40 protein-coding genes are annotated in these 44869 nt (G+C 67.9%); 25 read left to right on the top strand and 15 right to left on the bottom strand.

All coding sequences use genetic code 11. The features are described from left to right. Window positions 1-162: 162 nt before the first annotated feature. A complete protein-coding gene (locus tag AB1I47_RS25165; protein ID WP_354686428.1) occupies window positions 163-372 on the bottom strand; it encodes a hypothetical protein in 210 nt (69 codons plus the stop codon). A gap of 469 nt (window positions 373-841) precedes the next feature. Here AB1I47_RS25165 and AB1I47_RS25160 point away from each other — a divergent pair, with 469 nt between their 5' ends. Next, window positions 842-2245 (top strand): NCS2 family permease, encoded by a 1404-nt coding sequence (locus tag AB1I47_RS25160; protein ID WP_354686427.1) that lies wholly within the window; start codon window positions 842-844, stop codon window positions 2243-2245. Window positions 2246-2429: 184 nt separating this feature from the next. On the opposite strand, the gene AB1I47_RS25155 is transcribed toward AB1I47_RS25160, so the two are convergent. Beyond that, complete coding sequence (locus tag AB1I47_RS25155) at window positions 2430-2852, bottom strand: VOC family protein (protein WP_354686426.1); 423 nt, start codon at window positions 2850-2852, stop codon at window positions 2430-2432. A gap of 329 nt (window positions 2853-3181) precedes the next feature. Here AB1I47_RS25155 and AB1I47_RS25150 point away from each other — a divergent pair, with 329 nt between their 5' ends. Continuing rightward, window positions 3182-3493 (top strand): H-NS histone family protein, encoded by a 312-nt coding sequence (locus AB1I47_RS25150; protein WP_354686425.1) that lies wholly within the window; start codon window positions 3182-3184, stop codon window positions 3491-3493. Window positions 3494-3579: 86 nt separating this feature from the next. On the opposite strand, the gene AB1I47_RS25145 is transcribed toward AB1I47_RS25150, so the two are convergent. Next, window positions 3580-4119, bottom strand: coding sequence for a hypothetical protein (locus AB1I47_RS25145; RefSeq protein ID WP_354686424.1), 540 nt, complete (start codon window positions 4117-4119; stop codon window positions 3580-3582). A gap of 571 nt (window positions 4120-4690) precedes the next feature. Here AB1I47_RS25145 and AB1I47_RS25140 point away from each other — a divergent pair. Beyond that, complete coding sequence (locus AB1I47_RS25140; RefSeq protein ID WP_354686423.1) at window positions 4691-5704, top strand: AraC family transcriptional regulator; 1014 nt, start codon at window positions 4691-4693, stop codon at window positions 5702-5704. 237 nt (window positions 5705-5941) lie between these two features. Here the strand turns inward: AB1I47_RS25140 and AB1I47_RS25135 are convergent, their stop codons facing one another. Further along, a complete protein-coding gene (locus AB1I47_RS25135; protein ID WP_354686422.1) occupies window positions 5942-7168 on the bottom strand; it encodes an NnrS family protein in 1227 nt (408 codons plus the stop codon). A 273-nt stretch (window positions 7169-7441) separates the two neighbouring features. Here AB1I47_RS25135 and AB1I47_RS25130 point away from each other — a divergent pair, with 273 nt between their 5' ends. The 19 genes from AB1I47_RS25130 to cobA all read left to right on the top strand — a co-directional run bounded on the left by AB1I47_RS25130 (window position 7442) and on the right by cobA (window position 28574). Further along, the gene (locus AB1I47_RS25130) at window positions 7442-8722 is read left to right on the top strand and encodes an MFS transporter (protein ID WP_354686421.1); all 1281 of its coding nucleotides are present in this window, start codon (window positions 7442-7444) and stop codon (window positions 8720-8722) included. Window positions 8723-8774: 52 nt separating this feature from the next. Next, window positions 8775-10160, top strand: a complete 1386-nt coding sequence (locus AB1I47_RS25125) for a NarK family nitrate/nitrite MFS transporter (protein ID WP_354686420.1) — start codon at window positions 8775-8777, stop codon at window positions 10158-10160. Between the two features lie 188 nt (window positions 10161-10348). Beyond that, a complete protein-coding gene (locus AB1I47_RS25120) occupies window positions 10349-14101 on the top strand; it encodes a nitrate reductase subunit alpha (protein WP_354686419.1) in 3753 nt (1250 codons plus the stop codon). After that, on the top strand, window positions 14098-15648 hold the full coding sequence (gene narH, locus AB1I47_RS25115; RefSeq protein WP_354686418.1) for a nitrate reductase subunit beta: 1551 nt from the start codon (window positions 14098-14100) through the stop codon (window positions 15646-15648). Before AB1I47_RS25120 ends, narH begins: the two co-directional genes overlap by 4 nt. A 29-nt stretch (window positions 15649-15677) precedes the next feature. Then, window positions 15678-16343: a nitrate reductase molybdenum cofactor assembly chaperone gene (narJ, locus tag AB1I47_RS25110; RefSeq protein WP_354686417.1), complete on the top strand. Its 666-nt coding sequence runs from the start codon at window positions 15678-15680 to the stop codon at window positions 16341-16343. Between the two features lie 204 nt (window positions 16344-16547). Continuing rightward, window positions 16548-17231, top strand: coding sequence for a respiratory nitrate reductase subunit gamma (gene narI / locus AB1I47_RS25105; protein ID WP_354686416.1), 684 nt, complete (start codon window positions 16548-16550; stop codon window positions 17229-17231). 27 nt (window positions 17232-17258) lie between these two features. Next, window positions 17259-18011 carry a peptidylprolyl isomerase gene (locus AB1I47_RS25100; protein ID WP_354686415.1) on the top strand — a complete coding sequence of 251 codons (753 nt, stop codon included), beginning with the start codon at window positions 17259-17261 and terminating at the stop codon, window positions 18009-18011. Window positions 18012-18038: 27 nt separating this feature from the next. Then, window positions 18039-18722, top strand: coding sequence for a carbonic anhydrase (locus AB1I47_RS25095; protein WP_354686414.1), 684 nt, complete (start codon window positions 18039-18041; stop codon window positions 18720-18722). A 4-nt stretch (window positions 18723-18726) separates the two neighbouring features. Then, entirely contained in the window at window positions 18727-19281 is a 555-nt protein-coding gene (gene mobB, locus AB1I47_RS25090) for a molybdopterin-guanine dinucleotide biosynthesis protein B (RefSeq protein WP_354686413.1), read from the top strand. Between the two features lie 118 nt (window positions 19282-19399). After that, window positions 19400-21130: a nitrite reductase gene (locus tag AB1I47_RS25085; RefSeq protein WP_354686412.1), complete on the top strand. Its 1731-nt coding sequence runs from the start codon at window positions 19400-19402 to the stop codon at window positions 21128-21130. A gap of 66 nt (window positions 21131-21196) precedes the next feature. Next, window positions 21197-21526, top strand: coding sequence for a c-type cytochrome (locus tag AB1I47_RS25080; protein WP_354686411.1), 330 nt, complete (start codon window positions 21197-21199; stop codon window positions 21524-21526). Next, on the top strand, window positions 21508-21885 hold the full coding sequence (locus tag AB1I47_RS25075) for a c-type cytochrome (RefSeq protein ID WP_354686410.1): 378 nt from the start codon (window positions 21508-21510) through the stop codon (window positions 21883-21885). Before AB1I47_RS25080 ends, AB1I47_RS25075 begins: the two co-directional genes overlap by 19 nt. After that, window positions 21810-23060 carry a cytochrome D1 domain-containing protein gene (locus AB1I47_RS25070; protein ID WP_407935907.1) on the top strand — a complete coding sequence of 417 codons (1251 nt, stop codon included), beginning with the start codon at window positions 21810-21812 and terminating at the stop codon, window positions 23058-23060. Before AB1I47_RS25075 ends, AB1I47_RS25070 begins: the two co-directional genes overlap by 76 nt. A gap of 9 nt (window positions 23061-23069) precedes the next feature. Further along, entirely contained in the window at window positions 23070-24104 is a 1035-nt protein-coding gene (ahbB, locus tag AB1I47_RS25065; RefSeq protein ID WP_354686408.1) for a siroheme decarboxylase subunit beta, read from the top strand. Further along, window positions 24101-24565 carry an Lrp/AsnC family transcriptional regulator gene (locus tag AB1I47_RS25060; protein ID WP_354686407.1) on the top strand — a complete coding sequence of 155 codons (465 nt, stop codon included), beginning with the start codon at window positions 24101-24103 and terminating at the stop codon, window positions 24563-24565. The genes ahbB (AB1I47_RS25065) and AB1I47_RS25060 overlap by 4 nt, the downstream gene beginning before the upstream one ends. A gap of 10 nt (window positions 24566-24575) precedes the next feature. Continuing rightward, entirely contained in the window at window positions 24576-25097 is a 522-nt protein-coding gene (gene ahbB, locus AB1I47_RS25055; protein ID WP_354686406.1) for a siroheme decarboxylase subunit beta, read from the top strand. A 9-nt stretch (window positions 25098-25106) separates the two neighbouring features. Further along, window positions 25107-26258 (top strand): heme d1 biosynthesis radical SAM protein NirJ, encoded by a 1152-nt coding sequence (nirJ, locus tag AB1I47_RS25050; RefSeq protein WP_354686405.1) that lies wholly within the window; start codon window positions 25107-25109, stop codon window positions 26256-26258. A 5-nt stretch (window positions 26259-26263) separates the two neighbouring features. Further along, complete coding sequence (locus AB1I47_RS25045; protein WP_407935908.1) at window positions 26264-27754, top strand: cytochrome D1 domain-containing protein; 1491 nt, start codon at window positions 26264-26266, stop codon at window positions 27752-27754. Window positions 27755-27788: 34 nt separating this feature from the next. Beyond that, entirely contained in the window at window positions 27789-28574 is a 786-nt protein-coding gene (gene cobA, locus AB1I47_RS25040) for a uroporphyrinogen-III C-methyltransferase (protein ID WP_354686403.1), read from the top strand. Between the two features lie 69 nt (window positions 28575-28643). Here cobA and pobA read toward each other — a convergent pair whose 3' ends face one another. Then, window positions 28644-29813: a 4-hydroxybenzoate 3-monooxygenase gene (gene pobA, locus AB1I47_RS25035; RefSeq protein WP_354686402.1), complete on the bottom strand. Its 1170-nt coding sequence runs from the start codon at window positions 29811-29813 to the stop codon at window positions 28644-28646. Between the two features lie 127 nt (window positions 29814-29940). On the opposite strand from pobA, the gene AB1I47_RS25030 reads away from it, so the two are divergent. Further along, window positions 29941-30849, top strand: coding sequence for a helix-turn-helix domain-containing protein (locus tag AB1I47_RS25030; RefSeq protein ID WP_354686401.1), 909 nt, complete (start codon window positions 29941-29943; stop codon window positions 30847-30849). A 4-nt stretch (window positions 30850-30853) separates the two neighbouring features. Here AB1I47_RS25030 and pcaDC read toward each other — a convergent pair whose 3' ends face one another. From pcaDC to pcaH, 4 genes are all read right to left on the bottom strand, one after another. Further along, window positions 30854-32029 carry a bifunctional 3-oxoadipate enol-lactonase/4-carboxymuconolactone decarboxylase PcaDC gene (gene pcaDC, locus AB1I47_RS25025; protein ID WP_354686400.1) on the bottom strand — a complete coding sequence of 392 codons (1176 nt, stop codon included), beginning with the start codon at window positions 32027-32029 and terminating at the stop codon, window positions 30854-30856. Between the two features lie 214 nt (window positions 32030-32243). Beyond that, complete coding sequence (locus tag AB1I47_RS25020) at window positions 32244-33629, bottom strand: 3-carboxy-cis,cis-muconate cycloisomerase (protein WP_354686399.1); 1386 nt, start codon at window positions 33627-33629, stop codon at window positions 32244-32246. A 161-nt stretch (window positions 33630-33790) separates the two neighbouring features. Continuing rightward, window positions 33791-34360, bottom strand: a complete 570-nt coding sequence (pcaG, locus tag AB1I47_RS25015; RefSeq protein WP_354686398.1) for a protocatechuate 3,4-dioxygenase subunit alpha — start codon at window positions 34358-34360, stop codon at window positions 33791-33793. A gap of 4 nt (window positions 34361-34364) precedes the next feature. Beyond that, complete coding sequence (gene pcaH, locus AB1I47_RS25010; protein ID WP_354686397.1) at window positions 34365-35066, bottom strand: protocatechuate 3,4-dioxygenase subunit beta; 702 nt, start codon at window positions 35064-35066, stop codon at window positions 34365-34367. Window positions 35067-35171: 105 nt separating this feature from the next. Between pcaH and AB1I47_RS25005 the strand changes: the two genes are divergently transcribed. Beyond that, window positions 35172-36125 carry a LysR substrate-binding domain-containing protein gene (locus tag AB1I47_RS25005; protein WP_354686396.1) on the top strand — a complete coding sequence of 318 codons (954 nt, stop codon included), beginning with the start codon at window positions 35172-35174 and terminating at the stop codon, window positions 36123-36125. Here the strand turns inward: AB1I47_RS25005 and AB1I47_RS25000 are convergent. Next, window positions 36119-37504: an MFS transporter gene (locus AB1I47_RS25000; RefSeq protein ID WP_354686395.1), complete on the bottom strand. Its 1386-nt coding sequence runs from the start codon at window positions 37502-37504 to the stop codon at window positions 36119-36121. The genes AB1I47_RS25005 and AB1I47_RS25000 overlap by 7 nt on opposite strands. A 461-nt stretch (window positions 37505-37965) precedes the next feature. Here AB1I47_RS25000 and AB1I47_RS24995 point away from each other — a divergent pair, with 461 nt between their 5' ends. Then, window positions 37966-38181 (top strand): DUF2905 domain-containing protein, encoded by a 216-nt coding sequence (locus AB1I47_RS24995; RefSeq protein ID WP_354686394.1) that lies wholly within the window; start codon window positions 37966-37968, stop codon window positions 38179-38181. 13 nt (window positions 38182-38194) lie between these two features. Here the strand turns inward: AB1I47_RS24995 and AB1I47_RS24990 are convergent, their stop codons facing one another. The 5 genes from AB1I47_RS24990 to AB1I47_RS24970 form a co-directional block, all read right to left on the bottom strand. Beyond that, window positions 38195-40156 (bottom strand): methyl-accepting chemotaxis protein, encoded by a 1962-nt coding sequence (locus AB1I47_RS24990; protein ID WP_354686393.1) that lies wholly within the window; start codon window positions 40154-40156, stop codon window positions 38195-38197. A gap of 188 nt (window positions 40157-40344) precedes the next feature. Then, window positions 40345-41502, bottom strand: a complete 1158-nt coding sequence (locus AB1I47_RS24985) for an extracellular catalytic domain type 1 short-chain-length polyhydroxyalkanoate depolymerase (protein WP_354686392.1) — start codon at window positions 41500-41502, stop codon at window positions 40345-40347. A gap of 50 nt (window positions 41503-41552) precedes the next feature. Further along, complete coding sequence (locus AB1I47_RS24980; protein ID WP_354686391.1) at window positions 41553-41987, bottom strand: CopG family transcriptional regulator; 435 nt, start codon at window positions 41985-41987, stop codon at window positions 41553-41555. Between the two features lie 254 nt (window positions 41988-42241). Beyond that, window positions 42242-43501, bottom strand: a complete 1260-nt coding sequence (locus AB1I47_RS24975) for a phospholipase D-like domain-containing protein (protein ID WP_354686390.1) — start codon at window positions 43499-43501, stop codon at window positions 42242-42244. Between the two features lie 201 nt (window positions 43502-43702). Next, on the bottom strand, window positions 43703-44725 hold the full coding sequence (locus tag AB1I47_RS24970) for a LysR family transcriptional regulator (RefSeq protein WP_354686389.1): 1023 nt from the start codon (window positions 44723-44725) through the stop codon (window positions 43703-43705). Between the last annotated feature and the right edge of the window lie 144 nt (window positions 44726-44869).

The following is a 44869-nucleotide window of genomic DNA, read 5'->3' as shown; positions in this document are numbered from 1 at the left end:
GGGCTGGGGGTGGGGGAAGTCGTCATCATGTCTCCTGCAAAAAAGGAGAAGGCCGTTGAACGATGCTTCCGAGTCTAGGACATGTAGACGGTGTTCACAATCGAAGGTTTGTGTCCCGCCCCGCGGGGTACGCATCAGTGTCCGTACTGCCCGCGCCAACGTTCAGAGCCAGTGGATCGGCGCGGCGGCGCGGGCGTTGGCCGCGTAAAGCGTCCAGCCGCGCGCAAACCAGGCGCGCACGCGAGCAACCGGCGAGGGGCCGGTGCCCATGCGCGCGTAGCAGGCAACATCGCGCGCCGGATCGGTGGCCATTGCTGCGGTAGCGCGGTTCTGCGCGGGTTGGCGATAAAGCGTATCAGCGAGCACTTGCATGGCGACGTTTCCTTTCTGGTGGAAGGGAGATTGAGGTGCCTCGTTCGCCACACTTGGTCCTCAACGAGGGCGGCGCACGAGCCCATTCAGGGTTATCCCTAGTATAGATAAGTTGCGCCGGCATCATCCGGGTCTGCCCCTATAGGCCCTATATCGACCGCGTGATAATGGCCCGGGCCCACAACGGCCACCGGAGCGATGCCACCGCCACCAGGATGATCATTCGCCACATCCACCATTCCTGCCCACGCATGCCGCGCATTGTTGTGCGGTGATGACGCACCGGGCGCCGTCACCTAGCCTTCAGCCTTGCCCAGATCACGCCCCACAGAAGGCACCGACAAGCCGGCACACCGATAAAGAGGATGGACGAGGCGCTGCCTGGCCCATCCAACGAGAACCACGTGAGACAAGCCTGACGACGGCCCGCACGACGGACGTTGCAGCGCCCGCAAGGAGACAGATCATCATGATCGAACAGCCCTATCCGTCGTCCGCGACGGAAGCCGATGCCGCACGCCCCCACGTGCCCCAGGTCCCCGAAGTCAAGAGCCGGCTCGACGCCTATTTCCAGATCACCGCGCGCGGCAGCACCCAGCGCCAGGAAGTGGTGGCTGGCGTGACCACTTTCATGGCGATGGTCTATGCGGTGTTCGTCGTGCCCGGCATGCTGGGCAAGGCGGGCTTCGACAGCAGCGCGGTGTTCGTCGCGGTGTGCCTGACCACCGCCTTCGGCTCGCTGCTGATGGGCCTGTGGGCCAAGCTGCCGATCGCGATCGGCTGCGCGATCTCGCTGACCGCCTTCATGGCCTTCGGGCTGGTGCTGGGACAGGGCCTGTCGCCGGCGGTGGCGCTGGGCGCCGTATTCCTGATGGGCCTGATCTTTACCGCGATCTCGGTCACGGGCGTGCGCTCCTGGATCCTGCGCAACCTGCCGGCGGGCGTGGCGCATGGCACCGGCATCGGCATCGGGCTGTTCCTGCTGCTGATCGCCTCGAATGAAGTCGGACTGGTGGTCAAGAACACCCATGCCGGCCTGCCGGTGGCGCTGGGCAAGATCACCTCGTTCCCGGTAGTGATGTCGGTGCTGGGGCTGGCCGCGATCTTCGGGCTGGAACGGCGCAAGGTGCCGGGCGGCATCCTGCTGGTGATCATCGCGATCTCGGCGCTGGGCCTGGCCTTCGATCCGGCGGTGAAGTTCACCGGCGTGTTCGCGCTGCCGTCGCTGAGCGCACCGGGCCAGCAATCGCTGATCGGCGCCATGGACGTGCGCGGCGCGCTGTCGGCGGCGGTGCTGCCGAGCGTGCTGGCGCTGGTGATGACCGCGGTGTTCGATGCGACCGGCACCATCCGCGCCGTCGCCGGCCAGGCCGGGCAGCTCAACGCCGCCGGCCATATCCACAACGGCGGGCGCGCGCTGACCGCGGACTCGGTCAGCTCGATCTTCTCGGGGATGTTCGGCGGCGCCCCGGCCGCGGCCTATATCGAATCGACCGTCGGCGTGGCCGCCGGCGCCAGGACCGGCCTGACCGCGGTGGTGGTGGGCCTGCTGTTCGTGGCGGTGATGTTCTTCTCGCCGCTGGCCGCGCTGGTGCCGTCGTACGCCACCGCGCCGGCGCTGATGTACGTGGGCCTGCTGATGCTGTCCAGCGTCAGCCGCCTGCATATGGACGACCTGGTCGATGCGCTGGCGGGCCTGGTCTGCGCGGTATTTATCGTGCTGACCTGCAATATCGTCACCGGCATCATGCTGGGCTTCTGCACCCTGGTGGTGGGCCGCGTGGTCGCCGGCGAATGGCGCAAGCTCAATGTCGGGACCGTGGCGATCGCCGTCGTGCTGGCCGCGTTCTATGCCGGCGGCTGGGCGATCTGACCGATGTCCTGACTGATTTACCTGACTGATACCTGCCGCGTCCCGGGCACCGGGACGCCGGCCAGAAGACGTCTCCTCCGCCGTGATCCAGGTGGATTTCAAGCCCGGGCTTCCTGCTTGCCCGGGCTGTTTTTTTGGCTTTCGGCCTATTCAGCAAATAACGAAATAACGCCCTGCCAAATCCTCACTCCGCGCCTTCGCCGGTAGCCTGCATCGCCGCCATATCCATGTACACCAGCTCCCACACATGGCCGTCCGGGTCCTGGAAGCCGTGCCCGTACATGAATCCCAAATCCATCGGCGGCTTGTAGGTATTGCCGCCCGCCGCTACCGCGTCACTGACCATTTGATTGACGCGTTCGCGGCTTTCCATCGACAGGCAAACCAGCACTTCGGTGAATTTGCGCGCATCGCAGATGTCATTGGGAGAGAAGCTGCGGAACTTGGCTTCGGTGAGCAGCATCACGAAAATGTTCTCGCCGACGATCATGCAGGTGGCAGTCTCGTCGGTAAATTGGGGATTGAACGAGAAGCCGAGCCGGGTAAAGAAGGCGATCGACTTTTGCAGGTCGCGGACGGGCAAATTGACAAAGATCTGTTGGCTCATCAAGGGGCTCCGGTTGTCATGTCGGGGCGCCGCAAGGGGCGCCAGACAAACAGTCTAGGCGCTAAAAGCGCGGCTCGCGGATTTTTTGGATTGCCCTTAAAACCGTCCCCAAACATCGGCAATGGACAACGCAATGCGGCCCGCAATGCCGCTGCAATGTCCGGTATTGTGCGGTGTCAAACAGTCGATTCAGCGTCGATTGAGGGTCGATTCAGGCCGCCAATCAATCTGTCCGTGCAATCTCCGTTATTTTTTGTAAAATTTTTATGTGAACCGAGACCTCAACTTCTAGTACCATGCACCGGCCTATTTGCAGAAAGGGGATATAAATGGCGACATACAAGCAACTCCTGGCTGAGAAGGAAGCGCTGGAAGCCAAGCTGAATGAAGTGCGCGCAACGGAAGTGGCCGGCGTGATCGACAAAATCCGCGAGCTGATGACCGAATATGGCCTGACCGCGGAAGACATCCTGCCCCGCCGCAAGCGCGGCCGCCCGGCCGGTACCGGCGCCGCCAAGAAGCAGGCGTCGGCCCTGCCCCCGAAGTACATGGATCCGAAGACCGGCAAGACCTGGTCGGGCCGCGGCCGTGCGCCGGCCTGGCTGGGCAAGCGTCCGGAACGCTTCCTGATCGAGCAGTAATCCGGTTACTGACGATTAAAGCCGGGCGCGCCCTGAAACGCCCGCTTTAATCGTCCGGTAATCGTGCGCTCCGCTCGCCATCGCGCTTATTGCAGCGCCTGGCAGACATATTCCTTGCGCAGGGCCCTGAAGCCCTGCTGCGTCGGCTCCGCCAGCAGGCGCGCGCCGCCCCCGTCCAGCGGCTGCATCCGCAGTACCTGCGCCGAGCACTGGCTCGCCGTCTCGTCGCGCTGGTAGCGGATCTCATACTGGCCACCGGCTATCGGCACGAATGACACGCCCGCGGCGCAGCGCAGCTCGGGCAGCGGCGGTGCCGCGGTCGACGTGACGGCCACATAAAGGCGCCGGCCCGCCTCCACCAGCCGCTCGCGCGTGCGCGCCGGCGGCTGCGGCGAACGCCCGGCCAGGTCTAGCCCACGCTCCCTTCCCATCGCAGACAACTGCCTGCCGGTGCCGGCCAGCACCAGCGGCCGCGCCGGCACCGGGCATCTGGCCGGATCGACCACGGTGAAGGACGTGTTGTCGTCGGTGGTGGTCAGCAGCCGCACGCTGGCGGTCGGAGCGCCGGCGGGCACCCGGTACTGAGCCACGCAGCCGGACAGCGCGGCAGCGGCCAATACGGGCAACAGGGCAAGGCGGGGCGGGACTGCGGACGACCGGTCATGGCGCATGGCGGCTGGCAGGTGGAGTCGCGAACTGGCGTCCCGGCGGCATTCCGGGGATCTTGACGGCTGGATGAGACCAAGATGAAGGCAGATAAGGCTTGGAGACTGCACGATGCCAGTGCGGCGCCTTGCTGCCCGATTCTGCCGGAAACCTGGGTTGGCCCCGGCCTGCCCCAAAACCCGCCCAGCATACCCGTTTCCGGCGCGCCGCGGCAGCGGCACAAACCCATGTTGAAAACCCCGACGTGATATCCACAGAATCTGTGGATATCCTTCCCCTCTCCTCCCCGGAAGCCACGGTCTGTGCGCCAACGCACCGGCGCGCCCAAATTTTAGGCAACGGGTTGCATGCGCCCCGGATGCCAGCAGCGGCGCGGCCTGGCGCGCCATCGCCGCCACCGCCTCCTCCCGCTGCGCTGCCTTGGCCACACTCCCGCCCCCTGCCTGCCCTTGAAGGGCCCCGTCCCACCGCGTAATCTCACTGTTACCGGGGGCTGCCCTGGCGCTTGCGCCAATCAGCCAATAACGACAAATGCCACTACAAGAGCCCATCCAGGCCGGGCCGCTGCCTCGCGACCTGCTGCACGCACTGCGTGAAGGCGGTTACGACGTGTCGGCGCTCGCGCCTGCCCCGGATTCCCCGGAAACCGATCCCGATCACGACGGCGCCGTACCGGCCACCGGCCCGCTGCAGGCCGGCCACTTGCTGTGCGCCGTCTACCAGGCCACCGGCGACCCCGCCATCGGCCTTTGGCTGGGGAGCAGGATGCAACCCGACCTGCTCGGGCTGGCGGGCCTGCCTGCCATCGCCGGCCCGTCGCTGGGCACCGCGCTGCGGCGCATCGCGCGCTACCAGAAGCTGCTGGCGGGCGATCGCCTCGAACTGCGCCGCCAGGGCGACGAGGCCTGGGTCTGCATCCGCCCGAGCGACCCCGAGGCGCCCGACACGCGCCCGCGCATCGACATGGAACTGTGTTCGCTGCTGGCCTTCGGGCGCCAGTTCACGCGCAAGCCGCTGCATCCGCTGCGCGTGTCGCTGCGCATCGGCCAGCCGGCCTGGCACGTGCGCTATACCGAGGCCTTCGATTGCCCGGTGCGCTTCGGCGAGCCGGAAGACGCGATCGTCTTCGGCCGCCGCGATCTGGCGCTGCGGCTGGTGGCGCGCGCCCGCCCCGGCCCGTCGGCAGGGCTTGACTCGCGCGAGCCGCGGCCGTCGGCCGCCTCGCTCGACGACGTGCGTGCCGCGCTCTTCCAGCTTGCCGGCGAACGCGCACTGAGCCTGGCAGCGGTGGCGCGCCACCTGGATGTCAGCGAACGCACGCTGCAGCGCCGGCTGATGGCCGCGGGCACGGGCTTCCGCGCGCTGTGCGAGGACGCGCGCCGCGAGCTGGCCGGACGCTACCTGACCGAGGGCGGGATGTCGCTCGGAGAGATCGCATTCCGGCTCGGCTTCGACGATGCCAACTCGTTCTTCCGCGCCTTCCGCCGCTGGACGGGCATGACGCCGGGCGACTACCGGCGCGCGGCGGCGCAGCCGCCGGCCTGACGCTTGACCAGGGCGACCGCTGCCGGGGCGGCCGGCTGTTGGCACGGCGGGTTGTCGCCCTGGCGCTCCGCCAGGAAATCGACAAAGGCGCGCACGCGCGGCGGCACCAGGCACCGGCGCGCTGGACCGTAGCCGCCATCCCAGGCGTCTGAATCAGGCCACGAGCCCACGCATACGCTCCCCCGCGCACGGGAGAGAGGTGGGGGTGAAGGCCGGAGCATCAACGACGTGCACGCCTCAGCCCGGCTTGCCGTCCACGCGCGGGCGCGCGAGCCGCGGCGCATACGTCAGCGCATAAAGGCCGAAGCCCGCGACCCAGCACACCCCCGCCCCCCAGATCCAGTGCAGGTAGCCGGCCGGCCACAGCACCGGCCCGAATACGCGCAGTACCGCCGCGGCGGCCACCAGCCAGTAGGCCGCGGTTTCCGCGCGGCCGGCCACCAGCATGCGCCCGGTGTGGCCAAGCGCAGTGCGCGTGATCATGGCGATGATGGCCACGCCAAGCACGCCCACGGTGAATGCGTGCGTCGCCAGCCCGGCCATCGCCAGTCCCAGCGCACCCAGCGCCTGCAGCAGCAGCGCGACCGGCAGCCACGCATAGGCCAGGTGCAGCACCCACAGGATCGGCCGGTTGCCCACCGCATGGCCGCGCCATCCGGACACGCGCACCGCCAGCACCGCCGCGGCCAGCAATGACAGCGCCGCCACCAGCCTGGCCGGCAATGGCAGCAGCGCCGACGCCAGCCCCAGCACCGATGCCGGCACCACCATGCGATCGACCTGCCGGTATTGCCGCAGCCGGAAGCCCGGTACGGCGTTGGTCGTGAACATCGGGATCACGCGTCCGCCAATTACCACCACGAACAGCGTCACCAGCGCCACGCCGGCGCGGCAGGCCTGCATCGCGCCGGCATCGTGGCCGCGCGCCTGCAGCCACAGGCTGGCGATATCCGCTACCGCAAGCAGCCACAGCGCCAGCGCAAGCGGATAGTTGCGGCGGTTGCCGGCCTTGGCCAGCGTGCGGGTAAAGGCCAGCGCCGCCAGCGGCAGGAACGCGCCCGCGATCACGAAGGCCGCCGTGCCCGGCGCGATCCACATCCCCACGCGTCCCGCCAGCCACAGCACGAACAGCACCGCCAGCGCGGCCCCGGCCGGTGTGGGCTGCCCTGTCCATGCGCGCCCCGCGGTGAACAGGAAGCCGACCACGATGGCGGCGGCAAAGCCAAACACCATCTCGTGCGCATGCCAGAACATCGCCGGGATCGCGGCTGCCGGACCGACCGCGCTCACGCCCGCCAGCATTGCTGACCAAGCCGCGATCGCCAGCGCGGCGAACACCGCCCCGCCCAGGTAGAACGGCCGGAATCCCAGCGCAAACAGGGCAAAACCGCGTGGCGGCGGACCGGCGGGCGTCTTGCCGGAGGGCGACGGGCGCCGGGCAGGAAGGATCGGGATGGTTTCCATGGCGGAGGAAAGGAGTCAGGTAGACCGGCAGCGCCGGGGCGCGGTACGTGCCGGATTCCTGATCCAGCGCAGGATTGCCGCGAGCACGCGAACGGATGCGTCGGTGCTGCAAGCACGATAGCACCGCCGCCGCGCCGATGACCTCCGTCGGTAGAACTACCTCCATAGGCAGATCGCTTCGTCGCCAGCGCTGTGCTGCCGGCGAATAGGCAGCACCAGTGGCCGCCCCTACTCTGGCATCACCCCCGCCAAAGTTGACACAGGAGCATGGCCATGGCCACCCCAACCCGCGTGCCGGAGCCCGTACCAGCCGGCGCCGCAATGACACTGGCGTCCAGCACATTCGCCTTCACCGTCTGTTTTGCCGTCTGGATGCTGTTCGCCGTCCTCGGCATCCCGCTCAAGCAGGAACTCGGCCTCAACGACACGGAGTTCGGCCTGCTCGCGGCAACGCCCGTGCTGAGCGGCTCATTGATCCGCGTGCCGCTGGGCATCTGGACCGACCGCTTCGGCGGCCGCATCGTTTTCTTCGTGCTGATGCTGGCCACGGTCATCCCGATCTGGCTGATCTCATACGCGCACACGCTGTGGCAACTGCTGGTGCTGGGGCTCTTCGTCGGGCTGGCCGGCGGCTCGTTCTCGGTCGGCACGCCGTATGTGGCGCGCTGGTTCCCGCGCTCGCGCCAGGGGCTGGCGATGGGCATCTTCGGCGCCGGCAACTCCGGCGCGGCACTGACCAAGTTCGTCGCGCCGGCGATGATCCTCGCGGCCGGTACCTGGACCGTGGTGCCGCGCGTGTATTCGGTGGCGATGCTCATTACCGCGGTGCTGTTCTGGCTGTTCTCGCGCAGCAATCCGGCGCACGTGGTCAAGTCCGGCGTGGGCTGGCGCGAGCAGCTCGCCGTGATGCGCGATCCGCGCGTGTGGCGCTACTCGCAGTACTACTCGGTGGTGTTCGGGGGCTATGTCGGCCTGTCGCTGTGGATGACCAAGTACTACATCGGCGAGTACGGCTTCGATATCAAGACCGCGGCTTTTCTCGCCGCCTGCTTCTCGCTGCCCGGCGGCGTGCTGCGCGCCATCGGCGGCTGGATCTCCGACCGCTACGGCGCGCACCGCACTACCTGGTGGGTGATGTGGGTGAGCTGGGTCGGCTTCTTCCTGCTGAGCTACCCGCAGACCGATTTCATCGTCCAGACCACCAGCGGCCCGCAGGGTTTTCGCATCGCGCTGACGCCCACGGTCTTCACCTTCCTGCTGTTCGTGGTCGGCATTGCCTTTGCCATCGGCAAGGCCTCGGTCTTCAAGTTCATCTCCAACGACTTCACGCACAACATCGGCGCGGTTTCCGGTGTGGTCGGCCTGGCTGGCGGGCTGGGCGGTTTCGTGCTGCCGGTGCTGTTCGGCATGCTGGCCGACCTGACCGGCATCCGCAGCAGCTGCTTCATGCTGATGTACGGCACCGTGTGCGTGAGCCTGGTGTGGATGCACTACAGCCAGCGCGCCGAGCGCCAGCGCAAGGCACAGGCTGTCGGCCTCACGCAGGCCGCCTGACAGGCAATCTCTCAAGCGCGCCTGCGCGCTCTCTCAATCAAGGCACACCATCATGACCTCATCCGTACTAACCCGCTGGGAGCCCGAGAACGCGTCGTTCTGGCGCGACCAGGGCGAGCGCATCGCCTACCGCAACCTGTGGATCTCGATCCCGGCGCTGATGCTGGCCTTCGTGGTCTGGATGCTGTGGAGCGTGGTCGCGGTCAATCTCGACCGCGCCGGCTTCCAGTTCACCAAGAACCAGCTGTTCTGGCTGACCGCGCTGCCGGCGCTGTCCGGCGCCACGCTGCGCATCTTCTATTCGTTCCTGGTGCCGGTGTTCGGCGGGCGGCGCTTTACCGCGATCTCCACCGCGCTGCTGCTGATCCCGGCCCTGGGCATGGGCTTCGCGCTGCGCGACCCGTCCACCGGCTATCCCACGCTGCTGGCTCTGGCGCTGTTGTGCGGGCTGGGCGGCGCCAACTTCAGCTCCTCGATGGCCAATATCAGCTTCTTCTTCCCCAAGGCGAAGAAGGGCCTGGCCACGGGCCTGAACGCGGGCATTGGCAACCTCGGCGTGTCGGTGGTGCAGTTCGTCACGCCGCTGGTGGTGTCGATCGCAGTGTTCGGCGCGCTCGGCGGCGAGCCGCAGCAGTACACGGCCAACGGCACCACGCATGACCTGTGGCTGCAGAACGCCGGTTTTATCTGGGTGCCGTTCATCATGGTGTCGGCACTGGCGGCGTGGTTCGGCATGCATGACATCGCGGATGCCAAGGCATCGTTTGCCGAGCAGGCGGTGATCTTCAAGCGCAAGCACAACTGGCTGATGTGCTGGCTGTACGTGGGCACCTTCGGCTCGTTTATCGGCTTCTCTGCGGGGCTGGCGCTGCTGACCAAGTCGCAGTTCCCCGGCGTCAATCCCACCGCTTACGCCTTCCTGGGGCCGCTGGTGGGCGCGCTGACGCGTCCGGTGGGTGGCTGGATCTCCGACAAGCTGGGCGGTGCGCGCGTCACGCTGTGGACCTTCGTCGGCATGATCGCGGCGGTGTTCGCGGTACTGGCGGCGCTGCCGCATGACGGCGCCGGCGGCAACTTCACATTCTTCCTGGCCGCCTTTATCGCGTTGTTCGCGCTGACCGGCATCGGCAATGGCTCGACCTTCCGCATGATCCCGGTGATCTTCCTGACCGAGCGCCAGCGCGCCGCGGCGGGCAAGGGCGATGCCGCGCAGAAGCAGGCGGTGCAGGACGCCGGCAAGGAATCGGCCGCCGTACTGGGCTTCTCCGGCGCGATCGGCGCCTATGGCGGCTTCTTTATCCCCAAGAGCTTTGGTACCTCGCTGGAGCTGACCGGCGCCCCCGACGCCGCGCTGTACTGCTTTATCGCCTTCTACGTCAGCTGCGTGCTGGTGACGTGGTGGTACTACGCGCGCCGCAACGCCCTCATGCCCTGCTGACCGTCTGCCGGCCGGACTAGTTCTGTCGAACTAGTCCGGCGCGCGGCACCTAGCCCGATCGCCACACGGCGGCTGTTCCTCCAGCGAATTGGCTGCCGTCCTCCTCCCCCATAAGCTGAGGGTGTCCCTGCAAGCGCTCCCGCAACAGCCGGAGCACCCGCAGAAAAGCACCCGCGGAGAACAAAGCAATGAGTCATTTCCTGGATCGACTGAAGTTCATGTCGCGCGTCAAGTCCACCTATGCGGACGGCCACGGCGCGGTGGTGAACGAAGACCGCAAGTGGGAAGACGGCTATCGCAGCCGCTGGCAGCACGACAAGGTCGTGCGTTCGACCCACGGCGTGAACTGCACGGGCTCCTGCTCGTGGAAGGTCTACGTGAAGAACGGCCTGATCACGTGGGAAACCCAGCAGACCGACTACCCGCGCACGCGCCCGGACCTGCCCAACCATGAGCCGCGCGGCTGCCCGCGCGGGGCCTCGTACAGCTGGTACGTCTACTCCGCGCAGCGGGTCAAGTACCCGATGATCCGCGGCCGCCTGATGGAAATGTGGCGCGAGGCCCGCCAGACCATGGACCCGATCGCCGCCTGGGAATCGATCAGCCAGGACCCGAAGAAGGCCGCACGCTACAAGAGCGTGCGCGGCCAGGGCGGCTTCGTGCGCGCCGACTGGAACACGGCCACCGAGATCATTGCCGCGGCCAATGCCTTTACCGTGAAGAAATTCGGCCCGGACCGCGTGATCGGCTTCTCGCCGATCCCGGCCATGTCGATGGTGTCGTATGCTGCCGGCGCACGCTACCTGAGCCTGCTCGGCGGCGCCTGCCTGTCGTTCTACGACTGGTACTGCGATCTGCCGCCGGCCAGCCCGCAGGTCTGGGGCGAACAGACCGACGTGCCGGAATCGGCCGACTGGTACAACTCCACCTACCTGATGGTGTGGGGCTCGAACGTGCCGCAGACCCGCACGCCTGACGCGCACTTCTACACCGAGGTCCGCTACAAGGGCACCAAGACCGTGGCGGTGTCGTCCGATTTCGGCGAGATGGTCAAGTTCGGCGACATCTGGCTGGCGCCGAAGCAAGGCACCGACGCCGCACTGGCGATGGCCATGGGCCACGTGGTGCTGAAGGAATTCCACGCCAGCGGCAAGTCCGCCTACTTCCGCGACTACGTGAAGCAGTACACCGACATGCCGATGCTGGTGCTGCTGCGCGACAACCAGGGCACGCTGGTGCCCGACCACTTCCTGCGCGCCTCGCACCTGGCCGACAACCTCGGCGAAGCCAACCATCCCGAGTGGAAGACCCTGCTGGTCGACGACGCCACCGGCGAGATCGTCGCGCCCAACGGCTCGATCGGCTTCCGCTGGGGCGAAGGCGCCCACAACGGCGGCGAGAAGGTCGGGCGCTGGAACCTGGAGATGAAGGACGGCGGCAGCGGCCGCCCGGTCGGGCCGCGCCTGTCGCTGCTCGGCAAGGAAGACGAGGTGGTGGAAGTGGGCTTCCCCTACTTCGGCGGCGAACACGACGAACTGCTGCGCCGCCGCGTGCCGGCACGCCGGCTGACGCTGGCCGATGGCAGCACCGCACTGGTGGCCACCGTATACGACCTGCAGATGGCCAACTACGGCGTGGATCAGGGACTCGGCGGCCCGAACGTCGCCGCTTCCTACGACGATGACGTGCCCTACACCCCCGCCTGGCAGGAAAAGCACACCTCCGTTCCGGCCCGCCTGGTGACGCAGGTAGCGCGCGAATTCGCCGACAACGCCGACCGGACGCAAGCCAAGAGCATGGTCATCGTCGGTGCCGCGCTGAACCACTGGTACCACAACGACATGATCTACCGCGGCATCATCAACCTGCTGATGATGTGCGGCTGCATCGGCAAGAGCGGCGGCGGCTGGGCCCACTATGTCGGCCAGGAAAAGCTGCGCCCGCAGTTCGGCTGGGCCCCGCTGGCCTTCGGCCTGGACTGGTCGCGCCCACCGCGCCAGATGAACGGCACTTCGTTCTTCTACAACCACACCAGCCAGTGGCGCCACGAGAAACTGGCCGTCGACGAGATCCTGTCGCCGACCGCCGACCGCAAGCGCTATGACGGCCTGTCGCTGCTGGACCTGAACGCGAAGTCCGAACGGATGGGCTGGCTGCCGTCCGCCCCGCAACTCGGCACGAATCCGCTCGACGTGGTCGATGCGGCCGAGCGCGCCGGGCAGGACCCGGTCGCCTACACGGTCGAGCAACTGAAGTCCGGCAAGCTGCAGTTCGCCTGCGACGATCCCGACAACCCGGCCAACTTCCCGCGCAATATGTTCGTGTGGCGCTCGAACATCCTGGGCAGCTCGGGCAAGGGGCATGAGTACTTCCTGAAGTACCTGCTGGGCACGCAGAACGCCGTGTTCGGCGACGAGGATGACGCCATCAAGCCGAGCGAAGTCAACGTGCGCCCGGCCGCCGAAGGCAAGCTCGACCTGCTGACCGTGCTGGACTTCCGCATGAGCACCACCTGCCTGTACGGCGACATCGTGCTGCCGACGGCCACCTGGTACGAGAAGGACGACCTCAACACGTCCGACATGCACCCCTTTATCCACCCGCTGTCCGAAGCCGTGCAGCCGCTGTGGGAAAGCAAGACCGACTGGGAGATCTACAAGGCCATCGCAAAGAAGTTCAGCGAGATCGCCGGGCCCTACCTCGGCATGCGCAAGGACCTGGTATGCACGCCGCTGCTGCACGACACCCCGGGCGAGCTCGGCCAGCCGTTCGAACCGAAGGACTGGAAGGCCGGCGAGTGCGACCTGATCCCCGGCAAGACCGCACCGTCGATGACCGTGGTGGAGCGCAACTACGCGGACATCTACAAGAAATTCACCTCGATCGGGCCGCTGCTGGACAAGCTCGGCAATGGCGGCAAGGGCATCAACTGGAACACCCAGCATGAAGTGAAGGAGATCGGCCACCTCAGCCACACGGTGAAGGAACCCGGCGTCAGCCAGGGCCGCCCGCGGCTGGAAAGCGCGATCGACGCCGCCGAGATGATCCTGACCTTCGCGCCCGAGACCAACGGCCATGTCGCCGTCAAGGCATGGGAAGCGCTGTCCAAGATCACCGGCCGCGACCACACCCACCTGGCCGTAGGCCGCGAGCACGACAAGATCCGCTTCCGCGACGTGCAGGCGCAGCCGCGCAAGATCATCTCCGCGCCGACCTGGTCGGGCCTGGAATCGGAAGAGGTCAGCTACAACGCCGGCTACACCAACGTGCATGAGCTGATCCCCTGGCGCACGCTGACCGGCCGCCAGCAGTTCTGGCAGGACCACCGCTGGATGCTGGATTTCGGCGAAGGCGCCTGCGTGTACAAGCCGGCCATCGACACCAAGACCGTGGCGCCGATGCTGGGCAAGAAGCCCAACGGCAACCCGGAGCTGGTGCTGAACTGGATCACGCCGCACCAGAAGTGGGGCATCCACTCCACCTACTCCGACAACCTGCGCATGCTGACGCTGTCGCGCGGCGGCCCGCACGTGTGGATCTCGGAGGTCGAGGCCAAGGCCAACGGCATCCGCGACAACGACTGGGTCGAGGTCTTCAACGTCAACGGCACGCTGACGGCCCGCGTGGTGGTGTCGCAGCGCGTGCCCAAGGGCATGTGCCTGATGTACCACGCCCAGGAAAAGATCGTGAACGTGCCCGGCGCCGAGACCAGCGGCATGCGCGGCGGCATCCATAACTCGGTCACGCGCGCCGTGACCAAGCCCACCCACATGATCGGCGGCTACGCGCAGCTGGCCTACGGCTTCAACTACTACGGCACCGTGGGCAGCAACCGCGACGAGTTCGTGATCCTGCGCAAGATGAAGAAGGTCGACTGGCTGGAAGGGCCGCTCGTGGAAAAGACTGCGAAGTTGACGGTGAATGAAGGAGCCTCGCAATGAAGATCCGTGCCCAGGTGGCCATGGTGCTGAACCTCGACAAGTGCATCGGCTGCCATACCTGCTCCGTGACCTGCAAGAACGTCTGGACCAGCCGCGACGGGGTCGAGTACGCGTGGTTCAACAACGTCGAGACCAAGCCCGGCATCGGCTACCCCAAGGAATGGGAGAACCAGGACAAGTGGCAGGGCGGCTGGAAGCGCAACGCCGACGGCACGCTGGAGCCGCGCCAGGGCGGCAAGCTGAAGATCCTGGCGAACCTGTTCGCCAACCCCAACCTGCCGCAGATCGACGAGTACTACGAGCCCTTCACCTACGACTACGAGCACCTGCAGAAGGCGCCGCTGGTGCAGACCCCGCCCACCGCGCGTCCGGTCTCGGTGCTGACGGGCCGCAAGATGGAAAAGATCGAGTGGGGCCCGAACTGGGAAGACGACCTCGGCGGCGAATTCAGCTCGCGCGGCCGCGACAAGCTCTTCGACGACGTGCAGAAGGAGATGTACTCGACCTTCGAGAACACCTTCATGATGTACCTGCCGCGCCTGTGCGAGCACTGCCTGAACCCGGCCTGCGTGGCCTCGTGCCCGTCGGGCTCGATCTACAAGCGCGAGGACGACGGCATCGTGCTGGTCGACCAGGACAAGTGCCGCGGCTGGCGCATGTGCATCTCGGGCTGCCCGTACAAGAAGATCTACTTCAACTGGCAGAGCGGCAAGGCCGAGAAGTGCCTGTTCTGCTATCCGCGCATCGAGGCCGGCCAGCCCACGGTCTGCTCCGAGACCTGCGTCGGCCGCATCCGCTACCTCGGCGTGATGCTGTACGACGCCGACCGCATCGAGCAGGCGGCATCGGTGGCCGATGAGCGCGACCTGTACCAGTCGCAGCTCGACGTCTTCCTCGATCCGCACGACCCGGCGGTGCAGGCCGAGGCGCTGCGCCAGGGCATCCCGCAGACCTGGCTGGATGCCGCGCGCAAGTCGCCGGTCTACAAGATGGCGTGCGAGTGGAAGATCGCCTTCCCGCTGCACCCGGAGTACCGCACCCTGCCGATGGTCTGGTATGTCCCGCCGCTGTCGCCGATCCAATCCGCGGCCGAGGCCGGCCACATGGGCATGAACGGCGTGATCCCGGACGTGAAGAGCCTGCGCATCCCGGTCAAGTACCTGGCCAACCTGCTGACCGCGGGCGACGTGATGCCGGTGCTGTCCGCGCTGGACCGCATGCTGGCGATGCGCGCCTACAAGCGCTCGCAGGTGGTGGACGGCGTGCAGGACCTGGCCGTGCTGGAGCAGGTGGGCCTGACGCCCGCGCAGGTCGAGGACATGTACCAGACCATGGCCATCGCCAACTACGAGGACCGCTTCGTGATCCCGTCCTCGCACAAGGAGATGGTAGAGGACAGCTTCAACGACAAGGCCAGCTGCGGCTTCACCTTCGGCAACGGCTGCTCGGGCGGCGCGTCGGACGGCTCGCTGTTCGGCAAGAAGCCGCAAGGCAGCGTCCACTTCGCCGACATGCCCAAGTCGCGCAAGAAGGCAGTGATGAGCTGATGGCTGCCATGAACCGCACGGAGAACGACATGCCCCTCTACCCCATCCTCAGCGCCTTGCTCGGTTATCCCGAGCAGGAACTGCTCGACGCCCTGCCGGAGATCGATGCCGCGCTGGCCGAATGGCCGCAGGCGCGCGAGCTGCTGGCCCCCGTGACCGCCCTGCTGCGCAGCGGGTCGCTGATCGCACTGCAGGAAAACTACGTCGCCACCTTCGATCGCAACCCGGCGCACTCGCTGCACCTGTTCGAGCACGTGCATGGCGAGAGCCGCGACCGCGGCCAGGCCATGGTCGACCTGATCGACGAATACCGGCGCGACGGCTTTGAACCCGCCGCGTCCGAGCTGCCCGACTACGTGCCGCTGTTCCTGGAGTTCCTCGGCGCGCTGGTGGCCGACGGCAAGGAAGCGCGCGCCGAGCAATTGCTGGGCGAGGCGATCCACGTGCTGGCCGCGATCGGCGACCGCCTGGCGCGCAACGAAAGCCCGTACGCCGGCGTGTTCGCGGTGCTGCGCACGCTGACCGACGTGCAGCCGCAACCGCAACAGGAGCCGCCGGTGCGCGACATGGACGAGGCGCTGGAAACGTTCGGGCCGGGGGCGGATGGCGTGGAACCGTTGCTGGCGCCGCAGGGCGGGCCGCAGGCGGTGAAATTCTATCCGCGTGGCACGGCGCCGGTGCCATTGCCTTGCTGAAATGCTTACGCGAGCCGACTGTTTGCTCCCCTCTCCCGCGTGCGGGAGAGGGGCGGCGGTGAGGGCGGGAGCTTCGACGAAGCGCCGGTGCTTAAACCACCCCTCATCCTACCCTCTCCCCTGAGGGGAGAGGGGAACACAGCCGGCAACAGCGAAGACACAGGCAAGCCAAACACACGATCGATCCTACCGAGCTAACACACCATGGCAACGCTCCACCAATTCCTCTACGGCATCTACCCGTACATCGCTGCCGCCATCTTCCTGTTCGGCAGCCTGGCCCGCTTCGAGCGCGAGCAATACACCTGGAAGACCGACAGCTCGCAGGTGCTGTACCGCGGCAACCTGCGCACGGGCAACATCCTGTTCCACGTGGGCATCCTCGGCCTGTTCTTCGGCCACCTGGTCGGCCTGCTGACGCCGGTGGCGGTATGGGATGCGCTGGGCGTCTCGCACGGCTTCAAGCAGGGCGTGGCAATGGCCGCCGGCGGCGTGATGGGCACCATGTGCCTGGCCGGCCTGCTGATCCTGCTGCACCGCCGCCTGAGCAATGCGCGCGTGGCCGCGGTCACGCGCACCGGCGACAGGGTGCTGCTGCTGTGGCTGCTGGTGACGCTGCTGCTGGGCCTGTCCACCATCTTCGAATCCGCCGGCCATATGGACGGCCACATGATGGTCCAACTGATGACCTGGACCCAGCACCTCGTCACGCTGCGCGGCGACGCGGCCAGCTATATCGCCGATGCGCCGCTGCTGTTCAAGGCACACCTGTTCATGGGCATCACGCTGTTCGCGATCTTCCCGTTCACGCGGCTGGTGCATGTGTGGAGCGGCTTCGCGTCGGTGGGCTATCTCGGCCGCGCCTGGCAACTGGTGCGCAGCCGCTGAGCGCCGCCACCCGACAAGGAGAACAACATGCCTGTCACCGTCAACGGCGTGGAACTGCGCGACGCCGATATCGAACGCGAGCTGGATCACCATCACGATGCGGCCAACCCGGCGCGGCTGGCCACCATTTCGGCCATCCTGCGCCAGCTGGTGCGCACCGAAGCCGATCGCATCGGCCTGGCCGCCGAAGGCCTGGACGACGACGCACTGGCGCTGGCCCTGCTGGAACGCGAGGCCGGCATCCCCGAACACGACGAAGCCAGCTGCCGCCGCCACTACGACAGCCGCCCCGAGCGCTTTCGCGACGGCGAATGGGTCGAGGCCGACCATATCCTGTTCCAGGTCACGCCGCGCGTGCCGCTGGACGCGCTGCGCGAGATTGCCGGGCAAACGCTGGCGCTGGTGCGCGGCGATCCCTCCTCGTTCCCGCAACACGCGCGCGCGCTGTCCAACTGCCCCAGCGGCGCCAACGGCGGCCGGCTCGGCCGCCTGTTCCGCGGCGAAACCGCGCCTGAGTTCGAGCGCGCGCTGTTCGCCGCGCAGCAGGACGGCGTGGTGCCGCAACTGGTCGAAAGCCGCTTCGGCCTGCATATCGTACGCATCCTGGAACGTTGCTCCGGCACCCGCCTGCCCTTCGACGCCGTGCGCGGCGATATCGCCCGCGCGCTGGCCGCGGCGGCGCGCGACCGCGCCTGGAAGCAATACGCCAGCCTTCTGATCGGACGCGCGCGCATCGAAGGCATCGAGCTGCAAGGCGCCGACAGCCCGCTGGTGCAGTAGCCGCAGCCACCCTGACCGCCCCCCAACATGCATCAGATCGAACACCTGCTCAAGGGCTTTGAGCGCTTCCAGCAACGCTATTTCGACGACGAGCCCGGACTGTTCGACACGCTGCGCACCGGCCAGCGGCCGCCCACGCTGCTGATCGGCTGTAGCGATTCACGCGTCGATCCAGGCCTGCTGCTCGGCTGCGACCCGGGCGAGCTCTTCACCGTGCGCAATATCGGCAACCTGGTGCCGCCCTGCACCGGCCGCCATGAGGGCAGCCTGCACGGCGTTTCCGCGGCGATCCAGTTCGCGGTGCAGCAGCTTGGCGTGGCACGCATCATCGTGATGGGCCACGGCGGCTGCGGAGGTATCCGCGCGCTGCTGGCGCAGCCCGACGACGCCGGCGACCATCCGCCGGATGAAGATGAGGAAGCCGACTACCTCGGCGCCTGGGTGCGCATTGCCGCCCCGGCCCGCCGGCAGGTGGAGCAGACCATCGCCGAGCCATCGCTACGCCAACGCGCCTGCGAACAGGCGGCCATCCTGGTCTCGCTGCGCAACCTGCAGACCTTTCCGTTCGTGCGGCGCGCGCTCGATGCCGGCAGGTTGACGCTGCACGGCTGGTATTTCGATCTCGAGGCCGGCGCGCTGCTGGCCTATTCGCAGCGTGCCGACGCCTTCCTGCCGCTGGTGTGCCCGCTGCCCGTCCAATCTGAGTCCTGACATCATGACCCCATTCATCGTTGGCATCACCGGTACCTCCGGCAGTGGCAAGACCACGCTGATCACCGCGCTGTTGCCGTGGTTTCGTGCGCTCGGCCTGTCCGTCAACGTGGTCAAGCACAGCCATCATCCGCCCGAACTGGAGCCGCCCGGCAAGGACAGTGCGCGTTTTCGCGCGGCGGGCGCGGCAGAGGTGATGGTGGCCTCCCCCTATCGCTACGCCATCGTGCGCGAGCTGGTGGACGAGGCCGAGCCGACACTGGACGAGCAGGTGGCGCGGCTGACGCCCGCGGATATCACGCTGGTGGAAGGCTTCCGGCGCGAGGCGATTGCGCGCATCGAGGTCTATCGGCCCGCGCACGGGCGCGCGCCCTACTATCCTGGCGATCCGTCCATCGTTGCGATCGCGACGGATACTCGGATGGATACCACGTTGCCCTGCCTGCCGCTGGAGGATGTCGCGCAGGTGGGCGCGTTCATCCTGGCGATGAAAGACAGCACACGCCTGCCCGAGATCAACACCCCCGGACTGCGTTCCCAGGCCCTCCTCCCCGTTTGACGCCAGTCAATCCCATGTCGCCAGTGTTTCACCATGATCACTTCAAACGACAGGTGCCCGATACAGACCACCAACGCACCACGAAACAGCTTTCCTCCACTCGCTGATCCACAGCACCATGAAAGCAAAACACTGGCTGTACCCCGCAATCGCGGCAGTGCCGCTCACACTCTGGCTGGGGCTGCCTGAAGCGGCCACTACCGCGGCCACTACCGCGGTCACTACCACGGCCACCACCGCGGCCAAACCCGCAGCCACCAGCGCAAAGGCTGCACCAAAGGCAGAACAGAAGGCCGCCATCCCCACTCTCACCGCAGCCGAATTCGACCACGCCAGGCAAATCTACTTCGAACGCTGCGCCGGCTGCCACGGTGTGCTGCGCAAGGGCGCGACCGGCAAGGCGCTCACGCCCGACATTACCCGCGCCCGCGGCACCGAATACCTGAAGACCTTCATCAAGTACGGCAGTCCCGCCGGCATGCCCAACTGGGGCACCTCTGGCGATCTCTCCGACAAGGAAGTCGACCTGATGGCGCGCTATATCCAGCTCGATCCGCCGACGCCGCCCGAGTTCTCGCTGGCCGATATCGAGAAGAGCCGCAAGGACATCATGCCGGTGGCGCAGCGGCCGACGAAGAAGATGAACCAGTACAACCTGGACAACCTGTTCTCGGTAACGCTGCGCGACGCCGGCGAGGTCGCGCTGATCGACGGCGACAGCAAGCAGATCATCAATATCGTCAAGACCGGCTACGCGGTGCATATCTCGCGCATGTCGGCGTCCGGGCGCTACCTGTACGTGATCGGGCGCGACGCGCGGCTGGACCTGATCGACCTGTGGCTGCCCACGCCGGCCATCGTCGCTGAAGTGAAGATCGGCATGGAGGCGCGCTCGGTCGAGACCTCCAAGTACAAGGGCTATGAAGACAAGTACGCGGTGGCGGGCTCGTACTGGCCGCCGCAGTACGTGATCATGGAAGGCGACACGCTCAAGCCGCTCAAGGTGGTGTCGACGCGCGGCATGACCGTCGACAACGAATACCATCCCGAGCCACGCGTGGCGTCGATCGTCGCCAGCCATTTCCATCCGGAGTTCGTGATCAATGCCAAGGAGACCGGCAAGATCCTGATGGTCAACTACTCCGACCTGTCCAACCTAAAGACCACTACCATCGATTCCGCCAAGTTCCTGCACGACGGCGGCTTCGATGCCACCGGCCGCTACTTCCTGGTCGCCGCCAACGCCTCCAACAAGATCGCCGTGGTCGATACCCGGGAAGACAAGCTGGCCGCGCTGATCGATGTCGGCAAGACCCCGCACCCGGGGCGCGGGGCCAACTTCACGCATCCCACGTTCGGGCCGGTCTGGGCCACCAGCCACCTCGGCGACGAAACCATCAGCCTGATCGGCACCGATCCGGCCGGCCAACCGGCACACGCGTGGAAGGTGGTGCAGACGCTCAAGGGCCAGGGCGGCGGCTCGCTCTTTATCAAGACGCACCCGAAGTCTTCCAACCTGTGGGTCGATACGCCGCTGAACCCTGACGCCAGGCTCAACCAGTCGGTGGCCGTCTTCGATACCCGCAACCTCGAAGCGGGCTTCAAGGTGCTGCCGATCGCGGAGTGGGCCAACCTGAAGGGCGACGGCGCCAAACGCGTGGTGCAGGCCGAGTACAACAAGGCCGGCGACGAGGTCTGGTTCTCCGTCTGGGGGACCAAGGACGGCGAGTCCGCGCTGGTCGTGGTCGATGACAAGACCCGCACGCTGAAGACCGTGATCAAGGACAAGCGCCTGGTCACGCCGACCGGCAAGTTCAACGCCTACAACACGCAGCACGACGTCTACTGAGCCGGCGGCATCGCGCCGCATTGCCGGCGCGATGCACAGGCCTCACTGCCCACAACGGAGAACTCCATGCGCAAATACCTGGCCCTTCCTTCCCTGCTTGCAGCCTCGAGCTGCGCACTGGCGCTTGCCGCCGCGCTGCCCGGCGCCGCCCACGCGAGCCAGCAGCTCGCCTCGGGCAAAGCCTGCCTGTCGTGCCACGGCATCGACAAAAAGATGATCGGCCCCGCCTTCAAGGACATCAAGGCCAAATACACCAGCCGCAAGGACGGCCAGGCGCATATGGCGCAGTCGATCCTGCAGGGCAGCAGCGGCCAGTGGGGACCGGTGCCGATGCCTGCCAACGCGGTCAGTGCCGCCGAGGCCAACACGCTGGCCAAATGGATCCTCTCGCTCTGAGCCGGCGTGCCGCGCTGGCGGCGGTAGCCGTAGCGATGCTGTGCGCCGCGGCCGGAGCGCAGGCAGAGCCCTCGCCCGCGCGGCAGGCGCAGCTGGCGCACTGGCTGCGCGACGACTGCGGCGCGTGCCATGGCATGACGCTGCGCGGCGGCCTGGGTCCGCCGCTGACGCGCGAGGCACTGGCCGGCAAGCCGGCCGAAAGCCTTGTCGCCACGGTGCTGTACGGCCGGCCCGGCACCGCGATGCCGCCCTGGCAACCCTTCATGACGCAGGAGGAAGCCCAATGGCTGATCGATCGACTCCAGGCCGGCGAACCACCGGCCGCCCCGCCATCCGTCACCATCGCGCCGGGACCGTGATGCGCGCCCTTGCCGCCGCGTTGTGCGCCACGCTCGCTGCCACGCTGGCGGCAGGCTGCGCCACCGCCGTGCGGGGCACCGGCGATCTCGGCGTGGTGGTCGAGCGGGCCGCCGGAAGGCTGCAGATCGTGGAGGCCAGCGGCATGACGCGGCTGGCCACGGTGGACGGACTGGGCGACCTGTCGCACGCCAGCGTGGTGTTCTCGCGCGACGCGCGCTACGCCTATGTGTTCGGCCGCGATGGCGGGCTCACGCGCGTCGACCTGCTGAGCGCGCGCATCACACACCGCGTCCTGCAGGCGGGCAACAGCATTGGCGGTGCGATCTCGCAGGACGGTCGCGTGGTGGCCGCGCAGAACTACGCACCGGGCGGCATCCGGCTGTTCGATGCGCAGACGCTTGAGCCGCTGGCGGACCTGCCGGCGATCGGCAGCGATGGCCGCCAGGCCAAGGTGGTCGGCCTGGCCGACCTGCCCGGTCGCCGCTTTGCCGCAAGCCTGTTCGACTCCGGCGAGATCTGGATCATTGACGCCGCCGACCCGCGCCATCCGCAGGTGACGCGCCTGCCCGCAGGCCGGGAGCCCTACGACGGACTGGTCACGCCCGACGGGCGCTGGTACCTGGCAGGCCTGTTCGGCGAGGACGGGCTGGCCCTGGTCGACCTGTGGCAGACGCCGCCGCGCTCGCGCCGCATCCTGTCCGGCTATGGCCGCGGCACCGCGCCGCTGCCGGTCTACAAGATGCCGCACCTGCGCGGCTGGGCGATGGCGCAGGGCATGGCGTGGCTGCCGGCGATCGGACGCCATGAAGTGCTGGTGGCCGATCCCGCGCAGGGCTGGAAGCAGACGGCGCGCGTGGCACTGGCGGGCCAGCCGGTGTTCGTGATGGCGCGGCCCGACGGGCGCCAGGTCTGGGTCAACTTCGCCTTCCCGCACAACGATACCGTGCAGGTGATCGACACCGCAACGCACGAGGTGGTGCGCACCCTGCGGCCGTGCCGCGGCGTGCTGCATATGGAATTCACCCCCAAGGGCGAAGCGCTGTGGCTGTCCTGCCGCGACGACAACCGCGTCGACGTCTACGACACCGCCAGCCTCGCGCGCATCGCCACGCTGCCCGCCGACAACCCCAGCGGCATCTTCTTCACCGCACGGGCGCAGCGCTTTGGCATGTAGGGCACGATCATGCACGACGAGCAAATCCTTTATGACCGCCTGCAGCACGATTTCCCGCTGCAGCCCCGGCCCTACCAGGCGCTGGCCGAGGGGCTGGGCCTGTGCGAGCACGCGCTGCTGACATTGCTGGCGCGCGATTTCGGCGCCGGGCGCATCAGCCGCGTGGGTGCGGTGTTCGCGCCCAATGTGATCGGCGTCAGCACGCTGGCGGCCTTGTCCGTGCCGCCGGCGCAACTGGACCGCGTGGCGGCGCGCATCAACGCCTGCGCCGCGGTCAGCCACAACTACGCGCGCAACGGGCACGCGTACAACCTGTGGTTCGTCGCCGGCGCGCGCGACCGGCGCTTGCTGGACGCCGCGCTGGCTAGCATCGCCGACCAGGCCGGGCAGGCCCCACTGGACCTGCCGATGGCGCGCGAGTACCACATCGACCTGGGCTTCCCCCTCACACAGCGCCGCACCGCCCGCACCGACCGCACCGACGGCACCGACCGCGCCAGCCTCACGGTGCCGCACCGGCGCACGCGCCGCGCCGCCACCCCCGCGCCGCCGGTGGTGCTGGATGATGACGACTGGCGCCTGGTAGCCGCGCTCGAAGCCGGGCTGCCGCTGACGCCGCGCCCGTTCCACGCGCTGGCGTTGCGCACCCGTCTGCCGCTACCCCATATCCTGGAGCGGCTGGCGCAGTGGTCGGCGCAGGGCGTGATCCGGCGCCTGGGCGTGGTGCTGCACCATGGCCGCTTCGGCTATCGCTACAACGCCATGTGCGTATGGGATGTGCCCGATGCGCGCGTCGATGCGGTCGGCATGCGGCTGGCGCGGCTGGCGCGCGTGACGCTGTGCTACCGCCGCGCGCGCCGGCTGCCGGACTGGCCCTACAACCTGTTCGCGATGGTCCATGCGCGCGATCCGCAGGACCTGCAGCCAGCGCTCACGCATATCCGCGCGACCGCCGGGCTCGACCTGACCCCGGGCGCGGTGCTGGTGGGGACACGCTGCTACAAGCAGCGCGGCACGCGCTATGCCACGGCGGTGGCGGCATGAGCGCGATGTCCACGGCAATCGACGCGGTCGACCGCAGCATCATCAACGCGCTGCAGCGCGGCCTGCCGCTGGTGCCACGCCCGTATGCCGAGGCGGCAGCGGCGCTCGGCATCGACGAGGCCGAGCTGCTGGCACGGTTGCGCGCGCTGCTCGACTGCGGCGTGCTGACCCGCTTCGGCCCGCTGTACCAGATCGAACGCGCCGGCGGCCGCTTCGTGCTGTGCGCCTGCCACGCGCCAGCCGCGCGGATGGCAGCCGTGATCGACGCGATCAATGCCCATCCGGAAGTCGCGCACCACTATGCCCGCACTCATCACCTGAACCTGTGGTTCGTGCTGGCCGTGGCGAGCGCGCAGGACGTTGCGCCCGCGCTGGCGCGCATCGCCGCCGCTGCCGGCGTGACGATCCTGCCGTTTCCGAAGGAACGCGAGTTTTTCGTCAATCTCTACCTGCCTGCCTGACACGACCCCGATGCCCGACGCCGAAGCCCCCACCGGATCCCCTGACGCGCTGGACCTTGCCATCATCCGTGCGACCCAGTCCGGCCTGCCGCTGGTACCGCAGCCCTATGCAGCGGTGGCCGCTGGCCTGGGCCTCGGCGAAGACGAAGTCATCGCCAGGCTTGCCGCGATGCAGGCGAGCGGCGCGCTGCGGCGCATCGCCGCGGTGCCGGACCACTACCGGCTGGGCTGGCGCGCCAACGGCATGACCGTCTGGGATGTGGACGATGCCTGCGTCGACACGCTGGGCGAGCGCGTCGGCGCGTTGCCCTTTGTCAGCCATTGCTACCGCCGCCCGCGCCACCTGCCGCACTGGCCCTACAACCTGTTCGCGATGGTCCACGCGCGCACGCAAGAAGACGCCGCGCCGCAGATCACCCGCATCGCCGCGCTGCTGGGCGATGCCTGCCGCGCGCACGACGTGCTGTGGTCCACCCGCATCCTGAAGAAGACCGGCCTGCGCTTGCCGCCGGCCGCCGCACCCGCCGACTAGGATCCCCATATGTTCCGCCTGTCCCGCTTCATGGAGGCCCTGCGCGATGCCGGGCCCGTGCCGCCGCCGCGCAAGCCCGCCGGCCCGGTGGTGATCTGGAACCTGATCCGCCGCTGCAACCTGAACTGCCGGCACTGCTACGCCACCTCCGCCGACACCGATTTCAAAGGCGAGCTGGATACCGCCGAGGCACTGCGCGTGCTGGAGCAGTTGCACGATGCCCGGGTGCCGGCACTGATCCTGTCCGGCGGCGAGCCGCTGCTGCGGCCAGACCTGTACACCATTGCGGCCCGCGCCCGCGAGCTCGGCTTCCACCTGTCGCTGTCGTCCAACGGCACGCTGCTCGACGCCGGCCATGCCGCACGGCTGGCGGCGGCCGGCTTCGACTATGTCGGCGTCAGCCTCGACGGCCTGCCCGCCACGCACGACCGCTTCCGCCGCAGCGACGGCGCTTTCGCGCAGGCGCTGGCCGGGCTGCGCGCCGCGCGCGCCGCCGGCCTGCGCGTGGGCGTACGCATGACGCTGACCGAAGCCAACGCGGCACAGCTTCCCGACCTGGTGGCGCTGGCGGCGCAGGAGGGCATCGACAAGTTCTACCTGTCGCACTTCAACTACGCCGGCCGCGCGCGCAGCCACCGTGCCGACGACGCGCGCCACTTGCGCACCCGCGCCGCGCTCGACTGGCTGTTCGGGCACGTCTGGCAGCGCACGCAGCAAGGCAATGCCGGCGACTTCGTCACCGGCAACAACGATGCCGACGGCGTCTACCTGCTGTACTGGATCGCACAGCGCTTCCCGCAGCGTGTCGCCGATATGCGCCAGCGCCTGCGGCACTGGGGCGGCAATGCCACCGGCGTCGGCGTGGCCAACATCGACAACCTCGGCAACGTGCATCCCGATACGATGTGGTGGCATGTGACCCTGGGCAACGTGCGCGAGCGGCCGTTCCGCGAGATCTGGGCCAGCCGCGCCGATCCGCTGATGGCGGGGCTGGCCAGCACACCGCGGCCGCTGCAGGGGCGCTGCGCCGGCTGCGCGCATCGGGCGATCTGCAATGGCAATACCCGGGTGCGGGCGTTTGCGCTGACCGGCAATCCGTGGGCCGAAGATCCGGGCTGCTACCTCAGCGATGCGGAGATCGGCATGGAGGTCGCGGCATGAAGACGATGCTTCGACGGCTGGCCGCCGTGGCGCTGGGCTGCGCGATGATTCCCGCGCACGCCGCGGATCCCGCCGCCTTGTACAGCCAGCACTGCGCCGCCTGCCACGGCGCCGACCGCCTTGGCGGCATGGGCCCGGCGCTGCTGCCGGAAAGCCTGGAGCGGCTGCGCGCCGGCGAGCTCGACCGCGTGCTGCGCGATGGCCGCGCCGCCACGCAGATGGCCGGCTTCAGCGGCACGCTGGCCGAGGCTGACCTGCAGTCACTGGCGCGCTGGCTGCGCACCGCACCCGCTGCCGCGCCGCAATGGGACGACGGCGCGATCCGTGCCAGCCATATCGTCCACCAAGCACCCGGCAGCCTGCCGGCGCGGCCGGTGTTCAGCGCCGATCCGCGGAACCTGTTCGTGGTGGTCGAGGCCGGCACCCACCATATCACGGTGCTCGACGGCGACCGGCTGGCACCGGTCCATCGCTTTGCCACCCGCTTTGCGCTGCACGGCGGCCCCAAGTTCAGCCGCGACGGGCGTTATGTCTATATGGCCAGCCGCGACGGCTGGGTCAGCAAGTACGACCTGTGGAACCTGAGCTATGTGGCCGAGATCCGCGTCGGCCTGAACACGCGCAACGTCGCGGTCAGCGAGGACGGGCGCTGGGTGCTGGCCGGCAATACGCTGCCGCGCACGCTGGTGCTGCTTGATGCCGACGACCTGTCACTGGCGCGCGTCATCGATGTGAAGGGCTCGCGGGGCGAGCCGTCGCGCGTATCGGCCGTCTACGACGCCACGCCGCGCCACAGCTTTATCGCCGCGCTGAAGGACATTGCCGAGGTCTGGGAGATTCCGTATGCCGATGCCGCCGGCAAGCCGCTGCGCGCGCTGACGCCGCGTGTGATTGCGCTGGACGACGTGCTCGACGACTTTTTCTTCGACCCGCCCTACCGGCATATCCTCGGCGCATCGCGCGGCGGCGCGGGGCAGGTCATCGACCTGGATGCGGGCCGCAAGGTGGCGACGCTGGCGCTCGGCGGCATGCCGCACCTGGGCAGCGGCATTACGTGGAAGCGCAACGGGCGCGCGGTAATGGCCTCGCCCGACCTTGGCCACGGCCGCATCACGGTGATCGACATGCAGACCTGGCAGACCGTGGCCACGGTGCCGACCAACGGCCCGGGCTTTTTCCTGCGCAGCCATGAGAACACCCCCTACGCCTGGGCCGACGCGATGATGAGTCCGCAGCGCGACACGCTGCAGGTAATCGACAAGCAGACCCTGCAGGTCGTCGGCAGCGTCACGCCGAGCCCGGGCCGCACCGCCGCGCACGCCGAATTCACCCGCGACGGGCGCTACGTGCTGGTCAGCCTGATGGAGCGTGACGGCGCCATCGTGGTCTATGACGCGGCCACGCGGCAGGAAGTGAAGCGCATCCCGATGGACAAGCCCATCGGCAAGTACAACGTGTTCAACAAGACTACGCGCTCGGCCGGCACCAGCCATTGAAGCCTGGCGGCGCGCGGTTGCAGGAGTCCCACGCATGAACTCTCCCCTCAAGCCCGGCAAGGTCTGGCTGGTCGGCGTCGGCCCCGGCAGTGCCGACCTGGTCACGGTGCGCGCAATGCGCGCGCTGGCGGCCGCCGACGTGTGGCTGGTCGATGATCTGGTCGCGCCGGAGATGTCCTGCTATGCCCGCCCCGGGGCCCATGTCGAGTGGGTCGGCAAGCGCGGCGGGCGCTGCTCGGTCAGCCAGGCACGGATACAGCAGCTGACGCTGGAGCACGCGCTGGCTGGCCGCACCGTGGCGCGTGTCAAGGGCGGCGATCCGCTGCTGTTCGGGCGCGGCGGCGAAGAGGCAGCCTTCCTGCGCGCCCACGGCGTGCCGGTGGAAGCGGTCAACGGCATCAGCAGCGGCATGGCCGCCGCGCAGGCGCTTGGCATCGCGCTGACGCATCGTGCCCACTGCCACGGCGTAACCTTTGTCACCGCGCATACCAGCGCGCATGGCTCGCCCGACTGGCATGCGCTGGTGCGCGGCGGCACTACGCTGGTCATTTACATGGGCATGAGCCGCCTGGCCGCGATCCGCGACGGGCTGCTGGATGCCGGCATGCGTGCGGACATGCCGGCTGCGGTGGTGATGCATGCCGGCGGCGCAGGTGAGCGGGCGTGGACCGGGACGCTGCAGCGACTGGCGGAAGCGATCGATGCGGGGCTGGCGAGTCCGGCGGTGGTGTTGGTGGGGGGTATGTTGGGTGAGGCGGTCGAACACCAGTGCGTGGAGCGTAGCCGCCGCCCGCTGGTGAAGGGAGAACACCTTGCTTAGGCCAGCTCGTGCGGCTTTGGAGCACCCAAAGACGTTGGCTTCGTTTGGCACAGCGCGCCACTACTGCGCTCAGTAAGGCAACCCCACATAATTCTCCGCCAACGCCCGGCACGCCGCTTCCGATCCCACCAGGTAATCCAGCTCGGCCCGCTGCATGCGCAGTGAGAACGCATCCGCATCCGGGAACCGATGCAGCAGCGAAGTCATCCACCACGAAAAACGCTCGGCCTTCCAGATGCGGCGCAGGCAACGCGCCGAATAGGCCTCCAGCTCGCGCTTGTCGTCATGCCGGTAGGCGGCGGTCAGGCCATCGGCCAGCGTCAGCACGTCGCTGGCGGCGAGGTTCAGCCCCTTGGCGCCGGTGGGCGGCACGATATGCGCGGCATCGCCGGCCAGGAACAGGTTGCCCAAGCGCATCGGCTCGCAGACAAAGCTGCGCAGCGGCGCGATGCTCTTCTCGATGCTCGGTCCCGTCACCAGCGATTGCGCCGACTGCTGATCGAGGCGGCGGCGCAGTTCGTCCCAGAAGCGGTCGTCGGACCAGTCCTCGACCCGCTCGCTCGACGGCACCTGCACGTAGTAGCGGCTGCGCGTGAGCGAGCGCATGCTGCAGAGCGCAAAGCCGCGTTCGTGGCTGGCGTAGATCAGTTCGTCCGCCACCGGCGGCGTGTCCGACAAAATGCCGAGCCAGCCGAACGGATAGACGCGCTCGAACACTTGTGTGGCGGCGGTCGGCACGCTCTGGCGGCTGACGCCATGAAAGCCGTCGCAGCCGGCGATGTAGTCGCAGCGGATCTCGTGCGCCACGCCATCCTTGCGATAGCGGACCACCGGGCTGGCGCCGTCGAAGTCATGCAGGCTGACATCCTGCGCGTCGTAGACCGTCTGGACGCCGGCGGCCTGACGTGCCGCCATCAGGTCGCGCGTGACTTCGGTCTGGCCGTAGACGGTCACGCTGCGGCCGACCAGCGCGTGCAGGTCGATGCGATGCCGCTGGCCATCGAACGCAAGCTCGATGCCATCGTGCACCAGTCCTTCCTCATGCAGCCGCGCCGCCACGCCCGCGCGCTCCAGCGCATCGACGGTCACGCTCTCCAGGATGCCGGCGCGGATGCGCCCCAGCACATATTCCGGACTGCGTTGCTCGACGATGATGTTGTCGATACCCGCCCTGGCGAGCAACTGCCCGAGCAACAGGCCGGCGGGGCCGGCGCCGATGATGGCTACCTGGGTGCGCATGTCTTGTCTCCTTGTGCATATCGATTCGCTGGCGCTAACGATAGTCGCCGGAGGTTCGCCCAGGAATGGACAGACCGAACCAATGACAGGACAATCGGAACATTGCTGGTAAACACTGACGCCCCCCGTGAAAGCTGTCCCGACCTACTCCTTGTACGGCGTGAATTCATCCGAACCGCTGTCAGACCAGCTGCACTTCGAATCCATCGCCGCGCGCAGCCGCCTGCACGGGTGGGAAATCAAGCCCCACCGGCACGAACGGTTCCTGCAAATTCTGTACATCCATGCCGGTGGCGGAGAAGCCTTGCTGGAAGAGCGCCGCGAGCCGCTGCGCGGCGGCTCGCTGGTGACGATGCCGCCGCGGCACATCCACGGCTTTGTGTTTACGCCGGACACCGACGGCATGGTCGTCACGATGACAGACAGCCACCTGCGCACACTGCTGGCCGGCTTGCCGGATGCGTTGCCGCTGTTCGATCACCCGCGCCACGACCGCGTGCGGCGCGGCCATGCGCTGGCGGATGCGCTGGCGCTGTTTCGCGGGGAAATGGAAGCGGTGTCCGCCTGGCGCGGGGCGTCGCTGTCGGCGCTGCTGACGCTGGTGCTGATCGGCATTGCGCGGCTGGCCGACGCGTCGGCGCCGGCAGCCGCGCGCAGCAGCAGCCGGCCGGCGCGGCACTTCCAGCATTTCCAGCAGTTGCTCGAGGCGGACTATCGCGCGCAGAAGGAGATCGGCTACTACGCCGGCGCGATCGGCATCACGGCCACGCAGCTCAACCGCGTGTGCCGCCAGACCTCAGGGCAGTCGGCGCTGCAGATGATCCACGCGCGCGTGCTGGCCGAAGCGCAGCGCGACCTGCTTTTCAGCGACCTGGAAATCAAGCATATCGCCCTGTCGCTCGGATTCTCCGATGCGGCGTATTTCTCGCGCTTCTTCGCGCGGCTGGTGGGACAGGCGCCGACGGAGTTCCGGCAATCGGGGCGGGCGCGGCTGCCCGCTTTTGCGGTGCAGCCGGCCCGGGACGCGTCGGGCTGATTGCTCAGGCTGGTTTATCCATCTCGGCGAAGATTTCCTCGGCCATGTGGAATGCCGAGTTCGCCGCCGGCACACCGCAATAGATCGCGGTTTGCAGCAGCACTTCCTTGATCTCGTCGCGCGTCACGCCGTTGTTGGCCGCGGCGCGCAGGTGCAGCTTCAGCTCTTCCGACCGGTTCAGCGCCACCATCATGGCGATGGTCAGCAGGCTGCGCGTATGGCGCGGCAGGCCTTCGCGCGTCCAGATCTCGCCCCAGGCGTAGCGCGTGATCAGGTTCTGGAACTCTTCATTGAGCGGCGTCAGCCGCGCGAGCGAGCGGTCGACATGCGGGCTGCCGAGCACGTCGCGCCGTACCGACAGCCCGGCGTCATAGCGCGCGTGGTCGTCGGTCACCGGCAGGCGGCCCTGCACGAAATCGATCAGCGCCGCGGTGAAGCGGCCGGGCTGCTCGAAGCTGGAGATATGCGCCGCAGGCAGTTCGACGAAGCGCGCGCCGGGAATTGCGTCGGCCAGCGTGCGGCCCTCCTGCGCGCTGGTCGACGGATCGTGGCTGCCGGCGATTACCAGCACCGGCACCGTGATCGACGACACGGCCTCACGGAAGTCGGCATCGCGTACCGCCGCGCAATTGGCCGCATAACCGCGCGGATCGAGCCCCGCGAGCACGCCGCGCAGCCCATCCAGTGCGCGGTCCGCGGTGGCGGCAAACCCGGGCGTGAACCAACGCTCGACGGAAGGGGCGACCATCACCGACATGCCGTCGCGCAGCACGGTGTCGATGCGCGTGTTCCAGGCCTCGGCATTGCCGATCTTCGCGGCGGTGTTGGCCAGCACGATGCGGGAGAAGCGCTCGGGCGCATGGATGCCCAGCCACATGCCGGTGAGGCCGCCCATCGACAGGCCGCAGAACACGGCCTGCGTGATGTCCAGTGCGTCGAGGATGGCGATCACATCCTGGCCGAGCTGCTCGACGGTGAAGGCATCGCCGGGAGCTGTGGAGCGGCCGTGGCCGCGCGTGTCGTAGCGGACGACGCGGAAGCGGCCCGCCAACGCAGCGGCCTGCGGGTTCCACATGGTGTGGTCGGTGCCGAGCGAATTGGAGAAGATGATGGCGGGCGCAGAGTCGGGGCCTTCGACGGTGTAGAAGAGGCGGGCGCCGGCATGGTCTAGATAGGGCAAGGAACTCTCCTTGGATGTTGGGGTGTTGTGGTCAGCGGGCGGTCATCGGTGGGTGCGGAAGACAGGCCGGTGTTATGCGCATGCATTGGAGCTGGCTGCCACCCGTCGTGAACGCTCCCCTCTCCCGCGCAGTGGGAGAGGGAGTACACCGACGTGGAGCCAATGCCGCAGCCCTTGCGAGCGTCGCCAGATGCCTGCATTCGATGCTGCGGATTCAAGCCGCGGCCCTCGCCACCGCCTCCCGCCACGCCGCCACCGCGGCATCCGCAAACCGCGTCGACTGCCCCGCATGATTGCCCGGATCCGCCAGCCGGTCCAGCGCCGCCTCATCCAGCAATCCCGCATGTGCAGGATCTTCGCGCAGCGTCGCCACCAACGCATCGCGCAGGCGGGTGCCCTGCTCCACCGCGCGCCGCGATGCGTGCTCCACCACGTGGTGCGCCTGCAGCCGGCCGATCCTGCCGCCGAGCTCCAGCATCGCCGCCTCTCCGAGAATCAGCCCGTGCGTGAGATCGAGGTTGGCGCGCATGCGCGCCGCGTCGACTTGCAGCCCCGCCACCACCTCGCCCATCTGGCGCAGCGCGCCCGCGGCCAGTGTGACGATCTGCGGCAGCGTATCCCATTCCGCCTGCCAGCCGCCGAGCGCGCGCTCGTGTTCCTGCACCATGCCGGACAGCATGGTTGCCACCAGCGGCGGCACGCGCACCGCTGCCGTCAGCACCGCCGCGCAGCCGACCGGGTTGCGCTTGTGCGGCATCGTGCTGGAGCCGCCGCGGCCGGGGCCGGCGGGCTCGGCCACTTCGGCCACCTCGGTCTGCATCAACAGCGAGATATCGCGTGCCATCTTGCCGAGCGTGCCCGTCAGCATGCCGAGCGTGGTGGCCACCTCGACCATGCGGTCGCGGTGCGCATGCCACGGCAGCACGGGTGCGGCCAGGTCCAGCTCGCCTGCCAGCGCCGCCACCACGCCGGGCGCGGCATCGCCGAGGCTGGCAAGCGTGCCGGCGGCGCCGCCGAACTGCAGCGTACGGGCCTGCGCACGCGCGGCGTCAAGGCGGCCGAGATCGCGCCGCAGGGCGTCAAGCCAGCCGGCGGCCTTGCAACCGAAGGTGGTGGGCAGAGCATGCTGCAGCCAGGTGCGCGCCACCATCGCCGTGGCGCGATGCGCGGTCGCCAGCGCGGCGCAGGCTTCGCCCACGCGGAGCAGGTCGGCGTCGAGCGCGCGCAGCGCGTCGCCGAGCTGCAGCACCAGCGCAGTGTCGATGATGTCCTGGCTGGTGGCGCCCCAGTGGACGTAGCGCGCGGCCTCGGCATCGCGCGCGGCTACCGCGGCGGTCAGCTGTCTGACAAAGGGAATCGCGAGATTGCCGGCGGCGACCGCTGACTGTGCGAGCGCATCGAAGTCAATGACGCTGGCGTCACGGCAAACCTCGGAGATAACCGCCGCGGCAGCGGCCGGGATCACGCCGCATTGCGCTTGCGCGCGCGCAAGCGCGGCCTCCACGGCGAGCATGCGCTGCACGGTGCCGGCATCGGAGAAGATCTCCAGCACAGCCGGGCTGCCGAACATGGGGTCGGTGAGACGCGTAGAGCTTGGCATGGGGGCGAGGGGTTGCGTGTTGGCGTCGTGACATGGACGACGGCCTGTTCATTGGCCGTCCCCGCGCAGGCGGGGACCCAGTGTCTTCGGTGCCATGCTAGCGCAGTGAAAGACGCTGGGCTCCCGCTGTCGCGGGAGCGACGGGCTTGCCGGACAAACCCTCAGATATCGAAGAACACCGTCTCCTCCGGCCCTTGCAGCGCGATATCCCAGCGCAGCGTGCCGTTGCCGGCGTCGCTGGCCACCAGCGTGCCGCGCCGCTCGGCCGGCACCAGCGCCAGCACGGGATCGGCCGCATTGGCCGCGCTCTCGTCCGGGAAATACAGGCGCGTGGCGACATGCTTGACCAGCCCGCGCATGAACACCGACACCATGATGTGCGGCGCCTGCGGCCGGCCCTCCGCGCCGGGCACGCTGCCCGGCTTGACGGTGACGAAGCGGAACGAGCCGTCGGACTCCGTCGGCACGCGGCCGAAGCCGGTGAAGCCGGGCACCAGCGGCAGCTCGCGCGCGTCTTCAGGGTGGCGGTAGCGGCCGGCGGGGTTGGCCTGCCAGATCTCGACCATGCCGTCCGGCACGGGCTCCCCGTTGCCATCGGTGACGCGGCCTTCGATCACGATGCGCTGGCCGGCCAGTTCCGGCGCGCTGGCGGTCAGGTCGGCGCAGTTCAGGCCGCTCAGGCCGATATGGAGATAAGGGCCGACGGTCTGGGATGCGGTGGCGTAAAGCATGGTCTTACTCCATCGGCGTGGCATCGCGGCCACGCAGCACGATATCGAAACGGTAGCCGAGCGCGTATTCGGGCTGGGTCGTCTCCCAGTCCAGGCTGGCCACCAGCCGGTCGCGCGCCTTCTCGTCCGGCACGCAGTTGAAGATGGGATCGAACGGCAGCAGCGGATCGCCGGGGAAATACATCTGCGTCACCAGCCGCGTGGCATAGGCGTTGCCGAACAGCGAGAAGTGGATATGCTGCGGCCGCCAGGCATTGTGGTGGTTGCGCCAAGGATAGGCGCCGGGCCTGATGGTCTTGAACTGGTAACGCCCGCTGGCATCGGTAACGGTGCGGCCTTCGCCCGAGAAATGCGGGTCGAGCGGTGCGTCATGCTGGTCGCGCTTGTGCACGTAGCGGCCGGCGGCATTGGCCTGCCACACCTCGATCAGCGCGTTCGGCACCGGCCTGCCATTTTCGTCCAGCACACGGCCGGTCACGAGAATGCGCTCGCCGATGGGCTCGCCGCCGTTGCCGACGGTGAGGTCGTTATCGCCTTCGCGCACGAACCCGGCGCCGAAGGTGGGCCCGGTCACCTCGGACAGCGTCTGCTGCAGCGCAATCAGCGGCTGGTCCGGCGAGCGCTTCTGCGTCGAGGCATAGGGATCGATGCGGTACTCGGGCTGGGTGTCCCAGTAGGGACGGCGGTACTGGGCAAGTCGGGTCATTGCGCAGTCTCCTCTTCCTTGGAATGTGTGGGGATGGGCTTGACTTTAAGCAATACAGAAAGTCATGTAAATTAAGATTCTTGAGAATTACGATAACTTTTCGACATGAAAACCCCAGCCCCACCCGCGCCTGAAATCTTCCGCAACCGCGTGCGGCTGCGGCATCTCTATTGCTTCGTGGCCGTGTCGCAAACCCAGCACCTGGGCCGCGCCGCCGAGCGTCTGGGCCTGACGCAGCCGGCCGTCTCCAAGACGCTGAGCGAGCTGGAGGACCTGACCGGCACACGCCTGCTGGTGCGGCAGCGGGCCGGCACGGAGCTGACCACCGCCGGCACGCGCTTCCTGCGCCATGCGCTGCGCATCCTGGCGGATATCGATGCGGCGGCCGACAGCATGGCCGGCGCCGACATGCAGCCGCAGGAGCGGATCCGGCTGGGCGCCTTGCCGAGCATCGTGCCGGCGGTGCTGACCGATGCGCTGCTGCGCTTCCGCGCCGCGCATCCCGAGGTCGGTCTCGCCGTGCAGACCGGCATGAACCGCACCCTGATCGACCAGCTCAAGGCGGATGTGCTCGACCTTGTCATTGGCCGGATGGACGACCCGGTGGCCATGGAGAGCCTGTGGTTCGAATCGCTGGGGCCTGATTCGCTGGCCCTGGCGGTGCGCCCCGGCCATCCGCTGGCCGCCGCATCGCGGCCCACGCTGGTCGAAGCGCTGGCGTGGCCGCTGGTGATTCCGGCCGCCGGTTCGATCCCGCGCCACAACACCGAAAGCCTGCTGGCCCGGCACGGCCTGCCGCTGCCGGAGGGGTGCGTGGAAACCTCGGACGCCTACCTCGGCAGGCTGCTGGCGCGGCACAGCGACAGCGTGTGGGCGGCGCCGCTGTCCGCGGCCAGCCGCGCGGTAGCCGAAGGCGACCTCGTCACCCTGCCGATCGAGACGCAGGGCACCGAGGAACCGATCGGCCTGCTGCGGCATGGCGACCGCACGCTCTCGCCGATGGCCGAGGCGCTGGCAAACTGCATCCGCGCCGCGGCCCGGCCTGCCGCAGGTCAGTGACTGGCGATGCTTGCGCCGCGACTGACCGGTTCGGCGCCAGCCGCCCCGCGGCCGCTGCTGAAATGCTTCACCAGCAGTGCACCGGCGGCCAGGAATGCGGGCACGGCGAGCAGCGTAAAGATCGTGTCGAAGCCCAGATGCAGGCGCAGCAGCTCGGCACCGAGCAGCGCCCCGGTGATGCCGCCGAAGCGGCCGATGCCCAGCATCCACGCGACGCCGGTGGCACGGCCCTGCGTCGGGTAGAACGCCGCGGCCAGCGAAGGCATCGACGACTGGGCGCCGTTCATGGCGGTGCCGGCCAGGAAGATCAGCACGCCCAGCAGCACCTGGCTGCCGGTGCCCTGGCCCACCGCGTAGATCAGCGCGCCGGTGGCGGCATAGGTGATGGCAATGACCTTGTTCGGGTTGAAGCGGTCCATGAACCAGCCGGCCGCGATGGTGCCGATGCCGCCGCCGAGCGGGAACAGCGCCGTCAGGAATGACGCGTGCTGGATCGAGAAGCCCGCGTCCTTCATCAGTGTGGGCATCCAGCTGGTCAGCAGGTAGAAGATAACGAGGCCCATGAAGTAGGTAGACCACAGCATCGCCGAACCCAGCCGATAGCCGGGAGCCAGCACGGTGCCGATGGCGGAGCGGGTGGCGGGCGCCTGTTCGCCGATGCTGAATGCGTTCGCCGCGCCCACGTCCGCGCCGGTCACGCGCCGCAGCAACCGGCGGATCTGCTCGGCCGGATAGTGCCGCAGCACCATGTAGCGCACCGACTCCGGCAGCAGGAAGACCAGCAGGACCGCAAGCGCAAGCGGCACGATACCGCCGAGCAGCAGCACGCTCTGCCAGCCGAAGTGCGGAATCATCGCGGCAGCGACAAAGCCACCGGCCGCGGACCCGAGCGGAAAGCCGCAGAACATGGTGTTGACGAGCACGGCGCGGCGGCGTTGCGGCGCGAACTCCGAGGTCAGCGTCACGGCATTGGGCATGGCGGCGCCCAGCCCGAGGCCGGTCAGGAAGCGCAACACAGTCAGCCAGCCCAGCGTGGGCGCGAATGCGGTGGCGAGGCTGCAGGCGCCGAAGAAGAAGACGGACAGCACCAGCACCTTCTTGCGGCCGATGCGGTCGGCCATCGGGCCGGCAAAGATTGCGCCGAAGGCGAGCCCGAACAGAGCGGCGCTCATTACGGGTCCGAGCGCGGATTTTTCGATGCCCCATTCCTGCACCAGCGCCGGCGCGATATAGCCGATGGCCGCGGTATCGAAGCCGTCAACGGCAACCACCAGGAAGCACAGGATAAGAATGAGCCACTGGTAACCAGTGAACCGCTGTCCGTCGATCAGGGCCTGGACGTCCACGACGCCGGCCTTGGCTTGGGTAGATTCGGGCAATGTTGTCTCCGTCTGCCTGGGACATCGCGCGAGCTGCCATGGTGGCAGGGCGCGATGCACTTGTTCTATTAGCGAACTGCTGTTCTCTAAATGAACGAATCTTAGGCAACGGGCATTGTGGGCCAGAATTAGCGTTAACCCGGCAGAAAATGGGGGAGCGGTAAGTCCGGATTGACCACGGTCCGGTCGGTATCTCGCAGCTTATTCACTGAAAAGAGCAATGCTCGATGTTATCCACCAACAACAGGCATAGATGTGAAATTTTTCACCACCCTTGCGTGTATCGATAACAAAATTTCATAAAAAAACCGCCAAGTGTCAATTTACATTCCGAAATCCCTGGAAACCCCCGGGCTAGTCTCCCGCATGGCCAGGAATCAATGCGTCGACATGGCAGTCCAACGCGTCAGGGCGTCATGCACGCCCTGCCAACCCGACGGCCACGAAATCGCTCCCCTCTCATGCAACGCGTGCTCCTCCTCCTCGGCGCCCTGCTGCTGGCCGCCGGCGCCGCCTGGCCCTGGCTGTCGAAGCTGCCGTGGGACCGGCTGAGCCTTGGCCGGCTGCCTGGCGACATCCATATCGTCCGTGAGGGCTTCAGCTTCTATTTGCCGATCACCACCTGCATCCTGTTGTCAGTCGTAGTGTCCGTGGTGATCTGGCTCATCCGGCGCTGAACCGCCGGCGCGGTCAGGCCGGCACCACGCCCGCCTCCTCGGTCCGGAACACCGCCATCGCCCGCTGCATCTGCAGCGCCTGTTCCTGCAGCGACTGCGCCGCGGCCGCGGCCTCTTCCACCAGCGCGGCGTTCTGCTGCGTGACCTGGTCCATTTGCGCAACGGCCTGGTTGACCTGGGCGATGCCGGTGCTCTGCTCGCGCGAAGCGTGGCTGATCTCATCCATCATCGCCGTCACCCGTCCGATCGCGGCTACTGTGTTTTCCATGGTCGCGGCCACGTCCAGCGCCAGCGTATTGCCGGCGGCCACGCGTTGCGCCGACTGCGAGATCAGCGCGCGGATCTCCTTGGCCGAGTTGCCGGCGCGTTGCGCCAGCCCGCGCACCTCGGTCGCGACCACGGCGAAGCCGCGGCCGGCCTCGCCCGCGCGCGCCGCTTCCACTGCTGCGTTCAACGCCAGGATATTGGTCTGGAAGGCGATGCCGTCGATCACCGCGATGATGTCGACGATGCGGCGCGAATCGGCCTCGATCTGCTGCATGGTCTGCTGCATCCGGCCGACTGCCTCGCCGCCGGCCAGCGCAATGCCGGAGGCCTCGCGCGCCAGGTCGCTGGCCTGTCCCGCGCTCCCGGCGTTCTGCTGCACGGTGGCGGTGAGCTGCTCCATGCTGGCCGCGGTCTGCTCCAGCGACGAGGCCTGCTGCTCGGTGCGCTGCGACAGGTCGATATTGCCCTGTGCGATATCCCCCGCCGCCGCCAGCACGTTATGCGCGCCGGCCTTGGTATCCCCGATCAGCGCGCGCCAGCGCTCCACCAGCGACAGCAGATGCCGCTTGACCTCGCTGAACTCGTCGCGCCCGCGCACAGCCATGCGCAGGCTGAGATCGCCCGCGTTGATGCGCTCGACCATGCCGGCCACCTCGCGCACGTCATTGCGCATGCCGCGGCTGAAGCCGATGAACAGGTAGAACGCGAGCGCCAGCGTCACCAGCGCAACGCCGGCCAGCAGCGCGAACTGCCGCTGCTGCGCGGCACTGCGCTGCGCCAGCATCGCGCCGGCGATGGCGGAGAACTCCTTGTTGGCGGCCAGCACCCCGTTGACCGCCGCCGTGGCTTCATCGAAATACGCCTTGGCTTCGATATCGATGCCGCTGGCGCCGAGCATGCGCACCTTGAGCGTGCGGGAGAAGTTGTCCATCGCCGCCAGCTTGGCCAGCGCCGCATCGACCTGCGGCTGGTGGCCGGGCGCACTGCGGCTTACCCGGCCGATATCGCGCCGCACCGCGTCCAGGCCCTCACGGATCTGCTCGGCCAGCGCGCCCAGGTCGGCCTGCTGCGCGGCATCGGCATAACCGCCCCGCGCGATGATGCCGGCGCCGCGGCCGCGCGCCAGGGCGCTCTGCTCGGCCAGCCGGGGCATGGGGCCGACCAGCAGGTTGATCAGGTAATAGGAGGCGGCCTCGCCGTCCAGTGCCAGTTCGGAGCGGTCGGCCACGTCGGCGACGAAGCGCTGCGTCTGCCTGACCAGCGCGCTGTGCCGCTCGAACAGCGGCCCGGCCGTGGTGTTCAGGCCGAGCGCGCGGATCTGCTGCCAGTCCTGCTCCAGCTTGCGCACGCTGCTATCGAGGCCGAAGTCCGGATTGTCCGCGGCGGCGCGGACAAGTTGGGCGAGATTGGCGGCGGCGTTGTTGTCCGCACCATCAAAGGTGGGACGGAAGCTCGCATTGCCTGCCAGCACCGCATTGGCGGCGCCGCGCCGCACCTGGGTCTCGCGCATGAAATCGAGCGCATGGCCGACGATGGCCAGGCCGCGCATTTCGCTGTCGGTGGCACGCAGCGCGTGGGCCGACGCGCTCAGCACCACATACATCGCGCCGCACAGCGGCACGAGGAACAGCACCGCGATCAGCGTCAGCTTCTGGTTGATATTGAGGCGCGCCATCAGGCGCTCGGCGGGACGGAGGAAGGAGGTCATGGGGCTCGATGGAACGGGGTGGTTCCCCGTCCTATCGGCCGTGTTTCAATGGGCTGAAGGGCGTTTGGCGCGCGGCTGGCAAAGTCTTTGATGATGCGCAAAGCGGGTGCACGAAATGCCCTCTGGCGGGGCGAAATGCACGGCTCTGGGGCGCAGATTCCGCGTATTTCTCCAGCCCCGTGCACGCGTCAGTTTGCGCGCGGGTGCGCCAGAAAGAATCGCATCATCTCGGCACTGGCGTCGGGCCCTTTCGGATCGGTGTAGCTGCCGCGGCCGCTGCCGCCCGACCACGCATGGCCCGCGCCGTGGATCACCCAGTACTCGGCGTCGATGCCGGCGGGCGTCCTGATCGTATGCCGCGTGTAGTCGTGGCCCGCGCGCGCGGTCTGGCGCTGCTTCTCCCTGCGCGCCTCGCCTTGCTCGAACGGCGCCACCAGCTTGCTGCCATTGGACGGGTGCACGGTCTTGTCGGCATCGCCATGGAACACGATCACCGGCCTGGCCGGCGGCAGCGGCTGCGCACTGCCGCCCTTCGACATGCCGATGCCCTTGCCGCCCCGCATCGCGCCCAGCGCCGACGGCAGGTCGTGCGCGCTGCCCGCGGGCAGGCCCGAATGGATGCCCGCTGCCGCGAACAGGCCCGGATAGCGCTGGATCAGCACGGCCGCCATCGCGCCGCCCGCAGACATGCCGGCCACGTAGACGCGCCTGGGGTCGATGCCGTGGACGGCGATCACCTCGCGCGTCATGCCGGCAATCAATGACGGCTCGCCGCGGTCCGCGTGCTGGTCGCCAGGCCGGAACCAGTTCCAGCATTTCGACGGGTTGGCGTCTGTCGGCTGGATCGGGTACAGCACGGCGAAGCCGTTCTGTTCGGCCAGTTCGTTCATGCGGGTGCCGGCGGCGAAGTCGTCGGCGTCCTGCGTGCAGCCATGCAGCATCACGACCAGGGGCATCGGCTGTGCACCCCTGGCGAGGGGGATATAGAGCTTGTATGCGCGGCTGCCGGCCTGGTTGGTGTAGGTGCGCTGGGTGAAGTGCCCGGGCTCGGCGCGGACCGTGGCAGGCGCGGGCTGGGATGCCGGCGCACTGGCGGGCGCGCGCGCGGCGGTGCGTTCCGCGACCACATCGGTGCTGCGGGTCCGCATCACCGCGCCGTTATGGGTCAGCAGGCGTTCGACCACCTGCGCCGGCATCGGCGCCGCCGCGGCGGCAGGCTGCACGAACGCTGAGGTGTGCTGGCGCAGCGCGCGCTGGATGGCCTCAGTGGCTTCCATCGGGCCTGCGGTCTGCAGGAGCTGCATGGCCTCGTGCATCGAAGCGAGGAAGGCGTCGTTCATTTTCATCGTTGTTTCCTGCAAACCTGGCGAACCAGGTGCGGCGAGATTGCCGCGAACTACCGTATGCGGCCGGCCAGTGCAGCCTTGACTGCGGCCGGCGCGTGAAAGGCGCCCAGTACCACGACGGACTCGATGGTCGCCAGCGCAAGCTCCGGACTGACATCGGCGGCAATACTCGCGAGGCCGAGCACATGGATCTGCAGCCGTTCATTGGCGGCGCGCGCCGCTTCCAGGTCCTGTCTGGTGAAGTGCTGCAGCCCGAGCACTAGGGCCCGGCGGCTCACCGTTTCCTGGATGACCACCGCGTGGGCGGCGAGCTGGTTGCGGATCGCCGTGCGGATCAGGTCGGTGCGGTTCGAATAAAAGCCCTCTTCGACCAGCAGGTCGATCTGGCCCAGGTCGATCGGCCCGAGGTTGATGGTGATTTTTTCGGTGTCACCCGCCCTGGGTCGTGTGATCGGGAGTGCAGCGGCGCGAGTCTGAGCGTTCATGGGTTAGGTGAGAGCGTTGGAGGTAAAGCACTGGGCAACATCCATATGCCATCCGCTTACCATCCATGTACCATCCATATGGATGGATGACTTATAGGTGAAGGCCAGCGCATCGTCAAGGCAACAATGCAAGATGTGACCGATGGGTGCCGCGCGCGGGACTTGCGGCGCACAAACGTGCCCTGTCGGCGACAAGCTGACGCTGCGCGCATGTCGGGGCAGGCCCGCCTTGCTGGTTCCGCAGGGTGGGGCGTTCAGAGTTGGGGGCTGATCAGCGTCGCCATCCGGTCGCGCAGCTTTTCCGTCCACGGACGGTTGGCCCACTGTTCGTAGCTGACGGGGCGTGACTGTTTCAGGTCGTCCTCGAAGATCCGGGTCTGCTCGGCGGCAAAGCCGGCATCCAGGATGTTGAGCGTGGCTTCGTCGTTGAGGCGGAAGGAGCGGTTGTCGAAATTGGTCGAGCCGACCGACACCAGCAGCCCATCCACGATCAGCACCTTGCAGTGATACATGGTGGGCGCGTACTCCGCGATCAGCGCGCCCGCCTTGAGCAACGGGCCCCAGCCGCCGCGCGAGGCCGAGCGCACGGTTTCCGAATCGATATGCTCGCCCGGCACGATGATGCGCAGCCTGACGCCTCTTGCCAAAGCCGCCAGCAAGGCCTTTTCCGTCAGCTCGTCCGGCACGAAGTAGGCGGCTGACAGGTCGATGGTCTGGCTGGCCGCGGTAATGGCAAGGTGGTACATCAGCGCCATGCTCTCGCTGCCGCCGGTGGGCGAGCTGCTGAACATCTGGGCACGGCCGGTGCCGACCGGCGGCAGCTCGGGAAAGTAGTCGGGGCCATGCGGCACCGCGCCGCTGATCTTGATCCAGTTATCAAGGAAGACCGATTGCATCTGGCCCACCACGGGCCCTTCCACCTGGAAATGCGTATCGCGCCAGTGATCGGGGTCCTGCGCATGGCCGGTCCATTCCGGCGCGATGCCCACGCCGCCGGTAAAGCCGATGGCGCCGTCGATCAGCAACAGCTTGCGGTGCGTGCGGTTATTGAGCTTGCCGATGGTGTACCAGCGCACCGGGTGATACCGGCGCACGTCGACGCCGGCGCGGCTCATGATGTCCAGCACGGACTTGTCGATCCTGGAACTGCCGACCGCATCCAGCAAGACCTGCACCTTGACGCCGGCCTGCGCGCGCTCGGCCAGCGCCTGGGCGAACTCGTTGCCGATGTCGCCGGACCAGTAGATATAGGACTCGAAGTTGATGTTCTTTTTCGCGGCGCGGATCGCGCCCAGCATCGCGGGGAAGATCTCGTCGCCATTGCGCAGCACGCGGTAACGGTTGCCGTCCACCACCGGCGGGCCGAGCAACACGCCCAGTTCGCGCGCGAACTGCGGGTCGGCCAGGCTGTAAAGCCGATCCAGGCGGCGCTCGATGCGCTTCTCGCCGCCGATCAGATTGTAGGCAACGATGCCCGCGAGGGCGCCCAGCAGAACGATGGCAAACGCGAGCATGCGGCCTCTTGTCCGTACCTTTGTGCGTAAGCTCGGGAAAGCGCGGCGGCGGATCACTCAAGCACCTTGATGTCTGGCCCCAGGGGTTCACCGGCAAACTGGCGACCGCTAAAGGATACCGGTCTTTTTCCCGTATCGGTCTGTCCGCAATCCCTTGCGTTGTGGGCAGGGCCGCATGGTTCCACCGACGGGCCCTAACATTCAGCGGGCGGCCGGGCGGCGCGGCCGGCCCCGCCTTGGCGCGGGCAGGTCGAACATGCCGAGGCGCGGTATCGCCTGTCGCACCGCATCGAGAAAGAACCTCAGCTTGGCCGGGTAGAAGCGCGCATAGGGGTAGACCAGGTACATCGGCAGCGGATCGGCCTGCCAGTCCGGCAACAGGTGCAGCAGCTCGCCGCGCGCGATGTCTTCGGTGAAGATCCACGACGAGCCCACGCCGACGCCCAGCCCCAGCCGGGTGGCGGAGCGCAGCGCATACAGGCTGTCGGTACTGACGCGCGGGCGGAAGGCAACCCTGCGGTGCTCGCCGCTGGCCGGGTTCGACAACTCGATCTCGTCGCGATAGAAGGTGCGCAGCGCCAGCCACGGCAGATCTTCCAGGTCTTCGGGACGGCGCGGCAGCGGCCGGTCCGCAAACAGCGACGGCGCGGCGATGACCGCGCGCGGCACCTCGGCCAGCCGCACCGCGACCACGCCCGGCTCATGCACCTCCCCAACACGGATCGCGCAATCGATCGCCTCGGCGATGAAATCCGGGCTGCGGTCGTGCAGCAGCCATTCCACCGAGACCTTGCGGTACTGCCGGAGATAGTCGGCCAGCGGCCCGATCAGGAATTCCTGGCCGAAGGCATGCGGCACCAGCACCCGCAGCGTGCCCTCGGGCTCGTACCCGACGCCACGCAGGTCGGCCTCGAGCGTCGCCCAGTCGGCCACCAGTTCCTTGGCGCGTTCGAAACAGCGCTCGCCGTCCTCGGTCAGGTTCATGGCATGCGTGGACCGTTGCAGCAGCCGCACGCCGAGCAGCCGCTCCAGCGTCTGCAGGCGCCGGCTGATGGTGGGCTGCGTGGTGTGCATCTGCGCCGCGGCCATCGACAGGCTGCCGGATTCGACGATGCGCACGAAGGTCTGCATCAGTTCGATGCGGTCGGCCGTGGTGCCCACGGCCTGGCTGGGCGGCGTGCGCCGTGGTGTTGCCGATGGCGGGGACGCCGGCTGGCGCTTCATACGTGCCTCGTATAGCCATTGTTCATGGCAGACGTCTACCAGAAAGGGGCTGGCTGGACAACACTTCGGTCCAAGCCAACGTGCCTGCCCAAGGAAACAACAACATGTCCGCCCGCCCCCCCGGGGCCGGGGGGGGGGGCGCGC

The organism is Cupriavidus necator (assembly GCF_040578825.1).
GTDB classification, from domain to species: domain Bacteria; phylum Pseudomonadota; class Gammaproteobacteria; order Burkholderiales; family Burkholderiaceae; genus Cupriavidus; species Cupriavidus necator_E.
The sequence above is the reverse complement of the archived record's forward strand: the minus strand, read 5'-3'. Positions and strand labels throughout refer to the sequence as shown.

What these genes read in the sequence shown, in the direction of transcription:
- AB1I47_RS25165 (WP_354686428.1), bottom strand. Translation starts at nt 372, where the DNA reads ATGCAAGTGCTCGCTGATACGCTTTATCGCCAACCCGCGCAGAACCGC.
- AB1I47_RS25160 (WP_354686427.1), top strand. Translation starts at nt 842, where the DNA reads ATGATCGAACAGCCCTATCCGTCGTCCGCGACGGAAGCCGATGCCGCA.
- AB1I47_RS25155 (WP_354686426.1), bottom strand. Translation starts at nt 2,852, where the DNA reads ATGAGCCAACAGATCTTTGTCAATTTGCCCGTCCGCGACCTGCAAAAG.
- AB1I47_RS25150 (WP_354686425.1), top strand. Translation starts at nt 3,182, where the DNA reads ATGGCGACATACAAGCAACTCCTGGCTGAGAAGGAAGCGCTGGAAGCC.
- AB1I47_RS25140 (WP_354686423.1), top strand. Translation starts at nt 4,691, where the DNA reads ATGCCACTACAAGAGCCCATCCAGGCCGGGCCGCTGCCTCGCGACCTG.
- AB1I47_RS25135 (WP_354686422.1), bottom strand. Translation starts at nt 7,168, where the DNA reads ATGGAAACCATCCCGATCCTTCCTGCCCGGCGCCCGTCGCCCTCCGGC.
- AB1I47_RS25130 (WP_354686421.1), top strand. Translation starts at nt 7,442, where the DNA reads ATGGCCACCCCAACCCGCGTGCCGGAGCCCGTACCAGCCGGCGCCGCA.
- AB1I47_RS25125 (WP_354686420.1), top strand. Translation starts at nt 8,775, where the DNA reads ATGACCTCATCCGTACTAACCCGCTGGGAGCCCGAGAACGCGTCGTTC.
- AB1I47_RS25120 (WP_354686419.1), top strand. Translation starts at nt 10,349, where the DNA reads ATGAGTCATTTCCTGGATCGACTGAAGTTCATGTCGCGCGTCAAGTCC.
- narH (WP_354686418.1), top strand. Translation starts at nt 14,098, where the DNA reads ATGAAGATCCGTGCCCAGGTGGCCATGGTGCTGAACCTCGACAAGTGC.
- narJ (WP_354686417.1), top strand. Translation starts at nt 15,678, where the DNA reads ATGCCCCTCTACCCCATCCTCAGCGCCTTGCTCGGTTATCCCGAGCAG.
- narI (WP_354686416.1), top strand. Translation starts at nt 16,548, where the DNA reads ATGGCAACGCTCCACCAATTCCTCTACGGCATCTACCCGTACATCGCT.
- AB1I47_RS25100 (WP_354686415.1), top strand. Translation starts at nt 17,259, where the DNA reads ATGCCTGTCACCGTCAACGGCGTGGAACTGCGCGACGCCGATATCGAA.
- AB1I47_RS25095 (WP_354686414.1), top strand. Translation starts at nt 18,039, where the DNA reads ATGCATCAGATCGAACACCTGCTCAAGGGCTTTGAGCGCTTCCAGCAA.
- mobB (WP_354686413.1), top strand. Translation starts at nt 18,727, where the DNA reads ATGACCCCATTCATCGTTGGCATCACCGGTACCTCCGGCAGTGGCAAG.
- AB1I47_RS25085 (WP_354686412.1), top strand. Translation starts at nt 19,400, where the DNA reads ATGAAAGCAAAACACTGGCTGTACCCCGCAATCGCGGCAGTGCCGCTC.
- AB1I47_RS25080 (WP_354686411.1), top strand. Translation starts at nt 21,197, where the DNA reads ATGCGCAAATACCTGGCCCTTCCTTCCCTGCTTGCAGCCTCGAGCTGC.
- AB1I47_RS25075 (WP_354686410.1), top strand. Translation starts at nt 21,508, where the DNA reads ATGGATCCTCTCGCTCTGAGCCGGCGTGCCGCGCTGGCGGCGGTAGCC.
- AB1I47_RS25070 (WP_407935907.1), top strand. Translation starts at nt 21,810, where the DNA reads ATGGCTGATCGATCGACTCCAGGCCGGCGAACCACCGGCCGCCCCGCC.
- ahbB (WP_354686408.1), top strand. Translation starts at nt 23,070, where the DNA reads ATGCACGACGAGCAAATCCTTTATGACCGCCTGCAGCACGATTTCCCG.
- AB1I47_RS25060 (WP_354686407.1), top strand. Translation starts at nt 24,101, where the DNA reads ATGAGCGCGATGTCCACGGCAATCGACGCGGTCGACCGCAGCATCATC.
- ahbB (WP_354686406.1), top strand. Translation starts at nt 24,576, where the DNA reads ATGCCCGACGCCGAAGCCCCCACCGGATCCCCTGACGCGCTGGACCTT.
- nirJ (WP_354686405.1), top strand. Translation starts at nt 25,107, where the DNA reads ATGTTCCGCCTGTCCCGCTTCATGGAGGCCCTGCGCGATGCCGGGCCC.
- AB1I47_RS25045 (WP_407935908.1), top strand. Translation starts at nt 26,264, where the DNA reads ATGCTTCGACGGCTGGCCGCCGTGGCGCTGGGCTGCGCGATGATTCCC.
- cobA (WP_354686403.1), top strand. Translation starts at nt 27,789, where the DNA reads ATGAACTCTCCCCTCAAGCCCGGCAAGGTCTGGCTGGTCGGCGTCGGC.
- pobA (WP_354686402.1), bottom strand. Translation starts at nt 29,813, where the DNA reads ATGCGCACCCAGGTAGCCATCATCGGCGCCGGCCCCGCCGGCCTGTTG.
- AB1I47_RS25020 (WP_354686399.1), bottom strand. Translation starts at nt 33,629, where the DNA reads ATGCCAAGCTCTACGCGTCTCACCGACCCCATGTTCGGCAGCCCGGCT.
- pcaG (WP_354686398.1), bottom strand. Translation starts at nt 34,360, where the DNA reads ATGCTTTACGCCACCGCATCCCAGACCGTCGGCCCTTATCTCCATATC.
- pcaH (WP_354686397.1), bottom strand. Translation starts at nt 35,066, where the DNA reads ATGACCCGACTTGCCCAGTACCGCCGTCCCTACTGGGACACCCAGCCC.
- AB1I47_RS25005 (WP_354686396.1), top strand. Translation starts at nt 35,172, where the DNA reads ATGAAAACCCCAGCCCCACCCGCGCCTGAAATCTTCCGCAACCGCGTG.
- AB1I47_RS24995 (WP_354686394.1), top strand. Translation starts at nt 37,966, where the DNA reads ATGCAACGCGTGCTCCTCCTCCTCGGCGCCCTGCTGCTGGCCGCCGGC.
- AB1I47_RS24990 (WP_354686393.1), bottom strand. Translation starts at nt 40,156, where the DNA reads ATGACCTCCTTCCTCCGTCCCGCCGAGCGCCTGATGGCGCGCCTCAAT.
- AB1I47_RS24985 (WP_354686392.1), bottom strand. Translation starts at nt 41,502, where the DNA reads ATGAAAATGAACGACGCCTTCCTCGCTTCGATGCACGAGGCCATGCAG.
- AB1I47_RS24980 (WP_354686391.1), bottom strand. Translation starts at nt 41,987, where the DNA reads ATGAACGCTCAGACTCGCGCCGCTGCACTCCCGATCACACGACCCAGG.
- AB1I47_RS24975 (WP_354686390.1), bottom strand. Translation starts at nt 43,501, where the DNA reads ATGCTCGCGTTTGCCATCGTTCTGCTGGGCGCCCTCGCGGGCATCGTT.
- AB1I47_RS24970 (WP_354686389.1), bottom strand. Translation starts at nt 44,725, where the DNA reads ATGAAGCGCCAGCCGGCGTCCCCGCCATCGGCAACACCACGGCGCACG.